The 55,720-nt window shown below is 69.2% G+C and carries 50 protein-coding genes and 2 tRNA genes (2 of these 52 only partly in view); 17 read left to right on the forward strand and 35 right to left on the reverse strand.

The window, feature by feature from the left end:
• The 6 genes from ACXJKQ_RS03320 to ACXJKQ_RS03345 form a co-directional block, all read right to left on the reverse strand.
• Positions 1–75: the beginning of a hypothetical protein gene (locus tag ACXJKQ_RS03320; RefSeq protein ID WP_457104353.1), read on the reverse strand. It extends 498 nt beyond the left edge of the window; 75 of the gene's 573 nt are visible here — the first part of the coding sequence; the start codon lies at positions 73–75; the stop codon falls past the left edge of the window.
• An 81-nt stretch (positions 76–156) separates the two neighbouring features.
• Complete coding sequence (locus tag ACXJKQ_RS03325) at positions 157–363, reverse strand: hypothetical protein (protein WP_457104354.1); 207 nt, start codon at positions 361–363, stop codon at positions 157–159.
• The gene (locus ACXJKQ_RS03330) at positions 360–662 is read right to left on the reverse strand and encodes a hypothetical protein (protein WP_457104355.1); all 303 of its coding nucleotides are present in this window, start codon (positions 660–662) and stop codon (positions 360–362) included. The genes ACXJKQ_RS03325 and ACXJKQ_RS03330 overlap by 4 nt, the downstream gene beginning before the upstream one ends.
• Positions 659–904, reverse strand: a complete 246-nt coding sequence (locus ACXJKQ_RS03335) for a hypothetical protein (RefSeq protein WP_457104356.1) — start codon at positions 902–904, stop codon at positions 659–661. The genes ACXJKQ_RS03330 and ACXJKQ_RS03335 overlap by 4 nt, the downstream gene beginning before the upstream one ends.
• Before the next feature lie 93 nt (positions 905–997).
• Positions 998–1,074 (reverse strand) — tRNA-Pro (locus tag ACXJKQ_RS03340).
• A gap of 84 nt (positions 1,075–1,158) precedes the next feature.
• On the reverse strand, positions 1,159–1,875 hold the full coding sequence (locus tag ACXJKQ_RS03345) for a 4'-phosphopantetheinyl transferase family protein (RefSeq protein ID WP_457104357.1): 717 nt from the start codon (positions 1,873–1,875) through the stop codon (positions 1,159–1,161).
• Between the two features lie 127 nt (positions 1,876–2,002).
• On the opposite strand from ACXJKQ_RS03345, the gene ACXJKQ_RS03350 reads away from it, so the two are divergent.
• The 3 genes from ACXJKQ_RS03350 to ACXJKQ_RS03360 all read left to right on the forward strand — a co-directional run bounded on the left by ACXJKQ_RS03350 (position 2,003) and on the right by ACXJKQ_RS03360 (position 6,745).
• On the forward strand, positions 2,003–3,316 hold the full coding sequence (locus tag ACXJKQ_RS03350; protein WP_457104358.1) for an MFS transporter: 1,314 nt from the start codon (positions 2,003–2,005) through the stop codon (positions 3,314–3,316).
• 9 nt (positions 3,317–3,325) lie between these two features.
• Positions 3,326–5,803 carry an NAD-dependent DNA ligase LigA gene (ligA, locus tag ACXJKQ_RS03355; protein WP_457104359.1) on the forward strand — a complete coding sequence of 826 codons (2,478 nt, stop codon included), beginning with the start codon at positions 3,326–3,328 and terminating at the stop codon, positions 5,801–5,803.
• Positions 5,804–5,875: 72 nt separating this feature from the next.
• Positions 5,876–6,745, forward strand: coding sequence for a 3'-5' exonuclease (locus ACXJKQ_RS03360; RefSeq protein ID WP_457104360.1), 870 nt, complete (start codon positions 5,876–5,878; stop codon positions 6,743–6,745).
• A 6-nt stretch (positions 6,746–6,751) separates the two neighbouring features.
• Here ACXJKQ_RS03360 and ACXJKQ_RS03365 read toward each other — a convergent pair whose 3' ends face one another.
• Together ACXJKQ_RS03365 and ACXJKQ_RS03370 are read right to left on the reverse strand one after the other, a co-directional pair.
• Positions 6,752–7,813: a threonine aldolase family protein gene (locus tag ACXJKQ_RS03365; RefSeq protein WP_457104361.1), complete on the reverse strand. Its 1,062-nt coding sequence runs from the start codon at positions 7,811–7,813 to the stop codon at positions 6,752–6,754.
• Positions 7,814–7,934: 121 nt separating this feature from the next.
• The gene (locus ACXJKQ_RS03370) at positions 7,935–8,819 is read right to left on the reverse strand and encodes an amino acid ABC transporter substrate-binding protein (RefSeq protein WP_457104362.1); all 885 of its coding nucleotides are present in this window, start codon (positions 8,817–8,819) and stop codon (positions 7,935–7,937) included.
• Between the two features lie 188 nt (positions 8,820–9,007).
• On the opposite strand from ACXJKQ_RS03370, the gene ACXJKQ_RS03375 reads away from it, so the two are divergent.
• Entirely contained in the window at positions 9,008–9,970 is a 963-nt protein-coding gene (locus ACXJKQ_RS03375) for a LysR substrate-binding domain-containing protein (protein ID WP_457104363.1), read from the forward strand.
• Here ACXJKQ_RS03375 and ACXJKQ_RS03380 read toward each other — a convergent pair.
• A complete protein-coding gene (locus ACXJKQ_RS03380; protein ID WP_457104364.1) occupies positions 9,940–12,141 on the reverse strand; it encodes a 3-hydroxyacyl-CoA dehydrogenase NAD-binding domain-containing protein in 2,202 nt (733 codons plus the stop codon). The genes ACXJKQ_RS03375 and ACXJKQ_RS03380 overlap by 31 nt on opposite strands.
• A gap of 113 nt (positions 12,142–12,254) precedes the next feature.
• Between ACXJKQ_RS03380 and ACXJKQ_RS03385 the strand changes: the two genes are divergently transcribed.
• Positions 12,255–13,034: an EAL domain-containing protein gene (locus tag ACXJKQ_RS03385; RefSeq protein ID WP_457104365.1), complete on the forward strand. Its 780-nt coding sequence runs from the start codon at positions 12,255–12,257 to the stop codon at positions 13,032–13,034.
• A 30-nt stretch (positions 13,035–13,064) separates the two neighbouring features.
• On the opposite strand, the gene ACXJKQ_RS03390 is transcribed toward ACXJKQ_RS03385, so the two are convergent.
• The 6 genes from ACXJKQ_RS03390 to ccmA all read right to left on the reverse strand — a co-directional run bounded on the left by ACXJKQ_RS03390 (position 13,065) and on the right by ccmA (position 19,007).
• Positions 13,065–13,571, reverse strand: a complete 507-nt coding sequence (locus ACXJKQ_RS03390) for a hypothetical protein (RefSeq protein ID WP_457104366.1) — start codon at positions 13,569–13,571, stop codon at positions 13,065–13,067.
• 127 nt (positions 13,572–13,698) lie between these two features.
• Positions 13,699–14,907, reverse strand: coding sequence for an acetyl-CoA C-acetyltransferase (locus ACXJKQ_RS03395; protein ID WP_457104367.1), 1,209 nt, complete (start codon positions 14,905–14,907; stop codon positions 13,699–13,701).
• Between the two features lie 271 nt (positions 14,908–15,178).
• Positions 15,179–16,675, reverse strand: a complete 1,497-nt coding sequence (gene dnaA, locus ACXJKQ_RS03400) for a chromosomal replication initiator protein DnaA (protein ID WP_457104368.1) — start codon at positions 16,673–16,675, stop codon at positions 15,179–15,181.
• Between the two features lie 482 nt (positions 16,676–17,157).
• On the reverse strand, positions 17,158–17,424 hold the full coding sequence (gene rpsT / locus ACXJKQ_RS03405; RefSeq protein WP_007561677.1) for a 30S ribosomal protein S20: 267 nt from the start codon (positions 17,422–17,424) through the stop codon (positions 17,158–17,160).
• Between the two features lie 282 nt (positions 17,425–17,706).
• A complete protein-coding gene (gene ccmB, locus ACXJKQ_RS03410) occupies positions 17,707–18,375 on the reverse strand; it encodes a heme exporter protein CcmB (RefSeq protein ID WP_457104369.1) in 669 nt (222 codons plus the stop codon).
• Positions 18,372–19,007: a heme ABC exporter ATP-binding protein CcmA gene (ccmA, locus tag ACXJKQ_RS03415; RefSeq protein WP_457104370.1), complete on the reverse strand. Its 636-nt coding sequence runs from the start codon at positions 19,005–19,007 to the stop codon at positions 18,372–18,374. The genes ccmB and ccmA overlap by 4 nt, the downstream gene beginning before the upstream one ends.
• 128 nt (positions 19,008–19,135) lie before the next feature.
• On the opposite strand from ccmA, the gene ACXJKQ_RS03420 reads away from it, so the two are divergent.
• Complete coding sequence (locus ACXJKQ_RS03420) at positions 19,136–19,321, forward strand: hypothetical protein (RefSeq protein WP_457104371.1); 186 nt, start codon at positions 19,136–19,138, stop codon at positions 19,319–19,321.
• On the opposite strand, the gene ACXJKQ_RS03425 is transcribed toward ACXJKQ_RS03420, so the two are convergent.
• Positions 19,322–20,095 carry an RNA methyltransferase gene (locus ACXJKQ_RS03425; RefSeq protein WP_457104372.1) on the reverse strand — a complete coding sequence of 258 codons (774 nt, stop codon included), beginning with the start codon at positions 20,093–20,095 and terminating at the stop codon, positions 19,322–19,324.
• A 207-nt stretch (positions 20,096–20,302) separates the two neighbouring features.
• On the opposite strand from ACXJKQ_RS03425, the gene ACXJKQ_RS03430 reads away from it, so the two are divergent.
• The gene (locus ACXJKQ_RS03430; protein ID WP_457104373.1) at positions 20,303–21,517 is read left to right on the forward strand and encodes an NADP-dependent isocitrate dehydrogenase; all 1,215 of its coding nucleotides are present in this window, start codon (positions 20,303–20,305) and stop codon (positions 21,515–21,517) included.
• 84 nt (positions 21,518–21,601) lie between these two features.
• On the opposite strand, the gene ACXJKQ_RS03435 is transcribed toward ACXJKQ_RS03430, so the two are convergent.
• From ACXJKQ_RS03435 to ACXJKQ_RS03445, 3 genes are all read right to left on the reverse strand, one after another.
• Positions 21,602–21,781: a hypothetical protein gene (locus tag ACXJKQ_RS03435; RefSeq protein ID WP_457104374.1), complete on the reverse strand. Its 180-nt coding sequence runs from the start codon at positions 21,779–21,781 to the stop codon at positions 21,602–21,604.
• Positions 21,782–21,783: 2 nt separating this feature from the next.
• On the reverse strand, positions 21,784–22,407 hold the full coding sequence (locus ACXJKQ_RS03440) for an acyl-homoserine-lactone synthase (protein ID WP_457104375.1): 624 nt from the start codon (positions 22,405–22,407) through the stop codon (positions 21,784–21,786).
• 162 nt (positions 22,408–22,569) lie between these two features.
• Positions 22,570–23,172 carry an autoinducer binding domain-containing protein gene (locus tag ACXJKQ_RS03445; protein WP_457104376.1) on the reverse strand — a complete coding sequence of 201 codons (603 nt, stop codon included), beginning with the start codon at positions 23,170–23,172 and terminating at the stop codon, positions 22,570–22,572.
• A 276-nt stretch (positions 23,173–23,448) separates the two neighbouring features.
• On the opposite strand from ACXJKQ_RS03445, the gene ACXJKQ_RS03450 reads away from it, so the two are divergent.
• Positions 23,449–23,679 carry a hypothetical protein gene (locus ACXJKQ_RS03450; RefSeq protein ID WP_457104377.1) on the forward strand — a complete coding sequence of 77 codons (231 nt, stop codon included), beginning with the start codon at positions 23,449–23,451 and terminating at the stop codon, positions 23,677–23,679.
• A 39-nt stretch (positions 23,680–23,718) separates the two neighbouring features.
• On the opposite strand, the gene ACXJKQ_RS03455 is transcribed toward ACXJKQ_RS03450, so the two are convergent.
• Together ACXJKQ_RS03455 and ACXJKQ_RS03460 are read right to left on the reverse strand one after the other, a co-directional pair.
• The gene (locus ACXJKQ_RS03455; RefSeq protein WP_457104378.1) at positions 23,719–24,156 is read right to left on the reverse strand and encodes a DUF3429 domain-containing protein; all 438 of its coding nucleotides are present in this window, start codon (positions 24,154–24,156) and stop codon (positions 23,719–23,721) included.
• Positions 24,157–24,293: 137 nt separating this feature from the next.
• The gene (locus ACXJKQ_RS03460) at positions 24,294–27,545 is read right to left on the reverse strand and encodes a hypothetical protein (protein WP_457104379.1); all 3,252 of its coding nucleotides are present in this window, start codon (positions 27,543–27,545) and stop codon (positions 24,294–24,296) included.
• Positions 27,546–27,845: 300 nt separating this feature from the next.
• Between ACXJKQ_RS03460 and ACXJKQ_RS03465 the strand changes: the two genes are divergently transcribed.
• Positions 27,846–29,633: an acyl-CoA dehydrogenase C-terminal domain-containing protein gene (locus ACXJKQ_RS03465; RefSeq protein WP_457104380.1), complete on the forward strand. Its 1,788-nt coding sequence runs from the start codon at positions 27,846–27,848 to the stop codon at positions 29,631–29,633.
• A 185-nt stretch (positions 29,634–29,818) separates the two neighbouring features.
• Here ACXJKQ_RS03465 and ACXJKQ_RS03470 read toward each other — a convergent pair whose 3' ends face one another.
• From ACXJKQ_RS03470 to ACXJKQ_RS03480, 3 genes are all read right to left on the reverse strand, one after another.
• Positions 29,819–31,099, reverse strand: a complete 1,281-nt coding sequence (locus ACXJKQ_RS03470; RefSeq protein WP_457104381.1) for an O-acetylhomoserine aminocarboxypropyltransferase — start codon at positions 31,097–31,099, stop codon at positions 29,819–29,821.
• A 670-nt stretch (positions 31,100–31,769) separates the two neighbouring features.
• A complete protein-coding gene (locus ACXJKQ_RS03475) occupies positions 31,770–31,985 on the reverse strand; it encodes a hypothetical protein (protein WP_457104382.1) in 216 nt (71 codons plus the stop codon).
• 34 nt (positions 31,986–32,019) lie between these two features.
• Entirely contained in the window at positions 32,020–32,262 is a 243-nt protein-coding gene (locus tag ACXJKQ_RS03480; protein WP_457104383.1) for a hypothetical protein, read from the reverse strand.
• A 643-nt stretch (positions 32,263–32,905) separates the two neighbouring features.
• On the opposite strand from ACXJKQ_RS03480, the gene ACXJKQ_RS03485 reads away from it, so the two are divergent.
• The 3 genes from ACXJKQ_RS03485 (at position 32,906) to ACXJKQ_RS03495 (ending at position 37,239) form a co-directional block, all read left to right on the forward strand.
• Positions 32,906–34,735, forward strand: coding sequence for an ATP-binding protein (locus tag ACXJKQ_RS03485; RefSeq protein ID WP_457104419.1), 1,830 nt, complete (start codon positions 32,906–32,908; stop codon positions 34,733–34,735).
• Complete coding sequence (locus ACXJKQ_RS03490) at positions 34,732–36,402, forward strand: putative bifunctional diguanylate cyclase/phosphodiesterase (protein WP_457104384.1); 1,671 nt, start codon at positions 34,732–34,734, stop codon at positions 36,400–36,402. Before ACXJKQ_RS03485 ends, ACXJKQ_RS03490 begins: the two co-directional genes overlap by 4 nt.
• A 501-nt stretch (positions 36,403–36,903) precedes the next feature.
• Positions 36,904–37,239 (forward strand): hypothetical protein, encoded by a 336-nt coding sequence (locus ACXJKQ_RS03495; RefSeq protein WP_457104385.1) that lies wholly within the window; start codon positions 36,904–36,906, stop codon positions 37,237–37,239.
• 83 nt (positions 37,240–37,322) lie between these two features.
• Here the strand turns inward: ACXJKQ_RS03495 and ACXJKQ_RS03500 are convergent.
• From ACXJKQ_RS03500 to ACXJKQ_RS03510, 3 genes are all read right to left on the reverse strand, one after another.
• Positions 37,323–37,397: transfer RNA gene (locus tag ACXJKQ_RS03500), tRNA-Gly, on the reverse strand.
• 106 nt (positions 37,398–37,503) lie between these two features.
• Complete coding sequence (locus ACXJKQ_RS03505) at positions 37,504–37,968, reverse strand: NUDIX domain-containing protein (protein ID WP_457104386.1); 465 nt, start codon at positions 37,966–37,968, stop codon at positions 37,504–37,506.
• A gap of 13 nt (positions 37,969–37,981) precedes the next feature.
• Complete coding sequence (locus ACXJKQ_RS03510; RefSeq protein ID WP_457104387.1) at positions 37,982–38,677, reverse strand: fumarylacetoacetate hydrolase family protein; 696 nt, start codon at positions 38,675–38,677, stop codon at positions 37,982–37,984.
• A 137-nt stretch (positions 38,678–38,814) separates the two neighbouring features.
• Here ACXJKQ_RS03510 and ACXJKQ_RS03515 point away from each other — a divergent pair, with 137 nt between their 5' ends.
• From ACXJKQ_RS03515 to ACXJKQ_RS03525, 3 genes are all read left to right on the forward strand, one after another.
• Positions 38,815–40,260 carry an FAD-binding oxidoreductase gene (locus tag ACXJKQ_RS03515; RefSeq protein ID WP_457104388.1) on the forward strand — a complete coding sequence of 482 codons (1,446 nt, stop codon included), beginning with the start codon at positions 38,815–38,817 and terminating at the stop codon, positions 40,258–40,260.
• A 258-nt stretch (positions 40,261–40,518) separates the two neighbouring features.
• Positions 40,519–40,812, forward strand: a complete 294-nt coding sequence (locus ACXJKQ_RS03520) for a DUF2218 domain-containing protein (protein ID WP_457104389.1) — start codon at positions 40,519–40,521, stop codon at positions 40,810–40,812.
• 141 nt (positions 40,813–40,953) lie between these two features.
• Complete coding sequence (locus ACXJKQ_RS03525; protein ID WP_457104390.1) at positions 40,954–42,546, forward strand: ABC transporter substrate-binding protein; 1,593 nt, start codon at positions 40,954–40,956, stop codon at positions 42,544–42,546.
• Positions 42,547–42,550: 4 nt separating this feature from the next.
• Here ACXJKQ_RS03525 and putA read toward each other — a convergent pair whose 3' ends face one another.
• Both putA and ACXJKQ_RS03535 read right to left on the reverse strand, forming a co-directional pair.
• Positions 42,551–46,231: a trifunctional transcriptional regulator/proline dehydrogenase/L-glutamate gamma-semialdehyde dehydrogenase gene (gene putA, locus ACXJKQ_RS03530; protein WP_457104391.1), complete on the reverse strand. Its 3,681-nt coding sequence runs from the start codon at positions 46,229–46,231 to the stop codon at positions 42,551–42,553.
• Between the two features lie 242 nt (positions 46,232–46,473).
• Positions 46,474–47,166, reverse strand: coding sequence for a hypothetical protein (locus tag ACXJKQ_RS03535; RefSeq protein WP_457104392.1), 693 nt, complete (start codon positions 47,164–47,166; stop codon positions 46,474–46,476).
• Between the two features lie 276 nt (positions 47,167–47,442).
• On the opposite strand from ACXJKQ_RS03535, the gene ACXJKQ_RS03540 reads away from it, so the two are divergent.
• Entirely contained in the window at positions 47,443–48,489 is a 1,047-nt protein-coding gene (locus ACXJKQ_RS03540) for a saccharopine dehydrogenase family protein (RefSeq protein ID WP_457104393.1), read from the forward strand.
• Between the two features lie 11 nt (positions 48,490–48,500).
• On the opposite strand, the gene ACXJKQ_RS03545 is transcribed toward ACXJKQ_RS03540, so the two are convergent.
• The 5 genes from ACXJKQ_RS03545 to ACXJKQ_RS03565 all read right to left on the reverse strand — a co-directional run bounded on the left by ACXJKQ_RS03545 (position 48,501) and on the right by ACXJKQ_RS03565 (position 54,955).
• Positions 48,501–50,024 (reverse strand): UxaA family hydrolase, encoded by a 1,524-nt coding sequence (locus ACXJKQ_RS03545; RefSeq protein ID WP_457104394.1) that lies wholly within the window; start codon positions 50,022–50,024, stop codon positions 48,501–48,503.
• A gap of 35 nt (positions 50,025–50,059) precedes the next feature.
• The gene (locus ACXJKQ_RS03550; protein WP_457104395.1) at positions 50,060–51,370 is read right to left on the reverse strand and encodes an MFS transporter; all 1,311 of its coding nucleotides are present in this window, start codon (positions 51,368–51,370) and stop codon (positions 50,060–50,062) included.
• A 102-nt stretch (positions 51,371–51,472) separates the two neighbouring features.
• Positions 51,473–52,543: a malate/lactate/ureidoglycolate dehydrogenase gene (locus ACXJKQ_RS03555; RefSeq protein WP_457104396.1), complete on the reverse strand. Its 1,071-nt coding sequence runs from the start codon at positions 52,541–52,543 to the stop codon at positions 51,473–51,475.
• 147 nt (positions 52,544–52,690) lie between these two features.
• The gene (locus tag ACXJKQ_RS03560; RefSeq protein WP_457104397.1) at positions 52,691–54,205 is read right to left on the reverse strand and encodes a M81 family metallopeptidase; all 1,515 of its coding nucleotides are present in this window, start codon (positions 54,203–54,205) and stop codon (positions 52,691–52,693) included.
• A gap of 33 nt (positions 54,206–54,238) precedes the next feature.
• On the reverse strand, positions 54,239–54,955 hold the full coding sequence (locus ACXJKQ_RS03565; RefSeq protein ID WP_457104398.1) for a DUF1194 domain-containing protein: 717 nt from the start codon (positions 54,953–54,955) through the stop codon (positions 54,239–54,241).
• Between ACXJKQ_RS03565 and ACXJKQ_RS03570 the strand changes: the two genes are divergently transcribed.
• Positions 54,954–55,421: a hypothetical protein gene (locus ACXJKQ_RS03570; RefSeq protein WP_457104399.1), complete on the forward strand. Its 468-nt coding sequence runs from the start codon at positions 54,954–54,956 to the stop codon at positions 55,419–55,421. The genes ACXJKQ_RS03565 and ACXJKQ_RS03570 overlap by 2 nt on opposite strands.
• 8 nt (positions 55,422–55,429) lie before the next feature.
• Here the strand turns inward: ACXJKQ_RS03570 and ACXJKQ_RS03575 are convergent, their stop codons facing one another.
• Positions 55,430–55,720 carry the final stretch of a DUF1223 domain-containing protein gene (locus ACXJKQ_RS03575; protein ID WP_457104400.1) on the reverse strand. The gene runs 477 nt beyond the window's last position, so only the last 291 of its 768 coding nucleotides appear in the window; its start codon lies beyond the right edge, outside the window — the gene reads right to left on this strand; the stop codon is at positions 55,430–55,432.

Here is a 55,720-nt window from a genome sequence, read left to right on the forward strand (position 1 = left end):
CTGCCAGTGCTCCCACTCGTCGCCGATCGGAACGACGGGGATCTTGGCAGCCACCAGCGCGTCGACGGCCTCCATGATCGGATCGGCTTCCTGCCAACGAATCGGGTGATGGCCATCCCTCATGGGGCGAGGCTACTGCGACCGGTTGTAGAGCGTCTACGCCGACGCTGCCGCCAGCAGGCAGTTGCGCGCCGTTTCCAGTCTTTCGTCATCCGACCGCTCTGGCATGTCGGCAGCAATCCTCGCGACGATCTCCCGCGTGGCGGCCTCGTCCAGGCCGAGCCCGCGTGCGAATCCGTCCATGCGCCGCATCATGTGCTGGATCGCGGCCCGCGCGTGCTGGGTCTCAGGCGAGTCGCTCATGGCTCTTCCTGCCACCGCCGTGCCGCTTCGGCCGCTTCCTCATCAACTTGTGCAGCCATGGTCTCGATCACAGCGGCCAAAGCCTTGGCCGCTTCGCCATGCTGCTGCGCGCCAGTCCCGACAGTTCGGCAGAAGCGGGCGGCGTGCCTGAGCCCTTCAGCGTGCGCGGTGTCGAGTGCCATCAGCACGGCGTTGACCACGCTGTCCCGCTCGGCTTTGTCACCCTTCAGGTGGGGCAAGAGCAACGCCACGAGCTGGACCTTCCACTCCGCCCGCGCCTCTGGAGTGTTGGTGCTCATCCCTTGACCGGGTGCGCCAGCAGGATCGCGGTCCGGACCATGTTCCGCTTCCAGGCCGACTTGTTGGTAGTCAGCGCCTCGGCCGCGCGTTCGTTCGTCCGTAGCGTCTCGACGAGGTCGAGGGTCCAGCCTTTCGCGAGCGGGCACGATTCGGTGGCGAGATCCGTGAGCACCGCGTCGACCTCCTGGTCGCTGACCTCGGCGGCCTTGCGCAGCTCGGAGACGGTCGGGTTTGACGCCATGATGCACCGCAGCGAAACCGCGTTAGCATCCCGATAAACGTCCCGGCGCGGTGTACCGGTCGTTCAGGGGCGGTGCTAAGTCTCGGGAAAGATTGGTCGGAGTGGCAGGATTTGAACCTGCGACCCCCACGTCCCGAACGTGGTGCGCTACCAGACTGCGCTACACTCCGAAGGCTGGGCGGCATGTCTGCCAAGCCCGGCGAGCGGGTGTATAGCCGCGCCTTTCCCCCACCGCAAGCGCGGTGTTGAGCCTTTCAGCGGAGTTGATCGGGCCAGTCATCGGGAAGCCTCCGCAGAGCGATCGCCGCCTCGGCGGATCGGACCGCCACCGTGGCGGCATGGTCGGCGCCGCAGTCGACATCCGCCAAGCTCCAGGAACCGTCCAGCGTCTGGGGATCGCCTCCCGGCATCCGCAGCAGGCGCGGGCGTGCCGGTGGAACGCTGACGCTAAAGCGATCGAGGGGGAGCGACAGCCCGCTGCCGAGCGCCTTCACCACGGCTTCCTTGCGAGTCCACAAACCGAAGAAGACCCGTTCGACGGCGCTCCGCGGCGTGTCAGCCAGCGCGGAGACCTCATCGGCGGAAAAATGCGCCCGTGCGATCCGCAGTGCGTCCGGCATCGTTCGCACGGCCTCGACGTCGACGCCGATGGGCCTCCCTTGCGCGAGCCCGATCAGCGCCCGCGCTCCCGAATGCGACAGGTTGAAGGTGACACCGCCCCGCGCCGCCCCCGCGAGATCCGGCTTACCGGCGGGTCCCGTGTCGAATTGCAATCCCGCCGGCGCAAGACCGAGGGCTTCACCGAGAATGAGACGGAGCGCCGCGTGGCTGGCGACGAACCGCGCCCGATCCGCCGATCTCACAAAGCGGTCGGCACGCCTGCATTCGGCACTGTCGAGGAGGGTCGAACACCGGTCGAGCCTACCGGGTGAGAGGTCGAGGTCGACGATCCAGACCTGAGCCGCGCTCATGCGACACCTCGCGAGGACGAGAAGCCGGGTCTAACCTCGGGCAGGTGGTGCGGCACGCGAGCGGATCCGATCGGAACGGCATGGGTAGCATCGAGGTTCGGCGCACTGGCGGCAAGGATTGCGCGGCTTGACGACACCGAATGCCGAGAGTCTGCGCATCGGCGTCTCCGGCAGGCTCAGTCTCGCCACGCGGCCTGCCCGTTACGCCGTCTTCTTCGCCACGTATGTCTATCAAGGTCTCATCGCAGGGTTTTCGCTGACCGCGCTGGCGAACCACCTGGCCGCACGGGGCGCCTCGTCGGCTGAGGTCGGGTTTCATTTCGCCCTGGCGGGACTGCCCTGGACTCTGCAGCCCCTGATCTGGGGGCCGTGGGTGGACCGATCCCGCGACACGCGGATGGGTCGGCGCCGACCCTTCGCGGTGGCGGCGCTCCTCGGCTGTCACCTGATGCTCGCGCTGCTCCTGGTCGTCGGACCCGGCGAGATCGGGATGCTGGGGTTGATCTTCCTGCTCCACAGCCTGTTCGCGGCGCTCCTCGACACGGTCTGCGATCGTATGATCATGGATCACGTCCCGGCCCATGAACTCGGCCGGGTCAGTGCGTGCACCCGAGCCGGCTTCGTCTCCGGCACCAGCCTCAGCGCGGCACTCTTCGGCTGGACGCTCGCGACCTACGGATTCGGCGCGAGCGTGCGCTGGCTGCTCGTCGCAGCAGCGATCGCGGGTCTGCCGATGCTGCTGATCCGCGAGGCCCCGGCGGATGCCCTCCTGTCCTTCCGCCGCCGCGGTCCGGACACGCGACGCATCCCTCTCGGGCGCTTCCTGCGACGGCTCGTCATCGCCCTGCGGCGACCGGGAGCGCTGCGGCTGCTTGTCCTGTGCTTCACGCTGGACGGGGCGCTCGGCCTGTTCGAATTGCCCTTCTCAATCGACCTCCTCCAGCGCCAGGGCTGGGAGTCCGCAGACCTGTCGCGCCTCCAAGCCATTCTGACGCTGGCAAGCGGTACGGTCGGCGCCGTCTCGCCCCTGCGCGCCCTTCTCCTGTGGAGCGGCGTCGCCTTCGCTCTGGCGGGAGGGCTGATCGGCGCGGACTGGGTCGGAGCCGCGGGGCCGGTGATCCTGGCGCTGACCAGCGTGCTGCCCGGCCTGCTCATCGTGGCCCTGATGCCAGCCCTGCTCCAGGCGAGCGGCGGCCGCGCCGGCGCGGCCACGCAGTTCGAGGTGTACATGGCCGCCATGAATCTCGGCTCGGTCGCAGGCACCGCGATCGCCGGCTGGCTCGCTCCGGTGCTGCCGCTTCACGGAATCGCGGTCCTTGTCGCCGCAGTGTTCGTCGCCGCCTTCAGGGTGGCCGGACGCGGCGATCTGCTCAGCGGAAGGGCTGAGGTAAGCGGGGACTGCGCGCTACCGCCTGCTCCCGCGCGGCCCCCGATGCGCTAGAACCCCCGCATGGCCGCCACGAAATCCGACCCGTTCGAACTCGACCTCAGCGCCGAGCAAGCGCGTAGCGAGCACGCGCGCGTGTCGGAGGCGATCCTGGAAGCCGACCGGCTCTACTATCAGGAGGACGCCCCCGAGATCTCGGATGCGGAATACGACCGCCTCCGTCGCCGACTGGAGGATCTCGAAACCCGCTTCCCCGACCTCGCCGGAACCGTCGCGGCCAGCACCGCGGTCGGAGCCAAGCCTTCGGAAAAATTCGCGAAGGTGCGGCACGCCGTGCCGATGCTCTCGCTCGGCAACGCCTTCGACGACGCCGAGGTGGCCGAGTTCGTCGCCCGCGTGCGCCGCTTCCTCGGCTGGCCGGAGGATGCGGCACTGGCCTTCACGGCCGAACCGAAGATCGACGGCCTGTCCCTGTCGCTGCGCTACGTCAACGGACGGCTCGACACCGCCGCCACCCGCGGCGACGGCGAGGTCGGCGAGAACGTCACCGCCAACGCCCGTACCGTGCAGGACATCCCCGCGAGGCTCGCGGGCTCAGGATGGCCGGAGATCTGCGAGGTGCGCGGCGAGGTCTACCTGTCGCACGCCGATTTCGCCGCCATCAACGCCCGGCAGGACGCGGCCGGCAAGCCGGTCTTCGCGAACCCGCGCAACGCGGCCGCGGGCAGCCTGCGCCAGCTCGATCCCGCGATCACGGCGTCCCGGCCGCTGAAGTTCTTCGCCTATGCCTGGGGTGAGCTGTCGGCGTCGATCGCGGAGACCCAGACCGGCGTCCTCCAGCGCTTCGCCTCCTGGGGCCTTCCGGTGAACCCGCGCACCGAGACCTTCACCGACACGGAGGCGATGCTCTCCCATTACCGCCGGATCGAGGCCGACCGGGCCGGGCTCGGCTACGACATCGACGGTGTCGTCTACAAGGTCGATGATCTCGGGTTGCAGAAGCGGCTCGGCTTCGTCTCGCGCTCGCCCCGCTGGGCGCTCGCCCACAAGTTCGCCGCCCAGGAGGCGACGACGATCTTGGAGGACATCGTCATCAATGTCGGCCGCACCGGCTCGCTGAACCCGCTCGCCAAGCTGCGGCCGGTGACGGTCGGCGGCGTGGTGGTGTCCAACGCGACCCTGCACAACGAGGGCTACGTGAAGGGCGTCAGTGCCGATGGCGAGTTCATTCGTGAGCCCATATCCGAGAGGATCAGCGCCGATGGTGAGCCGGTCCGCAAACCCCGCGACATCCGCGTCGGCGATACGGTCACGGTGGTCCGAGCCGGCGACGTCATCCCCAAGGTCATGGATGTCGACCTGTCGAAGCGGCCGGTCAACTCGAAGCCCTACGCGTTCCCCGAGACATGCCCGGCCTGCGGTAGCCGCGCCGTGCGCGCCGTCAACCCGCGCACCGGACGCCCCGACGCGGTGCGCCGCTGTACCGGCGGCCTGATCTGTCCGGCACAGGGCGTGGAGCGGCTCAAGCACTTCGTGTCGCGCAACGGCTTCGACATCGAGGGTTTCGGCGAGACCTACATCGAAGTCCTGTTCGAGGCCGGTCTCGTGCACCAGCCCGCCGATCTGTTCCGCCTCGACTTCGACCGTCTGAAAACCGCCGTCGTGGCGCGACGCGAGGCACTGTCGGCCGAGCGGCGTGCGGAATCCGGAGCGTCGGAGCCTTCCAGGAAGACGGCCAAGAAGAAGGGCGAGGAGGACGACAAGGCGATCAAGAATTTGCTCGCCGGCGTCGAGGCGCGCCGCACCGTGCCGATGAATCGGCTGCTCTTCGCCCTCGGTATCCCGCAGATCGGCGAGGCCACCGCCAAGGCGCTGGCGAAGCGCTTTCCCGACATGCCGGCGCTCGTCGCGGCCGTCCGGGAGGCTTCCGCCGTGCAGCCGGGTTCCGACTGGATCGAGCTGACCGCCGTTCCGCGGGTTGGCGGCACCACCCGGGATCGCCTGCTCGATCTCGGCTTCCCGGCAGACGAGGCGACGCCGCCCAAGGAACGCGCGCGGCTCAGCGGGATCCAGCGCGAGAACCTGCTCGCCCATTATGGCGATGCCGATGCCGTGCGCGCCGCGATCGCGCGGGCCGCCGGACAACGGCCCGGAGATGCCTACCGGATCTTCTCCGACGACGGGGAGATCGGCCCAGTGGCGACCGACGCCCTGATCCTGTTCTTTTCCGAACCGCATAACGCCGACGCCGTCGCCGCGCTGCTCGACGAGGTCACGGTCGAGCCGATGGAGCAGGCTGCGGCCTCTTCGGCCTTCGCGGGCAAGACGGTCGTCTTCACTGGGTCCCTCGAGAAGATGACGCGCAACGAGGCGAAGGCGGTGGCCGAGCGCCTCGGCGCCAAGGTTTCGGGATCCGTCTCGGCCAAGACGGATCTCGTCGTGGCCGGTCCGGGAGCGGGCTCGAAGTTGAAGGACGCGGAGAAGCACGGCGTCCGTGTCGTGTCGGAGGACGACTGGCTCGGGATGGTGGCGCAGGGTTGAAGCCCGAGTCCCGGCGGCTTAGACCTGCGGGAGAACGCCCCGAGAACTCACACCCGGCAGGGTTGATCCGCGATGACGGTCCTGGCCCTCGACTTCGAGACGGCCAACGAGCGGCGTGACAGCGCCTGCGCGGTCGGTCTCGCCTGGATCGCGGACGGGCGTGTGGTGCGACGGGAGAGCCACCTGATCCGTCCGCCCGAGATGCGCTTCGCGCCGGGCAACATCCGGGTCCACGGCATCCTGCCGGCTGACGTCGCCGACAAGCCGGACTTTGCCGCCGTGATGACGCCCTATCTCGGCGATCTGACGCGCGGGCTCATCCTGGCGCACAACGCGAGCTTCGATATCGGCGTCCTGCGCGCCGGCTTGGCGCGGGCCGGCGTTCCGGTGCCGGATCTCGCGTATCTCTGCACGGTCCAGGTGGCGCGCCGGGTCTTCCCGGCGCCCGAGGGCTGTGGACTCGGCAAGGTCGCTCGGCGCCTCGGCATCCGCTTCGAGCATCACGATGCCGGCGAGGACGCCTATGCCTGCGCGGAGATCGCCCTCGCCGCGATGCGCGAGCGGGCCGCCGTGGACGTGCACGGGCTCGCCGCCTCGATCGGCCTGCCGATCACGCGGGCGACCGGCGGCCCGGCAAGGCCCCGCCCTGCGCCGGGGGCGATCAGCGGGCGGGCGATGGCCGCCGTCCCGGCCGCACCCACGGCCCTGCGCTTCGCCGTGCGCGGATCGACCGGGAACCGGTATCACGTCAGCCTGGAGGAACAGGCGGGCGGCCCGCAGCTGCGCTGCACCTGTACGGCCGGTCGCTTCGCGATGCGCTGCCGCCACGTGAAGGCCTTGGAGGTCGGCGACATCACCGACCTGCTGTCGGACAACGCCGGCGACGTCGTACTCCTCGCCCGCATGCTCGGCCGCACGACACGAGTCGCGGGCGCGGCCTGACACGGGTCAGGGCGTATCGAGAAGGGCGCCAAAGACCGCCACGGCCTGGACGACGTCCGCCTCCGTGATGTGCCGGTGCGTGACCAGACGCAGGCGCGACGCGCCGAGCGGCCGGGTGCGGATCCCGGCCGCTTCGAGATCGGCAACCCAGTGGGTGCTGTCGCGCCCGCTTCCTCCGAGATCGACCTGCACGATGTTCGTCTGCGGACGGTTCGCCGACAGGCGCGGCCGCAACGCGTTCAGCCCGTCACTCAGTTGCCGCGCCCGCGCGTGATCCTCCCCGAGTCGAGCCCCCATGACGGTGATCGCCTCGAGCCCGGCTGCCGCCACCACCCCGACCTGCCGTTGGGTTCCGCCGATCATCTTGCGCAGGCGTCGCGCCGCTGCAATGACCGGCCCGCTGCCGGCGAGCACCGCGCCGACCGGGGCGCTGAGGCCCTTCGACAAACAGAGCGATACCGTGTCGACATGGGCGGCGAGATCGGCAGGTGGGGCGCCGAGATGCGTCGCCGCGTTGAACAGGCGCGCGCCGTCGAGATGGACCGGAATGCCGTGTGCGCGGGCGAGGCCGGCCACCGCCTCCATATGGGCCGGCGAAAGGACCGTGCCCCCGGCGGCGTTGTGGGACGTCTCCAGCCCGATCATGGCCGTCCGGAGGGGGCTCGCCCCCGGATGAAGGGCGTCCTTGAGCCGGTCGAGGTCCATGGCGCCGTCGGTGCCGGCGATGCCGAGAAGGAACGTCCCGGTCAGGGTGCCGGCTCCGCGCTCGGTGTTGACCATGTGGGCCTGGGCTTCGAGTAGGATCTGCTCGCTGCGCTGGACCTGGGCCAGGATCGCCAGAAGGTTGCCCATCGTGCAGCTCGGCACGAACAGGCCGGACTCCTTGCCGAGGATCGCCGCGGCGGTCTCTTCCAGCTCTCGCGCGGTCGGGTCGGCATCGAGTCCGTCATCGCCGAGCGGCGCGGAGCGCATGCGCGCGTACATGGCCTCGGTCGGGCGCGTGACCGTGTCGCTGCGCAGGTCGACGGCAGCCGGTGCTCCGCTGTTTCCAGTCAGATCGTTTCGCATCGCGATCCCAACAGCTCACCCCCTTGCTCAGACGCCGTCACCGCGTTCCTGCGCCTGCGCCCGAGGTCCTTGTCGACGCACCGCTCCAACCTTCGCTGAGGCTTTCGTTCGAAGCGCGGCGCTAGCGGTAGGCGGCCTCGTCGCCGGAATCAGTGGGATTGGCCAGGGCGCGCTTCAGGACGGCGCTCATCGGCAATTCGAGATTGATGCCCTTGGGCGGGATCGGCTGCTCGAAGTAGCGGCTGTACAGCCGCGCGACGGTCCCGTCCTGGATCAGCTCGACCACCGCCTTGTCGACAGCGGCCTTGAAGTCCCCATCGTCCTTCGGCTCGAGGATGCCGTAGGGGGCGAACTCCAGTCCCCTGGTGCCGATCTTGTAGTCCCCAGGCCGCTTGGCTCCCGCGACCGTGGCATGTGCCAGGGCATCGTCGTTGATCGCCCCGGCGGCGCGACCCGTCTCGACGAGCAGGAACACCTCGGCGGTGTCCTTGGCGGGCATCACCTGAATGTCGAGCTTGTCGCGCACGTTGATCCGCGTGGCGACGCGCTGGGTCTCCCCGCCCGCCTGGGCCGAGATGGCCCTGCCGCGGAACGTGGCGATGTCCTCCACGTCGACCGGGGTGTCCTTCTTGGCGACCAGCACCACCTGGGCCACGAAGGTGGTGGGCGCGAACGACACCAGCTTGTGGCGCTCGGGCAGGTTGCTGGCGGTGCCGCATTCCAGATCGATGGTGCCGTTGTTGATCAGCGGGATCCGCGTCGCTGACATCACAGGCACATGCCGCACGTCGAGCTTGGACAGGCCGAGGGCGGATTTGAGCTTCTGAGCGACGTGCTCGCATATCTCCAGGGAATAACCCACCGGCTTGGCGTTTTGATCGAGAAACCCGAAGGGGGGTGACGCGTCCGGAAAGCCGAGGCTGATCTGGCCGCTCGTGCGGATCTTGTCGAGGCGCCCCTCCGCGGACGACGGCGCGGCGAGCGCGATCCAGCAGAGCGAAGCCATCAGAAGCGGTAGCGTCCTCGACACGATCCGTACCCCCTCGTAATGCCGGTATCGGCAATGTTCCGAGTCGCCGCGGCGTCGACTGGTCGGCTTGAAGCATCGCCGACCGATCCTAGGAGCGGCCGCGCGCTGGCGTCCAATGCCGATTCACTGGCCGAATATACGGATCTGATATGGCCGAGCGGCGCATGACCTTCCGGCACATCGAGGCGTTCCGGGCTGTGGTGGCCACGGGGTCGATGACCGAGGCGAGCCGGCGGCTCCACACCTCCCAGCCGCAGGTGAGTCGGCTGATCGCCCAGTTGGAGGCGATCACCGGCCTTCCGTTGTTCGACCGCAGCGGCGGCCGCGTCGTGCCGTCCCTCGACGGCACGCGCTTCCACGCAGAGGTCGAGCGGGCCTTCGTTGGGCTGGCGAGCCTCGAGGCGGCGGCTGCGCGGATCCGCGCCTTCGGTGCCGAACGGCTGCGGGTCGCCGCGATGCCCCGGCTGGCGGGCGGCCTTCTCGCGCGGGCGGTCGTTCGGTTCCGCGCCGAACATCCGGACGTGATCGTGGCGATCCATTCCGGCGACGACGAAACCGTGAACGCGTGGATCGACACGGGTTTCTGCGATGCCGCGCTGACGATGCTCTACGGCCAGGACCCTGACGCGCGTCTCGATCACGTCGAGACGCGGTCCTGCGTCGCCGTCTTGCCGCTGAACCATCCGCTCGCCGCGCAGGACACGCTGAGGCCGGAGAACTTTTCCGACGTGCCGTTCGTCGCCGCTTCGCTCGGGAGCGCCCTGCGGGAACGGACCGACGCGGTTTTCGAATCGGCCGGAATCGCATTGACGATCACGGCCGAAGCGGGGCTCGGCGCGTCGATCTGCACCCTCGTCTCGGCGGGGCTGGGAGTCAGCGTGATGAATCCGCTCGCCGCCCACGAGGAGGCGAAGGTGTCGCCAATCGCGATCCGGCCTTTCGCGCCCGCCCTACCGGTTCACTTCGCACTGCTGTTTCCGCCCGACCACGCCCGTGGACGCCTGATGCGGGCCTTCGGTGCCTGCGCGCGGGCGGTGCTGCTGGAGGAACTCGCAAACCTGCCGGACGCCGCCGATCGGCGCCCGGCGAGCCGACCTCAGGCGGCGCGCTTCCCGGCCTCACCGTAGAAGGTGCCGCCGCGCTCGGCCATGGCAGCCAAGTTGTCGGGCACCCGGAACCGGGGGCCGTGCCGGGACTCCAGGCCCCGCGCGAGGTCGACGAAGGCCGCCGCGCCCATGAAGTCGATGTAGGACAGCGCACCCCCGGTGAACGGCGCGAAGCCGAAGCCGAGGATCGAGCCGACATCCGCCTCGCGCGGATCTGTCACAACGCCCTCGCCGACGGTGCGGGCCGCCTCCAGCGCCTGCACCACCAGAAGCCGCTGCTTCAGCTCGCTGAAGTCGACGGAGTCGGGATCCAGGCGATGGGGCTGCAGAGCCGTCAGACCGGGCCAGAGCCGCTTGGGCGCGCCCTCCGGGTAGTCGTAGAAGCCCTTGCGGTTCTTCCGCCCGAGCCGGCCCTGCGTCTCGACCATCTCGGAGAGGATCGCCTTCTGCGCCGGATCGACGGCCCCCTGCCCCACCTGCGCCTCTGTGGCCTTGGCGATCTTGAGCACGAGGTCGAGGGCGACCTCGTCGTTGAGCGAGAGTGGGCCGACCGGCATGCCGGCCTGACGGCCGGCGCTCTCGATCATGGCCGGCGGGACACCCTCGGCCAGCATCTTGTGGCCTTCAAGGATGTAGGCGCCGACGCAGCGGTTGGCGAAGAAGCCGCGGGCGTCGTTCACGACGATCGGCGTCTTCTTGATCAGCCGCACGTAGTCGAGGGCGGTGGCCAGCGCCGCGTCGCCCGTCGCCTCGCCCTTGATGATCTCGACCAGCATCATCTTCTCCACCGGGGAGAAGAAGTGGATGCCGACGAACTGGGCCGGGCGCTGCGAACTCTTCGCCAGCCCGGTGATCGGCAGGGTCGAGGTGTTGGAGGCGAAGATCGCGTCGGGGCGGATCACCGCCTCGACCTTCCCGATCACCTCGGCCTTCACCTTCGGATCCTCGAACACCGCCTCGATCACGAGGTCGCATTCGGCGAGCGCGCCGTAATCGGACGTCGCCTGGATGCGCCCGAGCAGGGCATCGCGGTCGGCGGTCTTGGCGCGACCCTTGTTGATCTGGCCCGTGATCAGCGTGTGCGCGTAGGCCTTGCCCTTCTCGGCGGCCTCCACCGACTGATCGACCAGCACCACCTCGATGCCGGCCTGCGCGGTGACGTAGGCGACGCCTGCGCCCATGAAGCCGGCGCCGATCACGCCGACCTTGCTCAGGCGGGTGGCCGGCACGTCCTTCGGGCGGCGCGCGCCCTTGTTCAGCTCGCCCATGGAGATGAACAGCGTGCGGATCATCGCCGCCGCCTCGGTCGAGCGCAGGATATGGGCGAAGTATCGGCTCTCGACCCGCAGGGCGAGGTCCATCGGCAGTTGCAGGCCCTCATACACGGAGGCCAGGATCGCCTTGGCGGCCGGGTAATTGTCGTGGGTTTCGCGCCGGTAGATGGCGTTGGCCGGGGGCCAGATCATCATGCCGGCCGGCGAGTAGACCTTGCCCGAAGGCGCCTTGAACTTCGGCACGTCCCACGGCGCCACCGCGGACCCGCCCTCGCGGATCCAGGCCTTGGCGCGCTCGACGATCTCGGCCTGCGGCACCACGGCGTGGATCAGCCCCATGCCCTTGGCCATCGGCGCGCGGATCTGCTCGCCCTTGAACAGCATCTGGAGGGCGTCCCCGGTCTGCATCAACCGGGCGACCCGCTGGGTGCCGCCGCCGCCCGGGAACAACCCGACCTTGATCTCCGGAAGCCCGACACGGGTCTTCCCGTCGTCGGAGGCGACCCGGTAATGGCACGCGAGCGCCAACTCGAACGCGCCGCCCAGGCACAGCCCCTGGATCGCCGCCGCGAAGGGCTTGCCGCAGGTCTCGAGCCGCCGGAACAGCAGCGACAGGCGCCGGGATGCCTCGAAGAAGTGGCGCATGGCCACCGCCTCGCCCTGCTCGGCCTTGAGCTGCTCGTAGGCCAGGCCGAGCCCCTGGAGCATGGTGAGGTCGGCGCCGCCGGAGAAGTTGTCCTTGCCGGTGGCGATCACGCAGCCCTTGATGGCGGCATCGGAGGCGACCTGCTCGATGATCGCCTCGAGCTGATCCATTACGCCCTCGGTAATCACGTTCATCGAGCGGCCCGGCATGTCCCAGGTCGCCACGGCAATGCCGTCAGGATCGGTCTCGAAGCGGAAATCGGTCAGCGTCATGGTGCCGTCCTCCCAAAATCGCGCCGACGTTTCACCGGCGTGCTTGCGTTAAGGTTGCGTTGAGCGTGAGAGCGCATGGTCCGCCGGTCGGGGGGCACCGGCGGAAGGCGCATATGACGAAGACCACCGCTTGCAGCGCCTGCCGCGACGGCACCGCGCTCGACTTCGACTTCACGATGGCCTTCCAGCCGATCCTCGATATCGGCACAGGGAGCGTCTGGGCCTATGAGGCCCTCGTGCGCGGGCTGAACGGCGAGCCGGCCTACACGATCCTGAATCAGGTCACCGACGAGACCCGCTATCAGTTCGACCAAGCCGCCCGCGTGAAGGCCATCGAACTTGCCGGGCGCCTTTTCCCCCGCGACAGCCTCACGCGGCTGTCCATCAATTTCATGCCCAACGCGGTCTACGAGCCGAACGCCTGCATCCGGGCGTCCCTGGAAGCCGCCCGTCGCGTGGACTTCGCGCATCGGCGCATCATGTTCGAATTCACAGAGCAGGAGCGGTTCCGGGACACGGAGCACGTCAAGGGCATCGTCGCGGCCTATCGGAAGCAGGGTTTCCTGACGGCGCTCGACGATTTCGGGGCCGGCTTCGCGGGACTGAGCCTGCTGGCCAATTTCCGTCCCGACCTGATCAAGATCGACATGGATCTCGTGCGCGGTATCGAAACCGATTCCGGGCGCTACGCCATCGTCTCGGGCGTCGTCGCCATTGCGCGGGCGCTCGATGTCACCGTGCTGGCCGAGGGCGTCGAGACCGCCGCGGAACTCGGTGCCCTGCGCGGGCTCGGGATCTCGCTCATGCAGGGCTACCACTTCGCGAAGCCCCTGCTGGAGGCGCTGCCCCCTGTGGCCGGCTTCGCCCCCATGGCGGCCGCGCGCGCCGCCTGAGGCCGGCCAGACGCGCGCGACGCACATCGCCTACTTCGGAGCCGTAGCGGGGGCCGCGGCGGGCGGCATCGGCGGCGCGCCCGCCTTCGACGTGTTGTCGGTCGCCGAGGCGACGGCCAGCATGTTCAGCAGCTTGGTGACCGAATTCTGCGAGATCGCCGTCACCGACGAGTTCGGATCGGCATTCATCGTCTGGAACTTCAGGTAAGTCGGATCCGAGTAGATCTCGTCGAGGTGCTTCAACTCGGCGAGGCTGAACTTCTCGGCGTAGTCCTTCGAGAGCCCCTCGACCATGATGCCGCGCTGCTTGTCGAACTCGTCCAGCAGCTCCTTCCGTACGGCCTCGGCGCGGGCCTCCGGCATCGGCGCTACCGTCTTCTCGAGGGCGACGTTGAATCCGGTCTGAAGGTTCTTGATCAGGGTCTTGTTGACGAGCGTCGTGGCCACGGCCACGCGGTCCGCAGCCTCGTCGGCGCGGGCGGCGACAGGCAGGCTCAGGGTGACGCCTAGACAGAGCGTCGCAAACAGGCGGTTCAAGGGCTTGTCTCCCGTTGTTTTATCGTCCGGCCCCGCATCGGGCCGGGCGTCGCCCGCGCCTCTAGCAGCGTTCCCGGACTTTGGGGAGCGGCGGTGCGCCGCCCCCATGCGGTCACCCATGCGGCCTTCAGACCCGCTCGATGATCGTGGCCGTGCCCATGCCGGCGCCGATGCACAGGGTGATCAGTGCCCGTTCCTTGCCGGTCCGCTCCAGCTCGTCGAGGGCAGTGCCGAGGATCATCGCGCCGGTCGCACCCAGCGGATGACCGAGGGCGATGGCGCCGCCGTTGACATTGACCGCCTCCGGGTCGAGGTCGAACGCCTGGCAGAAGCGCAGGACCACCGCCGCGAAGGCCTCGTTGACCTCGAACAGATCGATATCCGACAGGCTGAGTCCGGACGTAGCCAGGACCTTGCGGGTCACGTCCACCGGCCCGGTGAGCATCAGGGCCGGGTCGGACCCGATGTTGGCGAAGGCGCGGATCCGCGCGCGCGGACGCAGGCCCGCGGCCTCGCCGGCCGCCCTGGAGCCGATCAGCACGGCCGCGGCACCATCGACGATGCCGGAAGAGTTGCCGGCGTGGTGGACGTGCTCGACGGCTTCCACGTCGGGGTGCGCGTCCGTGGCCACGGCGTCGAAGCCACCCATCTGGCCCATCTGCACGAAGGACGCCTTCAGCGAAGCGAGCGACTGCATGTCGGTGCCGGGCCGCATGTGTTCGTCGCGATCGAGAAGCGTGATGCCGTTCACGTCGCGGACCGGAACCACGGACCCCTCGAACAGGCCATCGGCCCAGGACTTCGCCGCGCGCTCCTGCGAACGGACCGCGTAGGCGTCGCAATCGTCTCGGGTGAAGCCGTACTTGGTGGCGATCAGGTCGGCCGAGACGCCCTGCGGCATGAAGTAGGACTTGATGGCGATCGCCGGATCGACCGGCCACGCGCCGCCAGAGGCGCCGATTCCGATGCGGCTCATCGATTCGACGCCGCCGCCCACCGCCATCGCGTGCTGCCCGCTCATGACCTGTGCGGCCGCGAAGTTCACCGCGTCGAGGCCCGAGGCGCAGAACCGGTTGATCTGCACGCCCGGAACTTGCGCGCCGTAATCCGCCACCAGGGCCGCGGCCCGGGCGATGTCGCCGCCCGCCTCACCGACGGGGTCGACGCAGCCCAGGATCACGTCGTCGATCAGGCCGGTATCGAGGCCGTTGCGATCCTTGAGGGCGCGCAGCGCCGTCTCGGCGAGACGCAGGGCCGTCACCTCGTGGAGGGAGCCGTCCGCCTTGCCGCGCCCGCGCGGCGTGCGAACGTGGTCGTAGATGAAGGCGTCCGTCATCAGCACTCCCCCGGGGCGTCGATCTTCGCCGGTCGGCGACGCGGCCTTACAAGGCCGTCTCGGTTCGCGCCAGTCTGCCACGGCACGCGCGCCCTCGGCCAGCCCCGAATGTGCGGAGCGGGCGAAGGGCGCGTGACAGCGGCACCGTTTTGGAAGTGCTCGGCTTAGTCGGACAGCGATGAGGCGAGGTCCGCCTGCACCGCCGCCGTCATTCAGGGACGAAGCGGCGCGATGACGAGCAGCTTCGTCCGGATGATCATCCCCGGTTCGACTAGTCCTGAAGCATCCGCTTCAGCAGCTCGACTTCATCTCCGAGCACCGTATCTTCGCCGATCTGCTTCTCGATCTTGCGGACGGCATGCAGCACGGTGGTGTGATCGCGGCCACCGAATCGGCGGCCGATCTCGGGCAGCGAACGCAGGGTCAGCACCTTCGACAGGTACATGGCGATCTGGCGCGGCTTCACCACCGCGGCGGTGCGCCGTTCCGACAGGATGTCCGACCGTGAGACGTTGTAGCGCGAGGCGACCAGCTTCTGGATGTCCTCGATCTTGATCCGCTTCGGCTCGCGATTCTTCACGAGGTCGCGGATCGCGCTTTCGGCGGTCTCCATGGTCACCGCGGTGCCGGTGAGTGTGGCATGCGCCAGGAGGCGGTTCACCGCGCCCTCGAGGTCGCGGCCGTTGGCGGTGATCGCCCGGGCCACGTAGGCCGCCACCTGCGGCGACACGTCGAACCCGGGGTGCGACGCCCGCACGGCGGCGAGGCGAGCCGACAGGATCGAGACGCGCAGGGCCTCGTCGAGGGCGGTGATCTCGACCACGAGGCCGCCTCCGAGCCGCGAGCGGACCCGCTCGTCGAGGGCCTCCAGTTCGGTCGGAGGCCGGTCCGAGGCGACCACGACCTGACGGCCGGCGTCGATGAGCGCATTGATCGTGTGGCCGAACTCGGCCTGGATCGACTTGCCCTGGATGAACTGGACGTCGTCCAGGATCAGGAGGTCGATGCCGCGCAGCCGCTCCTTGTAGGCGAGCGCCGACTGCGTCTTCAGGGCATTGACGAAGCCGTACATGAACCGGTCGGCGGTCAGATAGATGACCCGGCGCCCCGCCTCGCGGGCGGCGTGGCCGATGCCGTGCAGCAGGTGAGTCTTTCCCAGGCCGACCCCGGCATGGAGATAGAGCGGGTTGTAGAGGGCGCCCTCCCCCTGGTGGTTGGCGACCCGCTCGGCGGCGGCGTGGGCCAGGGCGTTGGAGCGCCCGATCACGAAGCTCGCAAAGGTCAGACGCGCGTCGAGCGGCGTCCCGCTGAGATCGCCCCCGGCGTCGGCGTTGCGCGATTCAGAGGCCGGCGCGGCCGCAGCGACGGGCATCGGCGCGCTGGCGGCGTGGATGCGGGCGAGAGGCCCGCTCACCGGACCGGGCTTGGACGCCCCCGCGGCGACCGGCCGGACCGGCGCGCCGGTCCCGCGTACGCCGACCTCGATCCGCGCGATCTCCTCGACCTCGGCCTTGAAGGTGTTCAGCACGCGGTCTAGGTAGTGCGACTCGATCCAGCTCTTGAGGAATCGGGTCGGAACCGTGAGCCGGGCCGTGCTGCCGGCCACGGTCTCCAGCTCGAGGCGGGCGAACCAGCTCGCGAACACATCCTCGCCGAGCTCGGCCCGCAGCCGACGCTTCACCCGAGCCCAGGCAGATCCATAATCCACGTTGCCGCCGCTGCTGCGGCCCCCGTCGTCGTCGCTCGCCACCGTTCCGTCGACACGCATCACTGGCTCTCCCGACGCTGCCCACAGGAACCTGCAGGCCGCGCGTACGCACGATTTACGCCCTCAGCGTCCCGCAAGAACCGGCGGGACCAAGTCCTCTGCGTGGAGTCAACCCCAACGCGAGGAACTTTTGCCGATTGGGAGAGCCTATCAACAATTACCTACGGTTCCTTTAACACTGGGACTTGTGGGGATGGCTTGGATTCCCATTCCCAAGTGTTCCCGGCGGCGCTGAACACGGACGCTAGAGTCTTGTCGAATCAGATTGATTCGTTCGAGTCCCAAAATCGCTGTGTTTTGCTTGGTCGTCGTCAGTTTCTGTTAAGCTACACGTCGACCCACGACTCTGCAATCGCACCGATTCTTGAACAGGGTTAACGGTTCGGTGCGGGCGCAAACGCATCGCCGACTCGCTGGACAGCGCGCACGAAAAAGCCCGGCGCGATGGCCGGGCTTGGAGCCGTCTCGAGTGTGAGGACGGTTTAGGCGGCGAGCGCCTTCACGCGGGCGGCGAGGCGCGAGACCTTCCGCGAGGCATTGTTCTTGTGAACGATGCCGTGCTGAGCAGCGCGCATCATTTCGGGCTCGGCGGCGCGGAGGGCGGCGAGCGCGTCCTGCTGGTTGCCGGTGGCGATGGCCTCCTCGACCTTGCGGACGAAGGTACGCATGCGCGAGCGGCGCGAGCGGTTGATCGCCGTGCGCTTGGCGATCTTGCGGGTCATCTTCTTGGCCGAAGCGGTGTTGGCCATGTACGTCCTCGTGTTTCTCGTCGGGCGATGCCGACGGGCCGGCTCTGCCGGAAATCGGTCGTCGCGTCAGGTTGTCGGGCGATAGCCGAGACGCAGCGCGCGCGAAAACGCGGCCCCTCGGCGAAGTGCGCTCTATAGACACGGGCCGGTGTCGCGTCAACGCATCGACGGCCAACCGGGCGCCAGAAGGAAACGCAGAGGCGACCATGACATAATCATGGTATTTGGATATGGCCGCCTTCGGCACAGTAACCGAGGTGCCGATCGCATAGTCGTCGAGCGTTACTCCGGCCAGCGAAGCGCCGCCGCCGCCGCGAACGTCCCGACCACGGCGGCGATCAACGTCAGCGCCGTCAGCACCGCCAGGGGCACGAGGAACGGCACCGTCCCGCCGCTCGCCGCCTGAGCGGCCGAGACACCGAAGATCAGCGTCGGGATCATCAGCGGCAGCACCAGCACGGCGAGGATCAGGCCGCCCCGGCGAATCGAGGCCGTCAGCGCCGCGCCCACCGCGCCGATGAAGCTGAGCGCCGGCGTCCCCGCCAGCAGGGTCAGGGACGTGGCACCCATGGCGGTCCCGTCGAGGGCCACCAGCAGGCCGAAAAGCGGCGCGGCGAGCGCCAGGGGCAGCCCCGTGGTCAGCCACTGTGCCGCCACCTTGGCGAGGACCACGAGTTCGAGGGGCACCGGCGCGGCGGTCATCAGGTCGAGGGAGCCGTCCTCCTCGTCGGCCTGGAACAAGCGGTCGAGGCCGATCAGGGTCGACAGTACCGCGGCGAGCCAGAGGATCGCCGGGCCGATCCGCGACAGCAGGTTCAGGTCCGGCCCGAGGGCGAAGGGCACCAGAGCGACGATCATCAGGAAGAAGACCAGCGACAGGGCGCCGGAGCCGCCGACGCGTCCGGCGAGCCGCAGGTCGCGGGCGATGAGGGCGAGGAACGCGCCGGTCACGCCCAATCCTCCAGCGGCTCCGCGGCCGCCAGTCCGGCGGCCTCGATGCGCAACTCGGTCGCGCCGGGCATGTCCAGCGGCTGATGCGTCGCGGCGATCACCAGGCCACCGCCGGCCCGGTGGTCGGTCATGAGCCCGGCCAGGACCGCCTGGGAGGCCGCGTCGAGCGCGGCGGTGGGCTCGTCGAGCAGCCAGAGCGGGCGCGCGCAGACCAGGAGCCGTGCCAGCGCGACCCGCCGCCGCTGACCCGCCGACAGGTAGGCCACCGGCAGGTCGTGGGCATGGCCGAGGTCGAGCCGCGCCAGGGCGTCGCGCGGACTCAGGCGCGGCGCGCCAAGGAGCCGCTGGGCGAACAGCAGGTTCTCTCCGGCCGTCAGCGAACTCTTCAGGCCATCCCGGTGCCCCACGGCATGCAGGCATTCGGGCAGGCCCGCCTCTCCCATATCGGCGACCGCGAGGCGCCCGGCATCGGGCCGCAGCCGACCGGAGAGGATGGCGAGCAGGCTGGATTTTCCGGCGCCGTTCCGGCCGGTGACCGCCAGGGCGTCCCCGGGTCCGAGGGCGAAGGCGAGGTTCGAGAAGATGCGGCGCCCGGAGCGGCGGCAGGCCAGATGGTCAACGCTGAGCCGCACGCGGTCCTCCGGCCTCTTCCCCGCCGACGGGCGGCACCTCCGGGTTGCGCGGCCTCCATGCCCGATTGCGAGGCGCAACGGAACCGCCCCGTCCAGCTCGGCTTTGGTTCCGCGACGGAGAATTGCCCATGGCCCAGGCCGGACACCCGAGCGAATCCGAGGTTGCCGCGACACCCGACGCGGTGGCGGGCCGCGCCAAGGTCGAGGCGCGGATGGCGCAGTGCACCCCCGAGGAGCAGACTGCGTTCTGGGAGGCGGTCGGCCGCTGCTTCGGCGGCGGCAAGCCGCCCGAGATGAAATCGGCGGGCGCGTGATCAGGCGTTCCGGCGCGTCAGAGCCCGCAGCGCGCCGCGAAACGTCCGCACATCCTGCTCGGTGAGGCTCATCCTGTGCAGCATGTCGCGCATGTTGCGGGCGATGATCTCTCTCTTCTCCGGCGGATAGAAGCCGGCCTCGTCGAGGGCGGATTCCAGGCTTCCGAACAGGCCGATCAGCGCCTCACGCGTGGCCGGAGGCGACAGCAAGTCTCCGGAAAACGGCAATCGCGCCCGGCCGCTGGCCTGACGCCACGCATAGCCGACGAGCAGCACCGCCTGGGCAAGGTTCAGCGACGGGAAGTCCGGTGAAACCGGAAAGGTGACGATCGCGTCCGCCAGGGACACCTCGTCGTTGGTGAGCCCGACCCGCTCGCGGCCGAACATGACCGCCGTGCGCTGTCCGTCCCGGGCCACGAGTTCGCCCATGGCCTCCTCGGGCGAGAAGACCCGCTTCATTTGCCCGCGCTCGCGGGCCGTGGTCGCCAGCACGTAGCGGCAATCGGCGATCGCCTCGGCGACGCTGCCGAAAATCGTCGCCCGATCGAGGACGTGGGTGGCGCCGGAGGCCGCCTCGCGGACGCCCTTCTTGGGCCAGCCGTTCTTCGGGTTGACGAGGCGTAGGTCCGACAGGCCGAAATTCGCCATGGCGCGGGCCGTCATGCCAATGTTCTCGGCGAGCTGCGGCTCCACCAGGATCACCGCCGGGGTGAGGCCGGGGGGCAGTTCCAGGGTCTTCCTCGGGCTTTCGCCTGGCGCGTCAGGGCTGGTCATTCCGGCCCTCTGGCACGACCGGACCTCGCCCGTCGAGACCCGGGTGACGAAGCCGCCCGGATGACAGCAGCCGCCTTCCGTCGCCGGGAGGGTCGCGCTATGTCGCGGGGCGATTTCGACCCGGGGCACTTGAGCGACGACCTCGGGACACCAACCGCACGGTCCTTGCATGCCGTGCGCCGGAACAAAGCGGGAAGGCATCGGTCCATGGCGAAGATCAAGGTAGCGAACCCCGTCGTCGAACTCGACGGCGACGAGATGACCCGGATCATCTGGGCCGAGATCAAGAACAAGCTGATCCATCCCTATCTCGATCTCGACCTCGAATACTACGATCTCGGCGTTCAGCACCGCGACGCCACCAACGACAAGGTGACCGTCGATGCCGCCGAGGCGATCAAGCGCCACGGCGTCGGCGTGAAGTGCGCCACCATCACCCCCGACGAGCAGCGGGTGCAGGAATTCGGCCTCAAGGAGATGTGGCGCTCGCCCAACGGCACGATCCGCAACATCCTGGGCGGCGTGATCTTCCGCGAGCCGATCATCTGCAAGAACGTGCCGCGCCTCGTGCCCGGCTGGACCCAGCCCTTCGTGATCGGCCGCCACGCCTACGGCGACCAGTATCGCGCCACCGACTTCAAGGTGCCTGGCAAGGGCCGCCTGACGATCAAGTTCGAGGGCGACGACGGCACGGTCATCGAGAAGGAGGTGTTCAAGTTCCCCGATGCCGGCGTCGCCATGTCGATGTACAACCTCGACCAGTCGATCATCGACTTCGCCCGCGCTTCATTGAACTATGGCCTGGCGCGCAAGTACCCGGTCTACCTGTCGACCAAGAATACCATCCTCAAGGTCTATGACGGCCGGTTCAAGGACCTGTTCCAGAAGGTCTACGAGGAGGAATTCGAGGCGAAGTTCAAGGCGCTCGGCCTCACCTACGAGCATCGCCTGATCGACGACATGGTCGCTTCGTGCCTGAAGTGGTCCGGCGGCTACGTCTGGGCCTGCAAGAACTACGATGGCGACGTGCAGTCCGATACGGCCGCGCAGGGCTTCGGCTCGCTCGGCCTGATGACCTCGGTGCTGATGACACCGGACGGCCAGACCGTGGAGGCCGAGGCCGCCCACGGTACGGTCACCCGCCACTATCGTGAGCACCAGAAGGGCCGCGAGACCTCGACCAACTCGATCGCGTCGATCTTCGCCTGGACCCGCGGCCTGTCGCACCGCGCCAAGCTCGACGGCAACGACGATCTGGCGAAGTTCTCCGCGACCCTGGAGAAGGTCTGCGTCGATACCGTCGAGGCCGGGCACATGACCAAGGACCTCGCCCTGCTGGTTGGTCCCGATCAGAAGTGGCTCTCGACCACCGGCTTCCTCGACAAGGTCGACCAGAACCTGAAGACCGCGATGGGCGCCTGACGCCCAAGCCTCGGTTCGAAGACCGGCGGGCGCCTTGCGGAGGCGCCCGCCGGTCCTGTTTCCGCGCAAGCGGCGGCGGTCGTCTCAGGTGCTTCGCCCGTGTTCCGGCGGGCATGTTTCGGCCAGCGCCCGGGCGACCTCGATGAGCAGGAGGTCGATGGCCGCGCGCATCAGCGGATTGCCGATGGTGTCGACCAGTTCGCGAACCTGAAGGCACTGCGTGGCGAGGGCATCCAGCGCCCTGTCGTTGCTGTCGAAGGTCATGCTCAAGCCACCAGGTAACCGGGTTCGGAAACCAGGACCGAGCGGGCGTCGCCGCGGACCGCGCGCAGCTTGGCCAGCGTGCGGGCATCGAACCGGGCTGTGGCCGCCATGATCTCCTCGCCCGCGATCTGCACCGGCAGGCCGAGGGGCTGCGGGCGGAAATGCAGCTGGATGACTTGGATCATGTACAGGGTCGGCATCTGCAGGAGCAGGGTGCTCACCCCATGGGCGAGGCCCCACTCAACGATACCGGTTAGCAGCGCGATCGAGACCGGGTTGATTATCCGGCCCCGGGCACGGTGCGAGCGCGCCACGGCCTGGCGGGTCCATTCCCAGATATGCGGGCCGACCGGCCGCTCGCCCTCGCAGAGCTGCGGCAGGACGTCCGAGAGGAGATGCGGGCGGGTGGTCGGCAGGAGTCGGCTGTAGCCGATGACCGCATCGCCTTCCATGGCGAGGAAATGGACGGCGTGCGGCGTATCGAACTGGTCGATCTCCCGGCCATCCGGACGAGCCAGCTCGGTCCACCCTTTCTCTGCGACGAAGATCTCGTGGCGCAGGCGCCAGGCCTGTTCCATCGCGTCGGCGTATCGATGCGCGTTGGCGGGAGTGACGATGTGGATCACGACGAAACCTCACGTTGGACCGACGTGGGTTGTCCCCGTTTGGCGATGGGCTGTGTAATACGAGAACTCGTAGGGTCGGCGTCCCAGGCCGCCTGTCCGGCCAACGACTTGCGGCCAAGCAGGGTCGGCGGCTCGGAAAGGCCAGCGCAGACCGTGTCGTGTCTAGGTTATCAGCCCGGACCGAAGCGCCTGCGCGACGGTGTGGGCGCGGTTGACCGTATCGAGCTTCGACCGGGCCGAGCGCAGATGGTAATCGACGCCCGAGGCGGTGATGCCCATGACCATACCGATCTCGATGTCGGTCTTCCCTTCCGCCGCCAATTGCAGGGCCTCGCGCTCCCGAGGCGAGAGGCGCGCAGGCTCACGCGCAGCCGGACGGCTGTTCATCAGCAGCAACTGGCCGACCGCGTAGGTCGCCACCAGGTTGACCGCCACGCGCTCGGCCGGATCGATCTCGATCCGGTCACCCGACACGCTGATCCCGCCCGGTTCCCCGTCGAGGGTCACGAACGGCGCCGTGATGCCCGCACGGATGCCGAACTCGCAGGCCTCGTCCATGACCCGGCCCGCGGCGGGCGTGTCCGGCAGCACGGCGCTCCAGTCGAAGGGTGTCGCGCTGGTGCACAGCCGGCGGACCGTGGGGTCGTGGCGGGCATAGCCCTGCGAGACGTATCGACGCGTCCACCCGTCCGGCATCGTGCTCGCTAGGACGAACCCGCCGTGACGGCGCGCCGGAAGGCCGGGCTCGGGCACGATCCCGGCCATGATGTAGGAGACCCCCTTAGCGGGCGAACGCGTCGACGAGCAATCGCGCGACCTCATCCGGGGTGGCGGCCCGTTCCAGGTCGCGCAAGACGTTGAAGGTCCGATCGAGATGCTTCGAATGCGGCATGCCCTATCCCAGACTTGATGCACGCCTTGCGACAAAACTCACGTTGAATGCAACCTGAGGATGGCATCTTCGCGACCGAAAGGCTAGTCTGGCTCCGAGAAGCTCCGCCGTTCGATTGGGCTCAGCGGGGGAGTGCGAGTCTCAACGGCATGACACACGATGCGACACCGCCGACGACACGCTGGCTCCTCGACCGGATCGCCGCCACGCTGAACATCTGCCCGACTTACTTCCGGCAGACCGAGCCGCCCACGAAGGCGGATGCGGATCCGACCGACCGGCAATGTGAGGAAATCGCCGCCCTGTTCCGCGCGATCAGGTCGCCGGCACGACGCAACGCGGTCCTGAACCTCCTGCGCGAGATGGCGCGCGAAACCTGAGGTTTTGCACACTCCATCTCGGGGTCGCGGCGTCCAGCCTCAGGCAGCCACCAGCAGGGCGGCTCCGGCGACGCCCGAAAGCACCAGGCGCAGGCGACCGAGCCAGAGGGGCGTCAGGCCGCGGCGGGACAGATCCTGGTCGACGAAGCCCCAGGCGAGCACGAGTCCACCGAGGATGCGCAGGTCCCAGGGAGCGGGCGCCGCCATCGCGGCCCAGGCCACGAGGGACGGGATGATGGCCACGAGGTAGTCGCCATTGCCGGCATTGCGCGCGGCCGCGGCCCCCCAACGGATCCCGCCCAGAAAGGAGGCGATCACCGCCCCGTAGGCGGACAGGATGGTCCGCGGCGACAGGCCGAGGCTGCTCAGGCCACCGTCGCTGCCCGACACCGCCAGGGCGGCGAATCCCAGGAACGGAACGAGACCGGCCACCCCCAGGACGATCGCGCCGAACGGGACAGGGTTCCGGTGCGCCATCCATCCTCCGAGCAGGGCAAGGGTCGGCGATCCGTGCGATCCGACCCTCGATCCGCCGTCGCCCGGCGGGAGCGTTCCCGCATCGCGGCACGGCGGTCAAGGTCGGGACATCGGACGGGCCATGTCCCGGGTCTTGATCAGCTCCGGCGCGGCGGAGCCGTGAACGGCACCGCGTTCGGCATCGGCGCGCCGAGCAGCGACATCGGTGCGTTGTTGGGCGCCTTGGGTGCCGGAGGCTCGTTGACGGCCGCGTCAATCTTTCGCGGCTTGAAGTTGGCCGCGAGGCTCTTCGCGCTCGCCAGATCGGCAGGGCTCAGCTTGTTGGCCACGTCGTCGCGCTTCTTGCCGGCATCGTCGTCGCCCTGGCCAGCAGCGGCCGAGAACCAGGCGTAGGATTGTACGAGATCCTGCGTCAGGCCGAGCCCGCGCGCGTAGAGCACGGCGAGATTGTACTGGCTGTCGCGGACGCCGAACTCGGCGCCCTGGCGGAACCACGAGGCCGCCGAGGCGAAGTCGGGCTTGCCGTTGGCCGCGGGGTTTTCAGCGTAGAGCACCGCCAGATTGTGCATCGAGCGGGCATGGCCCTGCTCGGCGGCACGACCATACCACAGCTTCGCCTTGTCGAGATCGCGGACGAGGCCGGAGCCCTTCTCGTAATGGCCCGCAAGCTTGTACTGGGCGGGCGCGTAACCGGCCGAGGCCAGCTTCTCATAGAGCTTGGCCGCCACAGACAGGTCGCGGGGCATGCCGCGGCCATCGGCCTCCCGCGTGGCGAGATCCCAGATCGCCGTGCCGTCCCCGTCGAGGGCGGCGAGCCTAACCTTGGTGAGGGCCGGCGGCAGGTTGCCGAGATCGGCCTGAAGGGCGTTCATACCGGCGACCTGCGGCACARCCGACTTGGCGGAGGCGCGCGCCTCGGCCGGCACGGGATTCGGGAGGGCCTGGGTCGTCGTCGGATCGGTCACGGGGGGCTTGGCGTCCGAAGCGGCCTTCGGGGCCTCCGTCGAGGTCTCGTTCGGCATATCCTTCTGAACGGCGGCGGCATCCTCACGGGCGGGAGCGACCTGGCTCGTCGGGACGACGGGCCGCGGCTCCTCCGGGCTGCGCATGGTGATCGCCTGAAGCGCCCCCAACGCCAGCACGATAGCGGCCAGGCCAAGCAGGAGCGGCCGGCGGCGGCGGTCGATCTCGGCGCGCAGCCGGCCAAGGCGGCCCGTCGCAGCCTCCGAAAGGGCGGCGCCCCGGTCGCTTCGAGCCTCCCGGCGCTCGGCCGGCGCCTCGGAGGCCAGCTCTGCCTGGGCGGCCTGCGCGGCCCGCCTTGCGGCAGCGATGAAGCTGGTCTTGATGTCGGTTTCGGAGCCGGCCTCGACGGGCGCGCGTGCGGCGGCAAGGTCGGCGCGGCGCTCTTGGACCGTCCGGCGACCGGAGGGGTCCCGGGGGGTACGCGGCTCGCGCGTCGGCCGGCCGCTGCCGGGCTCGAGCAGATCGTCGGCCAGACGCGAAGCCTCGCCGAGGTCGCGCCGCGGCTTCGCACGCGCCTCGACCGGGGCGAGCGCCACCTCTGGACTCGTGGATGACATCAGGCGCTCGTCGAGGGACGGAGCCCGAGCCGGTACGGCCTCCGCCGGGCCGAGACGGACGAGAAGGCGTTCGAGGGCCGACTGTACGCCCTCGAGGGTCGTCCCGAGCCGCTGATCGGAGGCGACCTGACGGGCCTGCATATCAGCGAGGCTGGCGCGCAGGAGACCGATCTCGCCGGTCTCGGCGGCGGCGATGCCGGAAGTCTGAAGGGTCTGGGCCACCGCGTTGCGCGCGGCGCGCTCCACCGCGGCCTCGCTCGGCGCCGCCTCCCGCAGGGCCGTCACCTGGCGCAGGAGATCGCCCATGGTCCGCTCGAGGCCCGCCAGGGCCGGATCGGCGCTGGCCGGCGCGTCGAGGCGTCCCGCCAGCGACACGACCTGCCGTTCCAGGGCGTCGAGGCCCTCGTGTTCCGATCGGGCACCGACCTGATCGACCTTGTCGGCCAGGCTGCGCAGCATCGCGTGGATCGACGCCATCTCGCCGGAGCGGGAGACCGTGTCGTCACCGGCGCGCTCGGACCAGTCGTCCCGGGCGCAGAGCACGTCGACCTTTTCAGCAAGCGCCTGGATCTGCTCGGCCAGCGCGGCGGGCGCGGCGAACTTCACGTCGCTGCGGATCTCCTCCAGGATCGGCCGAAGGTCCGGGCCGGTGCCCCGCTGCTGCAGTTCGGCGATCTGGGCGCTCACCGCCTGAAGGCTCTGCGCGAGACCCTGGATCCGCTCCGGACCGGCCAAGGCGCCGATCAAGCGGCGGATCTCGTCGAGTTCGCCGAACAGGCCAGCGAGGGTATGACCATCCGGATCGGCGGCACCGGTGGCCGCAACGGTGTCGAGGCGTTCGGCCAAGCGGCGGACGTCCTCCGCGACACGGCTGTGGACGTTCTCCGCCACCTCCTCCGCCAGACGCTCGACCTGCGCCCGAACCTGCTCGATCGGCACCGCGATGGCGGTGAGATCGGTCCCGGCCTGGGCGCGCTCGATACCGCTCGCCAGAGAGACCACCGCCTGCTCGAGGGCACCGATGTCCCGGCTCGTGGCCAGCTGGTTGATCGCCTCGCGCAGGCGCACGGTCTCCTGCTGAAGCTCGATCAGAGCTTCCGACGGCGCGATGCCCTCCTCGATCCGCGCCTCCAGACGGCGCGCGAGGTCCATCCGCATGCTGGCGACGACACCGCCGTCGGATGCGGAGGCCGCAAGGCCCGGCTCGGCGGCCTGCGCCAGCTCGCGCTGCCGCTGACGGATGTCCTGGACTGCATTGCGGATGTCGGCGGCGGCGGGGCGCCCCCGTCGGCCGGGCTGGCGCGTGGCGGCGACCTGCTCGCCGAGCTGGGACATACGGCGCTCGATATCGCCGAGCCGCTCGGTCACCAGCTGGACGGGTGCCGCCTTCAGCGCGCGCTCGATGCGGGACTCGATCTCAGCGAGGCGCCGCGCCTCGGCTTCCTGGGTGGCTCGCCGCTCGTGGTCGAGCGCCCGGTCGAGACCGTCCAGGCGGTTCATCAGCGCGGCGATGCCCTGGCCGTAACCGTCGGCACGCGCCCCGGAGACGTGCGCCGCCTGCTCAAGGTCGGGGCTCGAGGAGAAAGATCTGTCGGGCGCCGATTCGGTCCGGGCCGGCGCCCCGGCGGCCTGCTCGGCGCGGTGGCGACGCCGATGCCGACGGTTCCCCTGCGCACCGGACTGCTGCTGCGGCATCACCGACGCGATCCAGGTCTCGAGGGGCACGCCGGCCCGCGCCGCGACGTCGCGGGCCGCATCGAGCACCTCGGGATCGAAACTGTCGAGCTGCGGCATCGCGTTGCGGGTCATCGGTGGCCTGTCGTCGGCAGCGTTCGGCGTCCGATTCCTCTGCGCAGRGCGGGACCGCAATTCGGTATCCACGAACGCACGCGTCGGATCGTTCGAAAGTGACCATTAACTTTCTTGGTAAACACAAGGTTAAGGTCCGGCTGACGGGGGTAATCGCCGTGCGCGAGCCGGGGCGTGGAACGCCCGCGCCTGTCGCGGGATCGCGAGGCCGGGCCGTTGCTACAGAGCCGGCGTGGCGTTTACATGCGGCCAACGCGGCGGGCCGTTCCGAGAGGCCTGCACCAGACGGGGGAACCAGAGATGCCGCAGTATCGCGCTCCGGTCGAGGACACGCTGTTCTTGCTCAACGATGTCCTCGGCTTCCATGCGCGGGACAACCTCGCCGGATTCGCCGACGCGTCCCCGGACGTGGTCGAGGCGGTCCTGCGCGAGGGCGCGAAGCTCGCCGAGGAGGTGCTGGCGCCGATCAACCGCACCGGCGACATGGAGGGCTGCCGCCGGGAGGCGGACGGCACGGTCCGCACGCCCGCGGGATTCAAGGCGGCCTACGACACCTACGCGAGCGGCGGCTGGATGGGCCTGTCGGTGCCCGAGGCCTATGGCGGCCAGGGCCTGCCGCACACGCTGAACACGGCGATCCAGGAATTCGCCTCGGGCGCAAATCTCGCCTTCGGGATGTATCCCGGCCTGACGCAGGGCGCGATGGCGGCGCTCCTGGTCCACGGCTCGGAAGAGCAGAAGGCCCTCTATCTCCCCAGGATGGTCGAAGGCGCCTGGACCGGTACCATGAACCTCACCGAGCCGCATTGCGGCACGGATCTCGGGCTGCTCAAGACCAAGGCCGCGCCGAACGGCGACGGCTCCTACAGCATCACCGGCACGAAGATCTTCATCTCGGCCGGCGAGCATGACCTCTCCGAGAACATCATCCATCTGGTCATCGCCCGGATAGAGGGCGCACCCGCCGGAACGAAGGGCATCTCGCTGTTCGTGGTGCCGAAGGTCTTGGTGAATGCGGACGGCTCGCTGGGCGCCCGCAACGGCGTGTCCTGTGGCTCCCTCGAGCACAAGATGGGCATTCACGGCAACGCCACCTGCGTGATGAACTACGACGGGGCGACCGGCTGGCTGGTGGGCCAGGAGAATCGCGGCCTCAACGCCATGTTCGTGATGATGAACGAGGCGCGGCTCGCCGTGGGCGTCCAGGGACTCGGGCAGTCTGAGGTCGCCTATCAGAACGCCGCAGCCTACGCGAAGGATCGTCTCCAGGGTCGGGCCTTGACCGGCGCGAAGGCGCCCGAGCGCGCCGCCGACCCGATCATCGTCCATCCGGACGTGCGCCGGACGCTGATGCAGATCCGCGCCTTCAACGAGGCGGCCCGCGCCCTCATGCTGTGGACCGCGCTTCAGGCCGACATTCTCCATCGTTCCGAGGACGCCAAGGAGCGGCAGACCGCGGACGACCATCTCGGACTGCTTACCCCGGTGGTGAAGGGCGTCTTCACCGACCGGGGGTTCGCCAACGCGGTGGAAGCGCAGCAGCTGCTGGGCGGCCACGGCTACATCGAGGAATGGGGCATGTCGCAGTTCGTGCGCGATGCCCGCATCGCCATGATCTACGAGGGCGCCAACGGCATCCAGGCCATGGACCTGATCGGCCGCAAGCTGCCGAAGGACGGCGGCCGGGCGATGATGACCTTCCTGGGCGAGGTCCAGACCTTCCTGAAGGACCATGGCGAGGACCCCGCCATGGCGCCGTTCACGAAGCCGCTCCAGGCCGGGCTGAACGATCTCCAGGGCGCGGTCATGTGGCTGATGCAGAACGCGTTCGCCAAGCCCGACAATGCCGGGGCCGGAGCCACCGACTTCATGCACCTCTTCGGCCTCGTGGCCTTGGGCTACATGTGGGCGAGGATCGCCAAGGCTGCCCTGGCCAAGCACGCCGAGGCCCCCTCCCCGCGCTGGGAGTCGAAGCTGACGAGCGGCCGGTTCTTCATGGAGCGGATGCTGCCGGAGACCGCCCTGCGCCTGACCCGGATCAAGGCGGGAGCGGAGAGCACCATGGCACTGGAGACGGAGGCCTTCTGAGCCACTCGCAGGCGGTCGCCCTCCGTGTCGACGGCCGGCGGCGTCCGATCGACGTCGCCGCGACACGCCGCCGTTTCGGACGCCCCGGCGTCATCCAGGTGGCGCCCGATGCGACCGAAGTCGCGCTGCCTTCGATTCGTCGCCGTGGTCGCGACCACCGCGCCGGATCGAAGGGCGAAAACCCGTCAGTCGCCGAGGGCCGAGTCCAGATCCTCGATCAGGTCCGCCGGGTCCTCCAGGCCGATCGACAGACGCACCACTTCAGGTCCGGCTCCCGCCGCGGTCTTCTGCGCATCCGTGAGCTGGCGGTGCGTCGTCGAGGCCGGGTGGATGATCAGCGAGCGGGTGTCGCCGATATTGGCGAGGTGCGAGAACAGCTGCAGGTTCGATACGAGCTTCACGCCCGCCTCGTAGCCGCCCTTGAGACCGAAGGTGAAGACCGCCCCGGCGCCGTTCGGCGTGTAGCGCTTGGCCAGCGCGTGGTACCGGTCGGTCTCGAGCCCCGGATAGCTCACCCAAGAGACCGCCGGATGCGCCGACAAATGCTTGGCCACCGTCAGCGCGTTGTCGGAATGGCGCTGCATGCGCAGTGGCAGGGTCTCGATCCCGTTGAGGATCAGGAAGGCGTTGAACGGCGAGAGCGCCGGGCCGAGATCGCGTAGGCCGAGCACCCGGCACGCGATGGCGAATCCGAAATTGCCGAAGGTCTCGGCCAACACCATGCCGGAATATTCCGGCCGCGGCTGGCTCATCATCGGGTAGCGGGCGTCGCCGGCCCACTGGAACGAGCCGCCGTCGACGATCAGGCCACCGATGGAGTTGCCGTGCCCGCCGAGGAACTTCGTCGCCGAGTGCACGACGATGTCGGCGCCGTACTCGAAGGGCCGGATCAGGTACGGCGTCGCCATCGTGTTGTCGACGACGAGCGGTATGTTGTGCTTCTTGGCGACCTGCGCCAGCGCCGCGATGTCGGTGATGACGCCGCCGGGATTGGCGATCGATTCGCAGAAGATGGCCTTGGTACGCGGCGTAATCGCCGCCTCGAAGGACGCCGGATCGTCGTTGTCGGCCCAGGCCACCGACCAGCCGAAATTCTTGTACGAGTGATTGAACTGGTTGATCGAGCCGCCGTAGAGCTTGTTCGAGGCCACGAACTCGTCGCCCGGCTGCATCAGGGCGTGCATGGTCAGGAATTCGGCCGCATGGCCGGAGGCGACCGCCAGGGCAGCCGTTCCGCCCTCGAGCGCCGCGATGCGCTCCTCCAGCACGGCGTTCGTCGGGTTGGTGATCCGCGTGTAGATGTTGCCGAAGGCCTGCAGCCCGAACAGCGATGCGGCATGATCAACATCGTCGAACACGAAGCTGGTGGTCTGATAGATCGGCGTGGCCCGCGCGCCCGTGGCTGCATCGGGTGCGGCGCCCGCGTGGATCGCCAGCGTGTTGAAGCCGGGCAGGCGGTCTGTCATCGTGCGGTCTCCTGAGAGCACCCGAGCCTGTACGCCCGCCCGGGACTACGGCGCAAGGTTGCGCGCAGGCCGCAGCGAGGTCGTTCCCGATCATGTCACAATGGTCTGGAACACGGGCGTCTCCGCGCGAGACAGCCGCGCCATGCCCCCTCCCCTGTGCGGACCAGCGGATTCACAGCTCTGCTTTGGCAACGCGGCTTCAGGATCGGCCGCGGGTCCCCTCTCCACCAAAGTCGGGCTTGCCCGACTTGGGCTTCTCATTGGGGATCTCGGGCAGGCTTGAGATCCGTCGGGAGAGGGACAGGGTGAGGGATAGGTGGCATCCGCAGAAAGCCCGACAAGACCGCATATCGACCGCGTGCCTGATCCTGAGGCGTCTCGCCCCTCACCCCAACCCTCTCCCGCTCGGGAGAGGGGGCGCGTCGCGTTCTGCCGCCAGCGCCCGTGGCCGACCCGGATCTGTGACCATCGTAGCGCGTGCGGGAGAGGGTTGGGTTGAGGGACAAGACGATTTCGAGTCGACGGCGCCATGACCGCGCTTTCAGGTCACGTCTCGTCTGAAAGCCGCAAAACCCTCACCCGATCCCTATCCCGAACAGGAGAGAGGACCCGCGCCACGTTCGGCACGGGCTCGGCGATCAACCTCCTCCCGACCCGATCGGAAATGGTTCTAGGCCCCGGACATCTGATGGACGTCGACGTGAGGCTGCCCGGCATCGACCAGGGCGCGATCCACCGCTTCGATGGCGAGCAGGGTCCGGGTCAGGTCTTCCGCCATGGAAATCGGCGCCACGTCGAGGCCACCCAGCCGTCGGGCGATGGCGTTCCGCTGGCGCGCCAGGGCGGCGCGGGCTCGATTCAGTTCCTCGATCTCGTCGGCGGTCATCCGTGCTTCCTCTCCTCGGTAACCGGCGCTGCCGTCAGCTCCCCGGCGCCCAATCGATGTTCGGCCGCTGGGCCAAGATGCGCTCGAAGTAGTTGGCCACCGCCTGCGCCCCGTCCGTGTGCATCATCGCAACGGGATGCGCGAGATAGGCGCGCGCCAGATCGACGGGAATTCGGCCGCTCTGCAGCGCGCTCAGCACCTCGTCGATGAACGCATCGTTCGCCTCATTGAAGTCGTTCGACAGCTTCTTCCGGTCGTTGAGTGCCTTGATCGGCATGCGGCTTCCCTTTCGCTCGGCGCAGCAGTCACACCCGGTCGGGGGTTTGGCAGGAGGGTGAAGCGCGAAACGTGCCCGTGCCCATACGCCTCGGTAACCGTCCGCGCACGGCCCGTGGAGCGGTTTTCGGTTTTCAGACGTTGATACCTCATGTCGATCGCTACAGTTCGCTCCCATACGGTCGAGATCGTTCCGTGCGTGGACGATCCCCGATGTTTCCGATGGATCATTCGTGCCCGTGGAGGCACGGTGGTGGAGCACTCCCCTTATGCCTTCGTGACCCAGAACGGCGCGCGCATTTCCGGCGAGTGCTGGATCCGTGAACATTTCGATGAGGTGCGACCGGCCTAGGTCGACGCGGAAGACGGTTGCGCGCGGTTCCGGCAGCCGGCCGCTCAGACGGATGCGGTGTCCACCGGCGGCACGCCTTCCTGTGCGGCGGCCCCGACCGCTCGCGCGCGAGATTCAGGGGGTCCGGTTCACGATAGCGGCTGCCTAAGGTCGTTCAATAAAACCTTGATTGCGCCTCATTTCGATAAGCCATTGGTTAAGCATCGTGCCGGCTGTCCGAAATTCTTTGTCGGAACTTTAAGCACCGCCCTCCAGTCTCGGTCCGCTTCTGTTTCGGACCAGGGTGCGGATGATGTTGGGCGGCGATGGAACGGTCCTGAACCACGATACCGCTGCGCAGATGGGCTCAGTGACGTCCATCGACGGGTCGAAGGTCCATCTTGAACTCTACGCCCAAGACGGGCGGCCCAAGGTGCGGGTCACGGTCGGGAATCTGGTTCGGATCCACGCTGGAACCGCCGTCCTCATCGGGATCATCACGACGTTGTCGTCGGACAGCGAACGCGGCCGGCTCCCGGGGGCCTATGCGAGCCTCGACCTGCTGGGCGAGTTCGTCGCGGTGAACGGCACGCATCGCTTCAATCGCGGTGTGACCTGCTATCCCGCAATCGGCGACACCGTCGATCTGCTGTCGCCTGAGGACCTGCGCGTGGTGCACCACGTGTCGGCAGCCAATACGGCAGCCGTCGGCGCACTCTATCAGGATCCCGACACACCGGCCTGCATCAAGATCGATGACCTGCTTTCCAAGCACTTCGCGGTGCTCGGAGCCACCGGGGTGGGTAAATCGAGCGGCGTCGCCGTCATCCTGGACGAGGTCATGCGCGCCAAGCCTGCGGTGCGGATCTTCCTGCTGGACGTGCACAACGAATATGCCGCCAGCTTCAGTGACCGCGCCAGCGTGATCAGTCCGCGCACGCTCAAGCTCCCGTTCTGGTTGTTCAACCTCGAGGAGATCGCCGACGTGATCTACGGTGGCCGCCCGGCCATCGATGAGGAGATCGAGATTCTGGCGGAACTGATCCCCCTCGCGAAGAGCAAGTACGCCCAATACAAGGAAACGAGCGACCGGCAGATCGTCAAGCGCAGCATCGGCAAAGTTTCCGGCTACACCGTCGACACGCCGGTTCCCTACATGTTGCAGGACCTGATCGGGCTCATCGACGAGCGGATGGGGCGCTTGGAGAACCGCGTCTCGCGGATGCACTATCACCGGTTGATTACCCGGATCGAGGCCATCCGGAACGATCCCCGCCACGGCTTCATGTTCGAGAACGCCAATGTCGGCGGCGACATGATGGGGGAGATTCTCGCGCATCTGTTCCGCCTCGACCCCGACGGGCGGCCGATGACGATCATGCAGCTCGCCGGCCTGCCCATGGAGGTCGTCGATGCCGTGGTGTGCGTTCTCTGCCGGCTCGCCTTCGAGTTCGGAATCTGGAGCGAGGGTGCGATCCCACTACTGTTCGTGTGCGAGGAGGCACACCGGTTCGCCTCGGCCGATCGCTCCGTGGGCTTCACGCCGACGCGCCGCGCCCTGTCGCGGATCGCCCGTGAAGGCCGGAAGCATGGCGTCCACCTCGGCCTGGTCACCCAACGGCCCGCCGAACTCGACGCGACGATCATGTCGCAATGCAGCACCCTGTTCGCCATGCGGATGACGAATGCCCGTGATCAGGCTTTCCTGGCCGCGGCGGTGTCGGACGCAGCCAATCTTCTGACTTTCGTACCGTCGCTGGGCACCGGCGAGGTCATTGCCTTCGGCGAAGGCGTTCCAATGCCGGCGCGGATGACGTTCCGGCCGCTTCCCGCGGGGCGGCAGCCGCGCAACGATGTGAGCGGCCGCTCATCCGAGGACGCGGCGACGGTCCCGGGGGCGGCCTTCGTCGGTGCCGTCGTGGAACGGTGGCGCGGCGCCACGATGAACAAGGTGGCCGGCCACGAAGCGGATCCGGGCGGCAGCGCACGTTTCGGCCGCGACACGGGCTTCGACAGTCCCCATGGCGCCGCACTCGACCAGGTGCATCGCCGCCTGCTGAAGAGGCCTCTCGACGCCGGGGATACGCCGGCGGACACGGGTGCCTACGCCGCCAAGCCACTCTGGCAGCAGGGCGGAGTATGAGCGAGGCCGCCCCTGCGGAGCGTCAGACGCTGCTCGAAGCCACCCTCCAGGCGCTTCCGGTCGGCGTTGTCGTCCATGACCGGGATGGCCTGTGTATCCTGGCCAACGCCGCCGCCCGCACCCTCGGGGAACAGGCCGTCGCCGCGTGTCACGCCGCGACGGCCGGCAGCCAGGATGCCGCGAGCGTCGAGATCATCGGCGATCGGGTGCTGGAGGTGCAGGCCCGGCCGGTCGTCGAGGGCCGGGCTTCCTACACGCTCACGACCCTCACCGACGTCACCTATCATCATACCCTTCAGCGGGAGCTGATCACCAAGGCCTTCATCGATGCCCTGACCGGTCTCCCCAACCGGACGATGTTCGAGCAGAGCATCGAGGATCTTCTGGCCGGATCCGGGCCGCTGGATCGCTTCGCCCTGGCGTTCATTGACCTCGATAATTTCAAGCACATCAACGACTATTACAGCCACGCCGCGGGCGACGCCCTGCTGCGCAAGGTGGCAGACCGCATCCGCAGCGCCCTGCGCCCAACCGACCTGTTGGCGCGCATCGGTGGCGACGAGTTCGTGCTCCTGCTGAATCCGGTGACCGATCGGGACGCCATGCTGGCGGCAGTACGCGGCATCGCGGAGCGCCTGAAACAACCTTTCTTCATCGATGACCACGAAATCTTCGCCTCCGCCTCCATCGGCCTGAGCCTGTTTCCGGATCACGGGAACACCTACGAGATCCTCGCGCGGCAGGCAGACAACGCCATGTACCGCGTGAAAGGCGGTGTGAAGGGCGGCGTCAGCCTCTTCGAGGATGCAATGAGCCACGCTGCCACGGCCCGGATGGCCGTGGAGCAGCGTCTTCGGCTGGCGATCCGGGACCGATGCTTCTGCTGCGCGTTCCAGCCGAAGGTCGACATGCGCTCCCATGCCGTGATGGGCGTCGAGGTGCTCCTGCGCTGGCGGGACGAACTGGGCGTGATCCAGGCGCCCGGAGACTTCATCGCCCTCGCCATCGAACTCGGGCTGATCAACGAGATCACCCTCCAAGTCCTGGCCGAGACCGTGCGGGCGATGCCCGACATCGACGAGGTGTTCGGCCCGGCCGTCACCGTCAGCATCAACATCGCCGCCAAGCAGGCAGGCGATGTTCCGTTCATGACGGCATTCTGCGAGGCGCTCGGCGAGACCGGCCTTGCCGGACGCTTCGTGCTCGAACTCACCGAGGAAGCCTTCTTCACCACAGGCCGTTTCCAGCGCGAGGTCCTGCCGCGCATCCGGGCCATCGGCGCGCGCGTCTCCATCGACGATTTCGGCGTGGGCTATTCCTCGCTGTCGGCGTTGGCGGAGATCACCGCGGACGAGCTGAAGATCGACCGCTCCTTCATCACCGACATCGACAAGCGGCCGCGCAGCCAGATCGTCCTGAGGGCGATCGAGTCCCTCGGTGCCGCGCTCGGGATGTCGGTGGTGGCCGAAGGGGTCGAGACCCACGAGGAAGTCGCCTATCTCCTCGGCGCGACACAGATCCGCTGCGCCCAGGGCTACTACTTCGCCCGCCCGCTCCTGATCGATCAGATCCGGCAGGCCGAGCCGCGTGCGGCCGGGTCACGCGGTCCCGTCGCCCGAAGCCGCGCCTCGGAACTCAGGGGCGCCAGCCGGCTGCGGCGGGCCTGACCGGCGCACCGGGTCGCGGACTGTCCAGAGTACTGATCCGATCCATCTTCGTCGCAATCAACATATCGAAGCGCCATCATGCCGCTGAAACCTGCAATCAGGCTTCAGCCAGCTCATCAATAAGGACTTAACTATTATTCATGACTCTTGATATTGACGACCATCGAATTAACCTGTTGCGACACGCTCAGGAGCCGCCGATGGTTTCGGCGGACAACGATACAGCGCATCGCGCGCGATTCATCCGACACTTCGCACATCGCGGCTCATCCCTGCGATTTCCGCTCGCGCATTCGTAATTATCAGGCAAGCCGAACGGAACACACGAACATATCACGTTCGATGCGTGGGGCTTCCGAAACGTCAAGAAGGGTGATTATCAGAGACGCGATGGCGGTCCTCGCATCTTTGTGCTTGCGGGCAGCACGATGGTCGAGGGAATCACGGAAGCCGACACGGTCCCGGGCCGCCTGGAGGCGACGCTCCGTCGGCGGGGTCTCAATGCGGACCAGTCCCCCGTCTACGACCCGAAGCATCGCGTCAGAGGATTTTCTCACCTACCTCGACCGCCAATACTCGCGCCTCCAGGATGCCCTGCGCGCGTCCTCGGCCGACGCGCACCCGCACTATCGCGGCCTGGATTTCAGTGGGCTCTTCGCGGACGAAGCCGGATCCGTCTTCTACGACCCGGCGCATTACACGGAATCCGGTCGCCAGATCATGGCTGAAGCCCTGGCGGGCGAAATCGTCGAGGCATTCGTGGCCAAGTCCCTGGCGGCGGCAGGGCTCAGGCCGCTCTTACGTATGCGCAAGATCCTCAGACCGCGACGGACATGACGCAGGGAGGCGAGGACACGCCATCAGTGCTTGCGACGGCACAAGGTCGCCGCCGCGTTCACAAGGAGACTGGTTGGGAAAACTGGAGCGGGCGAAGGGATTCGAACCCTCGACCCCAACCTTGGCAAGGTTGTGCTCTACCCCTGAGCTACACCCGCTCACTGTACCGCGCCGCCAGGACTTGCGTGCCGGCGGCCCCGGCGGCGCTCTCTAAACACCATTCCGCCGGGCGACGCAAGCGTCTCTTTCGCGGCTTTCGACGATTCACCAATTCGGGGCCGGGGGAAGGCCTTCGCAGATCTCGCGCAGGCGCGCCCGGGTCGCCCGGGTGGTGCCCTCGGGCAGCCCGTCCAGGGGAAAGAAACCGCAGGCGGCGATCTCACGATCGGGCGCCTTGGGGCCGAGCACCCGGAAGGATGGAACCACGAACAGTGCCACGTGGTCGCGCGGTGCCACGGCAGCGTTGCGGTACAGGCCGTGAAGACGGGGCGGCCCATCCGGAACGATCTCGGCTTCCTCACGAAATTCGCGCACCATCGCGTCAAGCGCAGTCTCTCCGCGCTCGACGCCGCCGCCGGGCAGATGCCAACCGCTGACATAGGTATGGCGCACCAGCGCCACGCGGCCCTGCCCATCGCGGGCGATGCCGCGCACCCCGAGGGTCATGCCCCGGGACGCGAGCGCCCCGAGGTGGAACAGGCGCCGCAGGAACGGCCGGTCGAGGAGCATGCGAATGTGCGGCTCAGACGACGTCGAGGGTGATCGCGCCGAGTCCGGCGATCGCTGCGACCATGCGCTGGCCGCGCTCGACCGGGCCCACCCCCGAGGGCGTCCCGGTGAAGATCAGGTCGCCCGGCTGGAGGACGAAATAGCCCGACAGGTAGGCGATCTGCTCGGCGACCGACCAGATCATGTCGGCGAGGTCGCCCGTCTGGCGCGTCGCACCATCAACCGAGAGCGTGATCGCGCCCTTCGCCGGATGGCCGATGACGGAGGCCGGATGCAGTGCGCCGATCGGCCCCGATCCGTCGGCCGCCTTGGCGGTGTCCCAGGGCCGCGACATCTTCTTGGCCTCGTCCTGAACGTCGCGCCGGGTCATGTCGAGGCCGATCGCGTAGCCGTAGACATGGTCCAGGGCGGTCTCGACCGGGATGTCGCTGCCGCCGCTGGCGAGGGCCGCCACCATCTCCACCTCGAAATGGTAGTTGCGCGTCTTCGGCGGGTAGGCGTGGGGCGTGGGCTCGGACCCGACGATCTGCAGGGCGTCGGCGGGCTTCATGAAGAAGAACGGCGGCTCGCGATCGGGATCGGCCCCCATCTCGCGGGCATGGGCCGCGTAGTTGCGTCCGACGCAGTAGACGCGGCGCACGGGGAACAGGTCACTGCTCCCGTTGATGGGAAGGGCGATGCGGGGCGGGTTCTGTATGACGGAGAGCATCTCTGCCTCTGCGGTGGAACGTCCGGATGGCCCGGCGCGACGACACCCGGGCCTTACATCACCGTTGTAAGGTCCGCGCCACCGCGCGCCATAGCGACGCTTGCTTCGCGCATGTTCCAGCCTACAGAATCCGCGTGATGACGCCGACCACCGACCTCGACACCCTGCTCACCGCCCTCCGCGACGGGCTCGGCGCGCGGCACGTGCTGACCGACGCCGATTCTCTCGCACCGTACCTGACAGAGAGCCGGCGTCTGTTTACCGGTTCGGCGCTGGCCGTGCTGCGGCCCGGGGACACTCAGGAGGTCGCCTTCGCGGTGCGCGCCTGCGCGCAGGCCGGTGTCGCGGTTGTGCCCCTCGGAGGCAATACCGGTCTCACCGGCGCCGGCGTGCCGCGCGGCGGGGTCGTCCTGTCCCTCGAGCGCATGAACCGTCTGCGCGGGGTCGATCCGGTCGACGCGACCATCACGGTCGAAGCCGGGATGATCCTGCAGGAGGTGCAGGACGCGGCCGAAGCTGCGGGCATGCTGTTCCCGCTGTCCTACGCGTCCCGCGGCTCGGCCCGGATCGGCGGCGGTGTCAGCACGAACGCGGGCGGGATCGCCGTCCTCGCCTACGGCAACGCCCGCGACCTCGTCCTGGGACTGGAAGTCGTCCTCGCCGACGGGCGCGTCTGGAACGGGCTGAAAGCGCTGCGCAAGGACAATGCCGGCTACGATCTGAAGCAGCTTTTCATCGGCTCGGAGGGCACGCTGGGCATCGTCACCGCGGCGGTGCTGAAGCTGTTCCCGAGGCCGCGATCGACCAGTGTCGCCTTCGTGGGACTCGGATCGGCCCGCGCCGCCCTGGGCCTGTTCGTGTTCCTGCGGACGCGGATGGATCGCGACCTGACGGCCTTCGAATACCTCCCGCCCTTCGCCCTGGAAATCGTGCTGCGTCATGTGCCGGGCGCAGTCCGGCCGCTCGCGGATGCGCATGGCGGTTACGTTTTGATCGAAGTCGCGTCGGCACGCCCCGATGCCGATACGCGGGCGGAGCTGGAATCCGCCCTCGGGCAAGCCCTGGCGGACGGGTTGATCGCCGATGCCGCGCTCGGAGCCAGCAGCGCCCAGAACGCGGCCCTCTGGCGCCTGCGCGAGGGCATCCCCGAGGCACAGACCCGCGAGGGAGCCTCGATCAAGCACGACGTATCGGTCCCGCTGTCGCGCCTGCCCGAGTTCCTCGAGCGGGCCGAAGCTGCCTGTGTAGCCGAGATGTCGGGCCTTCGGCCTTGCGGCTTCGGCCATTTCGGCGACGGCAACATCCACTTCAACCTGACTCAGCCGCCCGGCATGCCGGCGGCCGATTTCCTGTCCGAATGGGGCCGGTTCAACCGCATCGTTCACGATATCGTGCACGCGCTCGACGGCTCGATCGCAGCCGAGCACGGCGTCGGCCTGATCAAGCGCGACGAACTCGAGCGCTACGGCGATCCGGTCGGACTCGACCTGATGCGGAGCCTGAAGGCTGCCCTCGACCCGCGCGATCTGCTCAACCCCGGCAAGGTCGTCGTCCGGCGCGACATCGGGCACCCCGCCGCCTGACCAATTTTGTGCAGCGCGCCATAATTCGGCGCGGCAGCGGGTGCAGGAGAGCCACGCTGCGCAGTCATCCGCTGCGGCGGCCCGATGCGTTAAGCTGTCGCTAAGGCTTCGGACAGACCCTCAATGGTGACGGCGGCGACGGATCTGTCGGCGGAAGGCATGGCAATTGCTCCGACGACACCCTATCTCGCAGATGCGAGACAGAAGAGACGAACCGTCAACGACAGGCTGTTTCACATCCTTTTGGAGACCGACGGAATGCCTACCTCACAGGCCCGGGTGCAGACCACCGAGGCGAGCCGCTACCTTCAGCAGCTCTGCCGGCACTGGAGCCACAAGTTCAAGGTCGAGGCGACCCCCGAGCACGGCACCGTGCCGTTCGGTGAAGACCGTGTCTGCACCTTCGACGCCGAGCCGGACGCCCTGGTGATGCGCATCGACAGCTCCGACCCGGTGAACCTCACTCGGCTGGAAAACGTGGTTGCCGATCACCTCGCCCGCTTCGCCTTCCGCGAGAGCCTCGGCGATATCCGCTGGTCGCGCGCCGCCTGACGGTCCACGCATCTCGGCAGCCCTGACCCGTCCGGACCTGCGCCCGCGCGGCCTGCCCGACGTCCGGATCGGGTTGCTCCGATGGCGTGCGGCTTGCACGCTCCGGCACGCGGTCGAACCGGCCGTGACCGGGATTGAGCGATGAAGCGACGCACCCTGCTGACAGGCGCCGGTGCCCTGATGGCCGGGACGCTTGCCCGCCCGGCCCTGGTGCGGGCGGCCTCGGCGACGACGCTGCGGTTCGTACCGTATGCGGATCTCGCTCTGCTCGATCCGATCATCACCACGAACTACGTCACGCGGACCCACGCGCTGATGGTGTTCGACACGCTTTACAGCCTCGACGCGGCTTACAGAGCCCAGCCGCAGATGGTCGCCGGTCACGACGYGACGGCCGACGGGCTGACATGGCGCCTCACATTGCGGCAGGGGCTGCGCTTCCACGATGGGACGCCGGTGCTCGGCCGCGACGTGGTGGCGAGCCTGAAGCGTTGGTCGCAGCGCGACGCCTACGGGGGGGCGCTGTTCGCCGCCGTGGACGCGTTGTCCGCGCCGTCCGACACGGTGGTCGAGTTTCGGCTCAAGCGGCCCTTCCCGCTCCTTCCCGACGCCCTGGCGAAGCCGACCTCCTACCTCCCGGCGATCATGCCGGAGCGGCTCAGCACGACGGCCGCAACCCAGGCGGTGCCGGACATCGTCGGCAGCGGCCCATACCGCTTCGTCGCCGACGAGCGCGTGCCCGGCTCGCTCAACGTCTACCGGCGTTTCGACGGATATCGCCCCCGTACGGACGGCACACCGAGCTTCACCGCCGGCCCGCGGATCGCGCATTTCGACCGCGTGGAGTGGCGGACGATCCCCGACGGCGCAACGGCGGCCGGCGCCTTGCGCTCGGGCGAGATCGACTGGTGGGAGCAACCGCTGGTCGACCTCGTGCCGGACCTGATGCGCCAGCCCGACGTACGGGTGGAGCTGGTGGAAAGCGCCGGCCTGATCGGCCAGATCCGCCTGAACCACGCCCTGCCGCCGTTCGATAATCCCGCCATCAGCCATGCGCTGCTGTCGGCCATCGATCAGACCGAGATGATGGACGCGGTCGCCGGCAGCGATCCGGCGATCCGACGCGGCCCCGCGGGCATCTTCACCCCGGGCGGCCCGATGGCCTCCGCGGCCGGCCTGGAGGTGCTGACCGGCCCCCGCGACCTCGCCGCGGCCAAGCGCGCCCTGGCCGCCGCCGGCTACCGGGGCGAGCGCGTCGTATTGCTCTCCGGAACCGACGTGCCGCGGATCAACGCGATCTGCGAGGTCATGGCCGATGTCTGCCGAAAGCTTGGCATGAATCTCGACGTCGTCGCCACCGACTGGGGGACGGTGAACCAGCGGATCCTGAACCCGAAGCCCCTGGATCAGGGGGGCTGGTCGATGTTCGGCATCTTCTCGGGTGGCCTGGATCACCTGTCGCCGGCCTACCATCTGGTCGTCCGCGGGAACGGCCGTGCCGGCGTGCCGAGCTGGCTTACCGACGCCCCTCTGGAAGAGTTGCGCAGCGCATGGTTCGCCGCGCCGGACCTCGCCGCCCAGAAGGCCATCGCCGCGCAGATCCAGGCACGCGCGCTGGATGTCGGCGCCTATCTCCCCTGTGGCCAGTACTTCCAGCCCACGGCCTACAGGCGCGACCTCGAGGGGATGCTGACCGGGTTGCCGTTGTTCTGGAACCTGCGCCGATCGGCCTGACGTCTCAGCCGATGCTCATCAGGCTGGCATTGCCCCCGGCCGCCGCGGTGTTGATCGTGGTCGAGACCTCTGCGACCAGCCCGGCCGGATCGTAGAGATCGCCGGCCGCCAGCGCCTCCGGGCTGCGCGCCTGGACCGTCAGGATCGGCCCGGGCCGGGCCGCGACCGCTGCGTTGAGGCTGCACAGGCCAGCCGCGTCGCCGGCGAACAAAACGGCGCCGAGATCGCCGGCACTTTCGAGATCCGGAGCCCACGCGATCCGTGCCGCCAAGTCGGCCGGGAGATCGTGGAACGCGGGCCGAAGCGGCGAGGCCCCGACGATGACGGCGCTGTTGCCCGTGCCGAAGATCGCGCCGAGCTGAATGAGGAGCGCGGCTTCCGTCGTCGCGACGGCGGCGATGCGTCCGCGGGGACGCAACGCGTACAGATTGCGCTCACCCACCGGTCCCGGCAGGGCGATCGCGGCGGATCCGGGATAGCGGATCGCCGCGAGGCGGTCGGCGAGGTCGTGGCGCTGCCGTGAGTGCAGCCACGCCGCGTAGGGCCGGATCCCGGTGTCGTCGGCGGGGAGGCCATCGAGGGCCGCGGCCGGCCGTCTCCGGACCAGGCGTCCGAGCGCGAGCGGTCCGCCGGCCTTGGGGCCCGTGCCCGAAAGGCCCGAACCGCCGAAGGGCTGCACGCCCACCACCGCGCCGATGATGTTCCGGTTCACGTACCGGTTGCCGGCCTGGACGCGACCGAGCACCTGCGCGATCGTCGCGTCGATGCGGCTGTGCAGGCCGAAGGTCAGGCCGTAGCCGGTGGCGTCGATCGCGGCGAGGAGCCGGTCGAGGGCGTCGCGGCGGTAGCGCAGCACATGAAGCACCGGGCCGAACACCTCCTGCGCGACATCGCCGATCGCGGCGATCTCGATCAGCGTCGGCGGCACGAAGGTCCCGGCGCCCGTCTCGGTCGGCAGCGGCACCTGTTGCACGGCAAAGCCGCGGTCGCGCATCGCCGCAACGTGGGCGCTGATCCGGGCGGCAGCCTCGGCCGTAATGACCGGTCCGACGTCGACGGCGAGGTGGCGGGGGTCGCCGACCCGAAGTTCCGCGAGAGCACCCCGCAGCATGTGCAGCGTGCGGTCGGCGATCTCGTCCTGAAGGCACAGGATCCGCAGCGCCGAGCAGCGCTGGCCGGCGGAATCGAAGGCCGAGGCGATGACATCCGCCACCACCTGCTCGGCGAGGGCGGAGGAATCGACCACCAGGGCGTTCTGGCCGCCGGTCTCCGCCACGAACGGCACCGGCTCGCCGAAGCGGGTCAGCCGCCCGGCCAGGGCGCGCTGGATTTCCTTGGCCACCGTCGTCGAGCCGGTGAACATCACACCCTGCACCCGCGGATCGCCGACCAGGGCCGCACCGACCCGACCATCGCCGGGCAGAACCTGCAGCACGTCCGTCGGAATGCCGGCCCCGTGCAGAATGCGGACGGCCTCGGCGGCGATGAGGGGCGTCTCCTCGGCGGGCTTCGCCAGGACAGGGTTTCCGGCGGCGAGGGCGGCGGCGACCTGCCCGACGAAGATCGCCAGGGGGAAATTCCAGGGTGCGATACAGGCCACCGGGCCGAGCGGCTCATGCGGTCCGGCGAGAGTCCGCTCGGCCTCGGCACCGGCATAGCGCAGGAAATCCACGGTCTCGCGGATCTCGGAGACGGCGTTCGCATAGGTCTTGCCGGCCTCCCGCACGATGAGCCCGATCAACGCCGGCATTCCGGCCTCGAACGTCGCGGCCGCTCGCCGCAGGGTCGCGGCCCGCGCGGCGACCGGGGTCGCCGCCCAGCCGCGAGCAGTTGCTTCCGCGCGCGACAGGGCACGCTCGGCAGCGGCAGGGGTCGTCGCGCGGCAGAACCCGACCACGTCCCGATGGTCCGCCGGGTTCCGGACCGGTTCGCCGGCCGACCCGCTGTCGCCTTTCGGCGCCGCCCGCCAGTCAGTGCCGTCGCTTGTCCGCAAACCGTCTGCCAGAGCGGCAAGAGCCGCCTCGTCGGTCAGGTCAAGACCGGCGGCATTGGCGCGGGTCGGGGCGTACAGGTCTCGGGGCAGCGCGATCCGCGGGTGCGGCGCGCCAGGGTGCGGCATGGCCTCGACCGCCGCGACGGGGTCTGCGATCAGCGCCTCGACGGGTACGGTCTCATCGGCGACCCGGTTGACGAAGGAGGTGTTGGCCCCGTTCTCGAGCAGTCGCCGAACCAGATAGGCGAGCAGGGTTTCGTGAGTGCCCACCGGCGCGTAGATGCGACAGGGGCGCTGCAGGCTCTCCCCTCCGACCACCGCCTCGTAGAGCGGCTCGCCCATGCCGTGCAGACACTGGAATTCGTACTGGCCGAGCCTGAAGTCCGAACCCGCCATCGCGACGATGCTCGCCAGCGTCTGTGCATTGTGGGTGGCGAATTGCGGAAAGACCGCGTCAGGCGCCGCGAGGAGCCGCCGGGCGCAGGCGAGGTAGGAGACGTCGGTGTGGATCTTCCGGGTGAAGACCGGGAAGTCCGCCAACCCATCCACCTGCGCGCGCTTGATCTCGCTGTCCCAGTAGGCGCCCTTGACCAGGCGGACCATCAGCCGGCGCCGGCTGCGGCGGGCGAGATCGATCAGCACGTCGATGACGAACGGGCAACGCTTACCGTAGGCCTGGACGACGAATCCGAGACCGTCCCAGCCCGAGAGATCCGGATCCGCAGCCAGCGCCTCCAGGACATCCAGCGACAGGTCGAGGCGGTCGGCCTCCTCGGCGTCGATGTTGAGGCCGATCCCGGCATCCCTGGCCAGACGGGCGAGGTCCCACACGCGCGGCGACAGCTCCGCCAGGACGCGGTCGCGCTGCGCCCGGACGTAACGGGGATGCAGGGCCGACAGCTTGATCGAGATTCCGGGACCGAGGAGCACGCCACGACCGGCCGACGCGTCGCCGATCGCCCGGATCGCGTCCGCGTAGGCGCGCTGGTAGCGTTCGGCATCCTCCGCTGTGACTGCGGCCTCGCCGAGCATGTCGTACGAGTACGTGAAGCCCTTGGCCTCCCACCCTGTGGCGTGCCGCAGGGCCTCGGCGATCGTCCGCCCGGCCACGAACTGCTCGCCCATCATCCGCATGGCAAGGTCGACGCCGGTGCGGATCAACGGTTCGCCGCCGCGGGCGATCAGACGGGTCAGCGCCGCCGACAGACCGGCCTCGTCCCGGGTCGCGGCCAGGCGACCGGTCACCAGCAAGCCCCAGGTCGCCGCGTTCACGAAGGGCGACGGGCTATGGCCGAGATGCGCGTGCCAATCTCCGCCCGCGATCTTGTCGCGGATCAGCGCATCGCGCGTCGTCGCATCCGGGATGCGCAGCAGCGCCTCGGCCAAGCACATCAGAGCCACCCCCTCCTGGCTCGAGAGCGCGTATTCGTGGATCAGCGCCTCGACGCCGCTGCGGCGACGCCGGCGACGGAGGGACTCGACGAGATGACGGGCCTGCTCGGAGGCGCGCCGGGCGGCTCCGGGCGGCAGCCTCGCCTCATCGAGGAGCGGCGCCACGCAGGCCGCCTCGGGCCGCCGGCAGGCCGCGACCACAGCCTGCCGCAGGGGCGAGAGATTCGGCAACAGACGCGCGAAGTCGGCGAAGGGATCGATCGTCACGGCGGACTTCTCGACGACGCCGGATCCGGACATGGCTGCCCCTCGGACACGGTGCCGTGTCATGCGCACCGTCGATGCCGCAGGCTAAACGTCCGGGGATGAATTCGGAACCGCAGCGCCTGCATGTGACGCAGGGGCATGGGCGTCGCCGCAGCACGTTTCCACGATGCCGGAGGCCGGTTCTCGTACGGAGCCCGCGACATGGGCGGACACGCGACGCGCGGCCCGTCTCCACACGACCCTGCAGGACACGGCCCGTTCGCCCTGCTGACCGATCACTTCACGGGTTGCGTGGCCCGCGCCGCCTCGATCGCCCCGGTGAGGACAGGCTCGGCGCCGTCCCGTTGCAGCGTGGAGAGGGGAATCACCACCGGATCCGCACAGGCCTGGACGACGTGCGCGAGGTCGAACTGGACGGCGAGGCCGCCCGCACCGACATCGAGCCACGCCATCATCGCGGGCGGCTTCCCGTCATTCGTCTCGGTGACCGCCGCGCGGCAGTCCGCATCGTCCCCATCCCGCTTCGGATCGCCGGACTTCGGGCGATAGCCGGCGCGGTAGAGGGCGTGCAGCGTCTCGGAGGCCAGCGTCACCATCTTGGTCCCGTCCGCGCCGTCCGCGAGGGCGATCGTCCCGGTCAGGGCGGGCGGAAGCAGCGTGGTCCAATCCACCGGGGCGCCGGTGGTGAGATCGTAGACGATCGACATCGTGGCGGTGTCCGGGTGCGCGCCGCCGCAGAACCAGCTGTCGTTGATCACCAGACTCAGAAAGCGCGGACCGCGCATCGGCACTTGGACGCCGCGCTCCCAGGAACTGTGCACGCCGCCCTCCGCCTTGCACTGCCCGGCGGCCTTCCTGACCTTGCCGTCCAGTCGCTTCAGCGCCGTGTTGATCCGGCGCTCCGCATCGTCGGCCGGTGCCTCGATCTGGGGCATCGCCGCCAGACCGGGTGCCAGGTCCGGCTGCATCGTCACAATCACTGCCCGATCCGCGGCCGAGACCGGTGCGGTCAGGACGAGGAGCGCAACGCCCAAGCCTGCGACGCGCCACCATCCGGCCCTGCCGCGGTCTCGCGCTGCCGACGGCCGGGGGATCCCATCGAACATCGTGCCGCTCCTGTGGCGGCGGTAGCCCCTCATTCAGGGCTGCCCGCCGCGTCGTCTTCCGGGTCCTGTGTCCTAGCATCCGGCGAAACGTTGCGGCGCGTGCTTTGACACGCGCGGGAGCGGTGGCAGAAACCCGCCATGACCGCGATCATGATCTACGGCGCCACCGGCTATACCGGGCAGCTCCTGGCCGAGCACGCCGTCGCGCAGGGCCTGCAGCCGATCCTGGCCGGGCGCGACCCGGAGAGGCTCCGGCCCATCGCGGCCCGGCTCACGCTCGAGGCGCGGGTCGCACCCCTCGATAATCCGGACCGGCTGCGTGCCGCGCTGTCGGGAATCGCGGTCGTGATCCACGCGGCCGGCCCGTTCTCCAAGACCGCCAAGCCGATGGCCGATGCCTGCCTCGCGGCCGGCGCCCACTACGTCGACATCACGGGTGAGATCTCGGTACTGGAAGCGCTCGCCGCGCGGGATGCGGCGGCGAAGGCAGCGGGGATCGTGCTCCTGCCGGCGGCGGGCTTCGACGTGGTGCCGAGCGACTGCCTCGCCGCCCATGTGGCCGGACGCCTGCCCGGCGCAACGCACCTGCGCATCTCCATCGGCGGCTTCGGCGGCTTCAGCCGCGGAACCGCCCGCACCATGGTCGAGGGCATCGCCTGGGGAACCCGGGTCCGCCGGGACGGCCGCATCGTCGAATTGCCGAGCCCCCCTCGGGGCACCGCCGATTTCGGCCGCGGCCCGCGACGCACCGTCGGCCTCGGGTGGGGCGACGTGTCGAGCGCGTGGTACTCGACGCGGGTCCCCAACATCGACGTCTATTTCGAGGCCCTCCCCGCCATGGCGGCGGCCGCGGGCCTGCCCGCCGGCCTCCGCAGGATCATCGCCGGCGACACCGCGCAGCGCCTGATCAACCGCGGCATCGACCGGCTGCCGGCCGGACCGTCGGCGGCGGCGCGGCAGAGAGCCCGCAGCACCTTCCTGGCGGAGGCCTGGGACGGCGCCGGTCACCGCGCGTCGAGCCGCATGGTGACTGCGGAGGGCTACACCCTGACGGTCTGGACCGCGCTGGACGCGGCGAGGCGCATCGCTGCGGGACGCGTCGCACCAGGGTTCCACACTCCCGTGACTGCCTTCGGCCCCGACTACATCCTGGGCTTCCCGCACGTGGTGCGGACGGACCTCTGAGCCGCAGCGGATCAGACGGTCGCCCCGATCTGCCAGGGGGCGAATTCCGACGAGCCGAAATCGAACTGCTCGCTCTTGGTCCGCGCGCCACCCGCAACCTGCAGGATCAATTCGAAGATCCGCCGCCCCGCCTGCTCGACGGTCTCCTCGCCGTCGAGGATGGTGCCGCAATTCACGTCCATGTCCTCCTCGAGACGTCGGTACATGGCGGAGTTCGTGGCGATCTTGATCGAGGGCGCCGGCTTGCAGCCGAACACGCTGCCGCGGCCGGTGGTGAAGCACACGAGGTTGGCGCCGCCCGCGACCTGTCCGGTGGCCGAGACGGGGTCGTAGCCCGGCGTGTCCATGAACACGAAACCCTTGGCGGTGACCGGATCGGCGTAGCGCAGCACGTCGACGAGGTTGGTGCTGCCGGCCTTCGCCATCGCGCCGAGCGATTTCTCCAGGATCGTGGTCAGCCCGCCGGCCTTGTTGCCGGGCGAGGGGTTGGCGTCGATCTCCGAGCCTTCCTTGCGGGTGTAGTCCTCCCACCAGTGCATCAGGTCGACGAGCTTCTGGCCGACATCCGGGCTCACGGCGCGGCGGGTGAACAGGTGTTCCGCCCCGTAGGTCTCCGTCGTCTCCGACAGGATCACCGTGCCGCCGTTCTGCACCACGAGGTCGCTGGCGATGCCCAGCGCCGGATTGGCCGAGACGCCCGAATACCCGTCCGAACCGCCGCATTGCAGGGCGACGATCAGTTCGCTCGCCGGCACCGGCTCCCGGTGGACGACGTTCGCCTCGTCCAGGATGCCCTTCACGAAGTCGATCCCAGCCTCGACGGTCTTCCGGGTGCCACCCAGGCTCTGGATGTTCATGCTGCGGATCCGGTCGGCGAGACCCTGCTCCTCCAGGAAGGCGCCGATCTGGTTCACCTCGCAGCCGAGCCCGATCATCACGATGTGCGAGAAGTTGACGTGCCGGGCATAGCCCGCGAGCGTCCGGCGCAGGAGCCGCAGCGGCTCGCCCATCGCCATGCCGCAGCCGGTCTTGTGGGTCAGCGCCACGACACCGTCGACGTTGGGATAGGGGGCGAGCGGGTCGAGACCGAGGATCGGGTGCCTCCGGAACGCGTCGGCGATCAGGTCGGCGACGTGCGCGCTGCAGTTCACCGAGGTGAGGATGCCCACATAGTTGCGGGTCGCGACGCGCCCGTCGGGGCGGCGGATGCCCTGGAAGGTGGCGGGCGACGTCACGAGGCGCGTCGGCTTGGCATCGACCCCGAATGCGTAGTCGCGCGCGAACTCGCCCATCCCGAGATTATGGACGTGGACGTGCCGGCCGGCCGCGATGTCCTCCTTGGCGAAGCCGATGATCTGGCCGTATTTGGTCACCGGCTCGCCGCTGCGGTGGGCCCGGACCGCGACCTTGTGGCCGGCGGGGATCCGCTCCGCGGCCGTCACGCCGGCGGCGACCGGCGTGCCCGCCTCGAGGGCGCCGCGGGCCACGGCCACGCCGTCATCCGGCCGAAGGGTGATCACGGGATAAGTGGACATCGGTCTCTCCTGGAATTCGTCCGGGCCGCGCGCCCTCACCGCGCGGCCTCGGGGCGCAGGGCCGGGGCGCCGGCGTCACGCACCGGCAGCGGTGCGATCTCCCCGACCACGAACAGGTAGATGAAGGCGCCCAGGAGGCAGAACCCGCCGGCCACGATCAGGGGAATCACGAACGAGCCCTGGGTGACGGTGAGCATGACCCCGGTGAAGGTCGTCGTCACGATCCCGGCGACGTTCGAGGCGAAGTTCTGGATGCCGCCGATCGAGGCCACGTGGGCCGGCGTCGGCGCCACGTCGCCGGGCAGCGCCCAGATCGAGGCGGCCGTGAACGCGAGGCTGCCGTAGGCTACCGCGAAGCACAGCAGGGCCACGTAGACGTTCGGCGCGATGATCGACAGGGTGATGACCGACGACATCAGCATGCCGCCGACCAGGCAGGTCTTGCGGGCCGCGGTCAGGCTCCAGCCCCGTCGATAGAGGGCGTCCGACGCGTACCCGCCGAGCCAGCCGGCGGGGATCGAGGCCAGCGCGGGCAGGCTGCCCAGCGTGCCGAGTTCCGCGAGGGAGAAGCCCCGGGCCTTGACGAGGTAGGTCGGAAACCACGTGATGAAGAAGTAGATCACGAAGTTCAGGCAGAAGAAGCCGGCCATCATCCCCCAGACGGTCCGATAGCGGAACAGGGAGAGCCACGGCACTTGGTTCTGGGCGTCGGCGGCATCGACCGCCGTGGGCCGCTCCTGCGCGGCCCGGAGTGCGGCGAGTTCCGCGGGTGTGACGGCCGGATGGTTCTCAGGCTCGCGGTAGAGCCACATCCAGAACACGGCCCAGACGAAGCCCAGGACGCCGGTCACGATGAAGGATTCCCGCCAGCCGAGCGTGGCGATGACCCAGGAGACCAGCGGGATCGCCAGCGCTGAGCCGACCCGCGAGCCGCTGTCGAAGATGCTGCTGGCGAAGCTGCGCTCGCTCCTTGGAAACCAAGAGGCCGCGACCTTGGCGAAGGACGGATAGGCCCCCGCCTCGCCGACCCCCAGCAGCATGCGCAGGCCGAGGAGGGACAGGAAGCCCCGTCCGATCGCGGTCAGCGCCGTGCAGGCCGACCACCAGACGACGGCGACGAGCAGCGACAGTCGCGGCCCGACCCGGTCGGCCACGTAGCCGAAGGGCAACTGCATGACCGCGTAGGTCCAGAAGAAGCCCGACAGGATCAGGCCCATGTCGGTGGCGCTGAGCCCGAGTTCCTTCGACATGGTCGGCGCGGCCACCGCGAGGTTGGCGCGGTCGATGTAGTTGATGGCATTGGCGGCCATGCAGAGGCCGATCATCAGCCAGCGCAATCTGGACATCGTGTTCCTCCCGAGTGCCGGGGATGGCGTCCCCGGGCTGCGCGACGCCCCTTTTCGGGACGGGGTCGCCGCAGGCGCGTCTCGTCGGGCCGCGGCCCCGGCTCAGTCGCGGTAGGCGTTGCCGTCGAGCCCGTGGGGGCGTCCCGCGGCGAGGAGGGTTTCCCACACGGGTTCGGGCAGCGGGACACCCTCGGCCAGGCGCTCGGCCCGCATCCGGCGCTCCGGCTCGCCGGGCAGCAGGACTTCCGAACCGGGCATCGGGCGGGCGCTCTTGAAGAAATCGAGATAGGTCCGCGCCTCCGCGGCCAGGGCGGTCTCGGTGCCCAACGCCTCGGGCCGCACGTAGATCGACAGCATGCCGTTGCAGATCCGGCGCTGGCCCGGACCTGCGGTCCCGGATCCGGTCAGCGCACCGGCGAGGAGCTCGCACATCAGCGCGAGACCGGAGCCCTTGTGCTCGCCGAAGGCCCGGATCGCCCCGGCGCCGCGCTGGTTGTCGCGCTCCACGCCCTCGAGGGGGCCGAACAGGGTGGCCGGGTCGCTGCTGAGCCGACCGTCGGGCTCGATGAGCGCGCCCTCCGGCAGCGGCTTGCCGCCGCGGGAGGCGACGAGCACCTTGCCCTCGGCCACCGCCGACGTGGCGAAATCGAGGATGATCGGGTCGGCGCCCGGCACCGGGAAGCCGGCCGCGAAGGGTGCCGTGGAGAAGCGGCGCTCCACGGATCCGAACGGCGCCACCAGCAGGCTTCCCGCGACGTTGACGAAGTGGACCGAGACCAATCCGGCTTCGGCCGCGCGCTCAGCCCACTCGCCGATCCGCCCGAGATGGCCGGCATGGCGCAGCGCCACGATGGCCACGCCGGTGTCCTTGGCCTTGGCGATGCCGAGATCGGTGGCGAAGGGGCCGGCCGTCTGCCCGAATCCGTATTGCGCGTCGAGAAGCGCGAAGGACGGCGCATCGGTGACGACCTCGGGCGTGCGCCCGGCCTCGACCTCCCCGGCGCGCAGCCACTCTACGTAGCGGGTCACGCGGACGACGCCGTGACTGTCATGGCCGGTGAGATTGGCGGCCACGAGGAATCGGCCGATCCGCTCGGCCTCCGCCTCTGCGCAGCCCTCGCGCACGAAGATGTCCCGCACATAGGCGGACAGCCTGTCGGCCGAAATCCGCATTCCGTCACCTCCCTGGCCGCGCCTCGCCGGGCACGTGCGGGATGAACCTAGCGTTCTTAAACGTGCGGCGCGAGCACCCGCAGGTGACGGCGGCGCCCGCCTGTCGCCCCGGCCGACTTTGGGCAACAACCCCCAGGGTCCGGCCGGTCATCGGTCCGACGTCGCCGGGCCGGGCGGGTCGCCGTAGGGAAAGAAGTCGCCGGTCCGCAGATGTTCGTAGGGCAGGTGGTCGAGCCGGACCGTCCCGAGGAACGGCTCAGGCGGTTCCACGAGCAGGATCGTGCCGGCATAGCCGCTGTCGTCGAATCCGCGGCGAAAATGGACCCGCGACTTGATCGCCACGATGTCGAAATCGGCCGGGTCCAGGCCGAGGCACCACAGCTCGTCGGGCTCGACGATCTGCGCGAGGTGCGGGCTCAGGACCAGCACGTTGCCGGAGCCGAAGGCGATGCAGAGCCAGTGGCCGCCTCCGCCGCCGCTGCCGGCGACGCCGGGCGCCGGCGCCTCGCAGACGTGGAGCACCGTTCCGGCGATCCGGACCGGATCTCCCGCGGACGGATCGCCGCCGCCGCCGATCGCCGCCGCGAAGGGATCGCCGGCCGCGATGCCCCGCGCGACCGCCTCTGCCAGGATGTCCGGCGACGCGACGGTGGCGATCAGGGTGCGGGTCAGCCCCTGCCGAAGGATCTCGCGCAGGAGCCAGGTCGCCCGGCCGGATCGATCGCTGTGGTCGGCGAGGACGACCGGGCCGGCCCCCGCCGCGATGGCTGCCCGGGCGAGGCGCACGCCGTCCGCGATGGGGTGGATCCGGGTCGATTCGAGCAGCCCGCGCCGGTTGCGCCAGGCGAAGGCGGCGACGTCACCGGCCACCCGTTCGGCGAGATCGGGATCGCCGTTGGTGAGCGCCTGAACGGTCATGCCGCCATCGGGCGCATCCCCCCAGGGAAAGCCGAAGAAGACGTTGACGTACACGTCGGGCTCGCGCGCCTCCCAGACCAGCGCCCGCTGCACGAGGTCCGACCAGGGCGAGGCGCCGGTCCACTGCACGACGGTGGGCGACAGGATCGGCACCTTGATGGTCCGGTGGGCCGGCCGGAAGGCGCCGCGCACGGCGCGGACCAGCATGCGGGCGGCCCGCCGGCCCTGCAGGTGGCCGTCGTAGTGCGGAAAGTACTTGACCGTGAACGCCATGTCGGCGTGCTCGAGGAAGGCGGCGTCCTCGTTGCCGTGCAGGTCGAAGGTTCCGACGAGGATTGCCCGGTCGCCGACCGCCCCGCGAACCTGCCGGGCGATGTCGGCCTCCGGCCGGGACACGCCGCGCACCGCCATCGCCCCGTGAAGCGCGAGGTAGACGCCGTCGAACGGTCCCCGCGCGCGCAACTCCGAGACCATGAGTCCCACGAAATGCGCGTAGGCGTCCGCGGTGATCCACCCCGACGCGGTACCGGTGCGCGGCCAGAGCGGCGACGTGATGCCCACCAGCTCCACACCATCATATTCGCGCGCCATCTGAACGAAACCGCCCATGTAGCCCTTCGGGTCGGTGGCGAGCAGCGCCTCGCCGGCGGCGGGCGAACCGGGATGTATGAAGTCCTCCCGGGTGGTGTCGTTCGGCAGGAACGTCACGGTCTCATGAGTGAACTGGAGGACGGCAACGCGCATCGATCATCGATCCTCTAAATGGCGGGCGGACGGTCAGGCGATCTCGCGGACGAGCTTGGCGACGAGCGAGCGACCGAACGCCGCGAAGCTCTCGGCGGCCATCACGAATGCGCCTTCCCCGCCGATGACGACGGTCCGGTAATAGGCCGCGAGACCACCTGGCGGGTTGGTGTGCTCGCGAAGGAAAGCCGGCATCCCCGCGGGCTCGGTCAGGATCACGAGGCCGTTCACGGTGATGCCCGCCGCCACCGCGGCGTCCCGCGCCTCCGCGATGGCGCGGCCGGCATTGCCGGTGCCGTCACCCGAGATGTCGATCACCTGCCGGTCGGCGCGGAACGGCGCCCGCGCCAGAAGGTCGGTGGCGAATCCAATCGCCGAGCCGATGGCGGTACGGCCGTAGAACGGCCGCTGGGCGCCGGCGAGCCGGGTGGCGAAGAGCGCAGCATCCTGCGCCGAGCCGATCACCATCCAGTCGACCGCGACCTGCTGTTCCTCGGGGCTCGCCCAATCGAACAGGGTGACGGCGATGCGACCGGTCGCGCCCTCGGCGATGGCGCGGAGCACCCGCGGATCGCCGAACGCTTCGGCGTAGCCGGTACGCTCGAGGTCGAAACGCGCTTCGCTGATGCTGAGCGAGACGTCCACGGCCAGGACCAACAGGAGATCCACGGTCGGTTCGGCGGCGCGGGCGCGTCGCGATGCCAGCGACAGCAGGGCGAGCAACGCGGAGAGCAGGTGGCGTCGCCGCATGGCCGACACTCGATCGCAGGCGCCCACGCCGGACGGCGGGCGGTCGCATGCATGCAACGAGCCTGCCGCCCTGCGGTTCGAGGTCCTGCTGTGCCACGGCGCGCAGCGCGCGGATGCGGCGGGAATGTTCCGGCCCAAACACGCGATTCCGCGCCGCTTTCGGCCGCATCGCGACGCCGCCGGGCCATCTTATCTCATTTGGTCGAAGGCGCCGCCGGCGCTCCGTTTGAGGGCACACATCGACATGCGGATTGTTCACCGGATCGGACGCGTCATTGAGGGCGGGCTCACCGGGGCCGTCACCAAGACGGTGGCGCTGATGAGCCGCGCCATCGACGGAACGATCGGGTTGGTCGCAGGCCTGTCCGACCGGCTCGACGCGCGCCTCGAAAATCTCGCCCGCGAATCCAGGGCTCGCCATCGCCGTGAGGGCCGCCGACAGATCGACCCGATCACCCTGAAATAGGCCCGGCGCTACAGGCCTGGTCCCTTCGCGGCCCCGAAGATACGCCCCGGTTTGCCATCGGCCGCACCCTGGAGCAGGACGACCCAGCTGTCCGCGTCGGCGACCCGGGCCTGGGTGCCGGGAACGTCGAAGCGGGCCGGTTGCCCGGTCCAGGGACCGAGGCGCTGCATGCCCCGCACCACGTTGACGTAGGTCGCCGTGCGGCCGCCGTTCTCCCCGGCCTGGATGGCGATGGCGCGACTGCGCAGCACGGGAACGAGCCAGACGTCGCCGCGGATCTCGGTCTTGGCTTCCGGCGC

The sequence above is a fragment of the Methylobacterium sp. P5_C11 genome, assembly GCF_054049775.1.

Excerpts from the sequence above, each read along its gene's own strand:
- ACXJKQ_RS03370 (WP_457104362.1), bottom strand. The coding sequence starts at position 8,819 with ATGGCTTCGCTCTGCTGGATCGCGCTCGCCGCGCCGTCGTCCGCGGAG.
- ACXJKQ_RS03510 (WP_457104387.1), bottom strand. The coding sequence starts at position 38,677 with ATGCTCTCCGTCATACAGAACCCGCCCCGCATCGCCCTTCCCATCAAC.
- ACXJKQ_RS03570 (WP_457104399.1), top strand. The coding sequence starts at position 54,954 with ATGGCCGACACTCGATCGCAGGCGCCCACGCCGGACGGCGGGCGGTCG.
- ACXJKQ_RS03395 (WP_457104367.1), bottom strand. The coding sequence starts at position 14,907 with ATGACGGACGCCTTCATCTACGACCACGTTCGCACGCCGCGCGGGCGC.
- ACXJKQ_RS03540 (WP_457104393.1), top strand. The coding sequence starts at position 47,443 with ATGACCGCGATCATGATCTACGGCGCCACCGGCTATACCGGGCAGCTC.
- ACXJKQ_RS03375 (WP_457104363.1), top strand. The coding sequence starts at position 9,008 with ATGACCTTCCGGCACATCGAGGCGTTCCGGGCTGTGGTGGCCACGGGG.
- ACXJKQ_RS03485 (WP_457104419.1), top strand. The coding sequence starts at position 32,906 with ATGTTGGGCGGCGATGGAACGGTCCTGAACCACGATACCGCTGCGCAG.
- ACXJKQ_RS03365 (WP_457104361.1), bottom strand. The coding sequence starts at position 7,813 with ATGCGAAACGATCTGACTGGAAACAGCGGAGCACCGGCTGCCGTCGAC.
- ACXJKQ_RS03560 (WP_457104397.1), bottom strand. The coding sequence starts at position 54,205 with ATGCGCGTTGCCGTCCTCCAGTTCACTCATGAGACCGTGACGTTCCTG.
- ACXJKQ_RS03520 (WP_457104389.1), top strand. The coding sequence starts at position 40,519 with ATGCCTACCTCACAGGCCCGGGTGCAGACCACCGAGGCGAGCCGCTAC.
- ACXJKQ_RS03555 (WP_457104396.1), bottom strand. The coding sequence starts at position 52,543 with ATGCGGATTTCGGCCGACAGGCTGTCCGCCTATGTGCGGGACATCTTC.
- ACXJKQ_RS03445 (WP_457104376.1), bottom strand. The coding sequence starts at position 23,172 with ATGGCCGGGATCGTGCCCGAGCCCGGCCTTCCGGCGCGCCGTCACGGC.
- rpsT (WP_007561677.1), bottom strand. The coding sequence starts at position 17,424 with ATGGCCAACACCGCTTCGGCCAAGAAGATGACCCGCAAGATCGCCAAG.
- ACXJKQ_RS03430 (WP_457104373.1), top strand. The coding sequence starts at position 20,303 with ATGGCGAAGATCAAGGTAGCGAACCCCGTCGTCGAACTCGACGGCGAC.
- ACXJKQ_RS03475 (WP_457104382.1), bottom strand. The coding sequence starts at position 31,985 with ATGACCGCCGACGAGATCGAGGAACTGAATCGAGCCCGCGCCGCCCTG.
- ACXJKQ_RS03515 (WP_457104388.1), top strand. The coding sequence starts at position 38,815 with ATGACGCCGACCACCGACCTCGACACCCTGCTCACCGCCCTCCGCGAC.
- ACXJKQ_RS03385 (WP_457104365.1), top strand. The coding sequence starts at position 12,255 with ATGACGAAGACCACCGCTTGCAGCGCCTGCCGCGACGGCACCGCGCTC.
- ACXJKQ_RS03545 (WP_457104394.1), bottom strand. The coding sequence starts at position 50,024 with ATGTCCACTTATCCCGTGATCACCCTTCGGCCGGATGACGGCGTGGCC.
- ACXJKQ_RS03495 (WP_457104385.1), top strand. The coding sequence starts at position 36,904 with ATGCGGACCAGTCCCCCGTCTACGACCCGAAGCATCGCGTCAGAGGAT.
- ACXJKQ_RS03550 (WP_457104395.1), bottom strand. The coding sequence starts at position 51,370 with ATGTCCAGATTGCGCTGGCTGATGATCGGCCTCTGCATGGCCGCCAAT.
- ACXJKQ_RS03435 (WP_457104374.1), bottom strand. The coding sequence starts at position 21,781 with ATGACCTTCGACAGCAACGACAGGGCGCTGGATGCCCTCGCCACGCAG.
- ACXJKQ_RS03360 (WP_457104360.1), top strand. The coding sequence starts at position 5,876 with ATGACGGTCCTGGCCCTCGACTTCGAGACGGCCAACGAGCGGCGTGAC.
- ACXJKQ_RS03490 (WP_457104384.1), top strand. The coding sequence starts at position 34,732 with ATGAGCGAGGCCGCCCCTGCGGAGCGTCAGACGCTGCTCGAAGCCACC.
- ACXJKQ_RS03380 (WP_457104364.1), bottom strand. The coding sequence starts at position 12,141 with ATGACGCTGACCGATTTCCGCTTCGAGACCGATCCTGACGGCATTGCC.
- ACXJKQ_RS03420 (WP_457104371.1), top strand. The coding sequence starts at position 19,136 with ATGGCCCAGGCCGGACACCCGAGCGAATCCGAGGTTGCCGCGACACCC.
- putA (WP_457104391.1), bottom strand. The coding sequence starts at position 46,231 with ATGTCCGGATCCGGCGTCGTCGAGAAGTCCGCCGTGACGATCGATCCC.
- ACXJKQ_RS03335 (WP_457104356.1), bottom strand. The coding sequence starts at position 904 with ATGGCGTCAAACCCGACCGTCTCCGAGCTGCGCAAGGCCGCCGAGGTC.
- ACXJKQ_RS03345 (WP_457104357.1), bottom strand. The coding sequence starts at position 1,875 with ATGAGCGCGGCTCAGGTCTGGATCGTCGACCTCGACCTCTCACCCGGT.
- ligA (WP_457104359.1), top strand. The coding sequence starts at position 3,326 with ATGGCCGCCACGAAATCCGACCCGTTCGAACTCGACCTCAGCGCCGAG.
- ACXJKQ_RS03535 (WP_457104392.1), bottom strand. The coding sequence starts at position 47,166 with ATGCAGCCGGACCTGGCACCCGGTCTGGCGGCGATGCCCCAGATCGAG.
- ACXJKQ_RS03450 (WP_457104377.1), top strand. The coding sequence starts at position 23,449 with ATGACACACGATGCGACACCGCCGACGACACGCTGGCTCCTCGACCGG.
- ACXJKQ_RS03465 (WP_457104380.1), top strand. The coding sequence starts at position 27,846 with ATGCCGCAGTATCGCGCTCCGGTCGAGGACACGCTGTTCTTGCTCAAC.
- dnaA (WP_457104368.1), bottom strand. The coding sequence starts at position 16,675 with ATGCGTGTCGACGGAACGGTGGCGAGCGACGACGACGGGGGCCGCAGC.
- ACXJKQ_RS03330 (WP_457104355.1), bottom strand. The coding sequence starts at position 662 with ATGAGCACCAACACTCCAGAGGCGCGGGCGGAGTGGAAGGTCCAGCTC.
- ACXJKQ_RS03425 (WP_457104372.1), bottom strand. The coding sequence starts at position 20,095 with ATGACCAGCCCTGACGCGCCAGGCGAAAGCCCGAGGAAGACCCTGGAA.
- ACXJKQ_RS03565 (WP_457104398.1), bottom strand. The coding sequence starts at position 54,955 with ATGCGGCGACGCCACCTGCTCTCCGCGTTGCTCGCCCTGCTGTCGCTG.
- ACXJKQ_RS03455 (WP_457104378.1), bottom strand. The coding sequence starts at position 24,156 with ATGGCGCACCGGAACCCTGTCCCGTTCGGCGCGATCGTCCTGGGGGTG.
- ACXJKQ_RS03325 (WP_457104354.1), bottom strand. The coding sequence starts at position 363 with ATGAGCGACTCGCCTGAGACCCAGCACGCGCGGGCCGCGATCCAGCAC.
- ACXJKQ_RS03505 (WP_457104386.1), bottom strand. The coding sequence starts at position 37,968 with ATGCTCCTCGACCGGCCGTTCCTGCGGCGCCTGTTCCACCTCGGGGCG.
- ACXJKQ_RS03480 (WP_457104383.1), bottom strand. The coding sequence starts at position 32,262 with ATGCCGATCAAGGCACTCAACGACCGGAAGAAGCTGTCGAACGACTTC.
- ACXJKQ_RS03470 (WP_457104381.1), bottom strand. The coding sequence starts at position 31,099 with ATGACAGACCGCCTGCCCGGCTTCAACACGCTGGCGATCCACGCGGGC.